38 protein-coding genes and 4 pseudogenes (1 of these 42 running past the window's edge) are annotated in these 57,671 nt (G+C 68.7%); 22 read left to right on the top strand and 20 right to left on the bottom strand.

All coding sequences use genetic code 11. From position 1 onward, the window contains the following. Both ACGFT2_RS14690 and ACGFT2_RS14685 read right to left on the bottom strand, forming a co-directional pair. Nucleotides 1–439, bottom strand: partial view of a CHAT domain-containing protein gene (locus tag ACGFT2_RS14690; protein WP_393277746.1) — the beginning only. Its footprint begins 1,733 nt before the window's first position; only the first 439 of its 2,172 coding nucleotides appear in the window; the start codon lies at nucleotides 437–439; its stop codon lies beyond the left edge, outside the window. 424 nt (nucleotides 440–863) lie between these two features. Beyond that, on the bottom strand, nucleotides 864–2,195 hold the full coding sequence (locus ACGFT2_RS14685) for a hypothetical protein (protein WP_306945445.1): 1,332 nt from the start codon (nucleotides 2,193–2,195) through the stop codon (nucleotides 864–866). Between the two features lie 455 nt (nucleotides 2,196–2,650). Between ACGFT2_RS14685 and ACGFT2_RS14680 the strand changes: the two are divergent. Next, nucleotides 2,651–2,777, top strand: a pseudogene (locus ACGFT2_RS14680) (transposase); the annotation flags it as partial. Between the two features lie 244 nt (nucleotides 2,778–3,021). On the opposite strand, the gene ACGFT2_RS14675 reads toward ACGFT2_RS14680, so the two are convergent. From ACGFT2_RS14675 to ACGFT2_RS14655, 5 genes and pseudogenes are all read right to left on the bottom strand, one after another. Next, a complete protein-coding gene (locus tag ACGFT2_RS14675; protein WP_393277743.1) occupies nucleotides 3,022–3,831 on the bottom strand; it encodes an HNH endonuclease in 810 nt (269 codons plus the stop codon). A 38-nt stretch (nucleotides 3,832–3,869) separates the two neighbouring features. Next, nucleotides 3,870–5,363, bottom strand: coding sequence for an AAA family ATPase (locus ACGFT2_RS14670; protein ID WP_393277741.1), 1,494 nt, complete (start codon nucleotides 5,361–5,363; stop codon nucleotides 3,870–3,872). 1,113 nt (nucleotides 5,364–6,476) lie between these two features. Further along, nucleotides 6,477–7,347: pseudogene (locus ACGFT2_RS14665) on the bottom strand (IS5 family transposase). Nucleotides 7,348–8,051: 704 nt separating this feature from the next. Continuing rightward, a complete protein-coding gene (locus ACGFT2_RS14660; protein ID WP_306945451.1) occupies nucleotides 8,052–9,566 on the bottom strand; it encodes a restriction endonuclease in 1,515 nt (504 codons plus the stop codon). 445 nt (nucleotides 9,567–10,011) lie between these two features. Continuing rightward, the gene (locus ACGFT2_RS14655; RefSeq protein WP_393277739.1) at nucleotides 10,012–11,043 is read right to left on the bottom strand and encodes a hypothetical protein; all 1,032 of its coding nucleotides are present in this window, start codon (nucleotides 11,041–11,043) and stop codon (nucleotides 10,012–10,014) included. A gap of 181 nt (nucleotides 11,044–11,224) precedes the next feature. Here ACGFT2_RS14655 and ACGFT2_RS14650 point away from each other — a divergent pair, with 181 nt between their 5' ends. From ACGFT2_RS14650 to ACGFT2_RS14635, 4 genes are all read left to right on the top strand, one after another. After that, nucleotides 11,225–11,488 (top strand): helix-turn-helix transcriptional regulator, encoded by a 264-nt coding sequence (locus tag ACGFT2_RS14650; RefSeq protein ID WP_181801087.1) that lies wholly within the window; start codon nucleotides 11,225–11,227, stop codon nucleotides 11,486–11,488. Between the two features lie 168 nt (nucleotides 11,489–11,656). After that, the gene (locus tag ACGFT2_RS14645) at nucleotides 11,657–12,511 is read left to right on the top strand and encodes a DUF6083 domain-containing protein (RefSeq protein WP_306945457.1); all 855 of its coding nucleotides are present in this window, start codon (nucleotides 11,657–11,659) and stop codon (nucleotides 12,509–12,511) included. A gap of 3 nt (nucleotides 12,512–12,514) precedes the next feature. Continuing rightward, the gene (locus ACGFT2_RS14640; protein ID WP_306945459.1) at nucleotides 12,515–12,991 is read left to right on the top strand and encodes a hypothetical protein; all 477 of its coding nucleotides are present in this window, start codon (nucleotides 12,515–12,517) and stop codon (nucleotides 12,989–12,991) included. After that, nucleotides 12,988–14,472: a UvrD-helicase domain-containing protein gene (locus tag ACGFT2_RS14635; protein WP_393277736.1), complete on the top strand. Its 1,485-nt coding sequence runs from the start codon at nucleotides 12,988–12,990 to the stop codon at nucleotides 14,470–14,472. Before ACGFT2_RS14640 ends, ACGFT2_RS14635 begins: the two co-directional genes overlap by 4 nt. Before the next feature lie 362 nt (nucleotides 14,473–14,834). Here ACGFT2_RS14635 and ACGFT2_RS14630 read toward each other — a convergent pair whose 3' ends face one another. After that, nucleotides 14,835–14,981, bottom strand: coding sequence for a hypothetical protein (locus tag ACGFT2_RS14630; RefSeq protein ID WP_181801084.1), 147 nt, complete (start codon nucleotides 14,979–14,981; stop codon nucleotides 14,835–14,837). 25 nt (nucleotides 14,982–15,006) lie between these two features. Between ACGFT2_RS14630 and ACGFT2_RS14625 the strand changes: the two genes are divergently transcribed. The 4 genes and pseudogenes from ACGFT2_RS14625 to ACGFT2_RS14610 all read left to right on the top strand — a co-directional run bounded on the left by ACGFT2_RS14625 (nucleotide 15,007) and on the right by ACGFT2_RS14610 (nucleotide 17,648). Next, entirely contained in the window at nucleotides 15,007–15,282 is a 276-nt protein-coding gene (locus ACGFT2_RS14625) for a GntR family transcriptional regulator (RefSeq protein WP_181801083.1), read from the top strand. Between the two features lie 38 nt (nucleotides 15,283–15,320). Next, nucleotides 15,321–15,515, top strand: a complete 195-nt coding sequence (locus ACGFT2_RS14620) for a UTRA domain-containing protein (RefSeq protein ID WP_181801092.1) — start codon at nucleotides 15,321–15,323, stop codon at nucleotides 15,513–15,515. Beyond that, nucleotides 15,479–15,771 (top strand): annotated as a pseudogene (locus ACGFT2_RS14615) (UTRA domain-containing protein). The gene ACGFT2_RS14620 and the pseudogene ACGFT2_RS14615 overlap by 37 nt, the downstream one beginning before the upstream one ends. 485 nt (nucleotides 15,772–16,256) lie before the next feature. Further along, nucleotides 16,257–17,648, top strand: a complete 1,392-nt coding sequence (locus ACGFT2_RS14610; RefSeq protein WP_181801080.1) for a hypothetical protein — start codon at nucleotides 16,257–16,259, stop codon at nucleotides 17,646–17,648. A gap of 118 nt (nucleotides 17,649–17,766) precedes the next feature. On the opposite strand, the gene ACGFT2_RS14605 is transcribed toward ACGFT2_RS14610, so the two are convergent. Genes ACGFT2_RS14605 through ACGFT2_RS14595 form a run of 3 tightly spaced genes read right to left on the bottom strand, consistent with a single transcriptional unit; the run spans nucleotide 17,767 to nucleotide 24,730 of the window. Next, nucleotides 17,767–20,511: an RNaseH domain-containing protein gene (locus ACGFT2_RS14605; protein WP_393277733.1), complete on the bottom strand. Its 2,745-nt coding sequence runs from the start codon at nucleotides 20,509–20,511 to the stop codon at nucleotides 17,767–17,769. Between the two features lie 20 nt (nucleotides 20,512–20,531). Then, nucleotides 20,532–23,822, bottom strand: a complete 3,291-nt coding sequence (locus ACGFT2_RS14600) for a hypothetical protein (RefSeq protein WP_393277731.1) — start codon at nucleotides 23,820–23,822, stop codon at nucleotides 20,532–20,534. After that, nucleotides 23,819–24,730, bottom strand: a complete 912-nt coding sequence (locus tag ACGFT2_RS14595; protein ID WP_393277729.1) for a hypothetical protein — start codon at nucleotides 24,728–24,730, stop codon at nucleotides 23,819–23,821. Before ACGFT2_RS14595 ends, ACGFT2_RS14600 begins: the two co-directional genes overlap by 4 nt. A gap of 320 nt (nucleotides 24,731–25,050) precedes the next feature. Here ACGFT2_RS14595 and ACGFT2_RS14590 point away from each other — a divergent pair, with 320 nt between their 5' ends. Continuing rightward, nucleotides 25,051–25,608 carry a putative phosphothreonine lyase domain-containg protein gene (locus ACGFT2_RS14590; protein ID WP_181801076.1) on the top strand — a complete coding sequence of 186 codons (558 nt, stop codon included), beginning with the start codon at nucleotides 25,051–25,053 and terminating at the stop codon, nucleotides 25,606–25,608. Between the two features lie 130 nt (nucleotides 25,609–25,738). Here the strand turns inward: ACGFT2_RS14590 and ACGFT2_RS14585 are convergent, their stop codons facing one another. The 4 genes from ACGFT2_RS14585 to ACGFT2_RS14570 form a co-directional block, all read right to left on the bottom strand. Then, nucleotides 25,739–26,044, bottom strand: a complete 306-nt coding sequence (locus ACGFT2_RS14585; protein WP_393277727.1) for a hypothetical protein — start codon at nucleotides 26,042–26,044, stop codon at nucleotides 25,739–25,741. 316 nt (nucleotides 26,045–26,360) lie between these two features. Continuing rightward, entirely contained in the window at nucleotides 26,361–27,956 is a 1,596-nt protein-coding gene (locus ACGFT2_RS14580; RefSeq protein ID WP_393277725.1) for a Mu transposase C-terminal domain-containing protein, read from the bottom strand. A gap of 497 nt (nucleotides 27,957–28,453) precedes the next feature. Further along, a complete protein-coding gene (locus tag ACGFT2_RS14575; RefSeq protein WP_393277723.1) occupies nucleotides 28,454–31,663 on the bottom strand; it encodes an AAA family ATPase in 3,210 nt (1,069 codons plus the stop codon). Beyond that, entirely contained in the window at nucleotides 31,660–32,898 is a 1,239-nt protein-coding gene (locus ACGFT2_RS14570; RefSeq protein WP_391744251.1) for an exonuclease SbcCD subunit D, read from the bottom strand. Before ACGFT2_RS14570 ends, ACGFT2_RS14575 begins: the two co-directional genes overlap by 4 nt. A 422-nt stretch (nucleotides 32,899–33,320) precedes the next feature. Between ACGFT2_RS14570 and ACGFT2_RS14565 the strand changes: the two genes are divergently transcribed. The 5 genes from ACGFT2_RS14565 (at nucleotide 33,321) to ACGFT2_RS14545 (ending at nucleotide 39,289) form a co-directional block, all read left to right on the top strand. Then, nucleotides 33,321–34,160 carry a hypothetical protein gene (locus tag ACGFT2_RS14565; protein WP_393277720.1) on the top strand — a complete coding sequence of 280 codons (840 nt, stop codon included), beginning with the start codon at nucleotides 33,321–33,323 and terminating at the stop codon, nucleotides 34,158–34,160. 50 nt (nucleotides 34,161–34,210) lie between these two features. Beyond that, nucleotides 34,211–35,353 carry a hypothetical protein gene (locus tag ACGFT2_RS14560; RefSeq protein WP_393277718.1) on the top strand — a complete coding sequence of 381 codons (1,143 nt, stop codon included), beginning with the start codon at nucleotides 34,211–34,213 and terminating at the stop codon, nucleotides 35,351–35,353. Beyond that, entirely contained in the window at nucleotides 35,350–36,858 is a 1,509-nt protein-coding gene (locus ACGFT2_RS14555) for a hypothetical protein (protein WP_393277716.1), read from the top strand. Before ACGFT2_RS14560 ends, ACGFT2_RS14555 begins: the two co-directional genes overlap by 4 nt. Continuing rightward, nucleotides 36,855–38,219: an AAA domain-containing protein gene (locus ACGFT2_RS14550; protein ID WP_391744243.1), complete on the top strand. Its 1,365-nt coding sequence runs from the start codon at nucleotides 36,855–36,857 to the stop codon at nucleotides 38,217–38,219. The genes ACGFT2_RS14555 and ACGFT2_RS14550 overlap by 4 nt, the downstream gene beginning before the upstream one ends. 311 nt (nucleotides 38,220–38,530) lie before the next feature. After that, complete coding sequence (locus tag ACGFT2_RS14545) at nucleotides 38,531–39,289, top strand: DUF5131 family protein (protein WP_393277714.1); 759 nt, start codon at nucleotides 38,531–38,533, stop codon at nucleotides 39,287–39,289. A gap of 35 nt (nucleotides 39,290–39,324) precedes the next feature. Here the strand turns inward: ACGFT2_RS14545 and ACGFT2_RS14540 are convergent, their stop codons facing one another. After that, entirely contained in the window at nucleotides 39,325–40,434 is a 1,110-nt protein-coding gene (locus ACGFT2_RS14540; RefSeq protein ID WP_393277712.1) for a three-Cys-motif partner protein TcmP, read from the bottom strand. A gap of 362 nt (nucleotides 40,435–40,796) precedes the next feature. Between ACGFT2_RS14540 and ACGFT2_RS14535 the strand changes: the two genes are divergently transcribed. Beyond that, nucleotides 40,797–41,849 carry a hypothetical protein gene (locus tag ACGFT2_RS14535; protein ID WP_185014956.1) on the top strand — a complete coding sequence of 351 codons (1,053 nt, stop codon included), beginning with the start codon at nucleotides 40,797–40,799 and terminating at the stop codon, nucleotides 41,847–41,849. A gap of 129 nt (nucleotides 41,850–41,978) precedes the next feature. On the opposite strand, the gene ACGFT2_RS14530 is transcribed toward ACGFT2_RS14535, so the two are convergent. Then, the gene (locus ACGFT2_RS14530) at nucleotides 41,979–43,304 is read right to left on the bottom strand and encodes a helix-turn-helix domain-containing protein (protein WP_391744237.1); all 1,326 of its coding nucleotides are present in this window, start codon (nucleotides 43,302–43,304) and stop codon (nucleotides 41,979–41,981) included. 262 nt (nucleotides 43,305–43,566) lie between these two features. Between ACGFT2_RS14530 and ACGFT2_RS14525 the strand changes: the two genes are divergently transcribed. After that, nucleotides 43,567–44,451 (top strand): PIN domain-containing protein, encoded by an 885-nt coding sequence (locus tag ACGFT2_RS14525; RefSeq protein ID WP_185014954.1) that lies wholly within the window; start codon nucleotides 43,567–43,569, stop codon nucleotides 44,449–44,451. A 359-nt stretch (nucleotides 44,452–44,810) separates the two neighbouring features. On the opposite strand, the gene ACGFT2_RS14520 is transcribed toward ACGFT2_RS14525, so the two are convergent. Further along, nucleotides 44,811–46,793, bottom strand: a complete 1,983-nt coding sequence (locus ACGFT2_RS14520; protein WP_393277709.1) for a hypothetical protein — start codon at nucleotides 46,791–46,793, stop codon at nucleotides 44,811–44,813. Between the two features lie 425 nt (nucleotides 46,794–47,218). Between ACGFT2_RS14520 and ACGFT2_RS14515 the strand changes: the two genes are divergently transcribed. After that, nucleotides 47,219–48,340, top strand: a complete 1,122-nt coding sequence (locus ACGFT2_RS14515; protein WP_393277707.1) for an IS630 family transposase — start codon at nucleotides 47,219–47,221, stop codon at nucleotides 48,338–48,340. A 45-nt stretch (nucleotides 48,341–48,385) separates the two neighbouring features. Here ACGFT2_RS14515 and cpt read toward each other — a convergent pair whose 3' ends face one another. Further along, complete coding sequence (gene cpt, locus ACGFT2_RS14510; protein WP_393278403.1) at nucleotides 48,386–48,916, bottom strand: chloramphenicol phosphotransferase CPT; 531 nt, start codon at nucleotides 48,914–48,916, stop codon at nucleotides 48,386–48,388. 1,615 nt (nucleotides 48,917–50,531) lie between these two features. On the opposite strand from cpt, the gene ACGFT2_RS14505 reads away from it, so the two are divergent. Continuing rightward, a complete protein-coding gene (locus tag ACGFT2_RS14505) occupies nucleotides 50,532–52,550 on the top strand; it encodes a DnaB-like helicase C-terminal domain-containing protein (RefSeq protein ID WP_393277705.1) in 2,019 nt (672 codons plus the stop codon). Then, nucleotides 52,551–53,171, top strand: coding sequence for a hypothetical protein (locus ACGFT2_RS14500; RefSeq protein WP_164179353.1), 621 nt, complete (start codon nucleotides 52,551–52,553; stop codon nucleotides 53,169–53,171). It begins immediately after the preceding gene. A 300-nt stretch (nucleotides 53,172–53,471) separates the two neighbouring features. On the opposite strand, the gene ACGFT2_RS14495 is transcribed toward ACGFT2_RS14500, so the two are convergent. Next, nucleotides 53,472–54,584 (bottom strand): hypothetical protein, encoded by a 1,113-nt coding sequence (locus ACGFT2_RS14495; RefSeq protein ID WP_393277703.1) that lies wholly within the window; start codon nucleotides 54,582–54,584, stop codon nucleotides 53,472–53,474. A gap of 217 nt (nucleotides 54,585–54,801) precedes the next feature. On the opposite strand from ACGFT2_RS14495, the gene ACGFT2_RS14490 reads away from it, so the two are divergent. Together ACGFT2_RS14490 and ACGFT2_RS14485 are read left to right on the top strand one after the other, a co-directional pair. Then, on the top strand, nucleotides 54,802–54,930 hold the full coding sequence (locus tag ACGFT2_RS14490) for a hypothetical protein (RefSeq protein WP_393277701.1): 129 nt from the start codon (nucleotides 54,802–54,804) through the stop codon (nucleotides 54,928–54,930). Between the two features lie 645 nt (nucleotides 54,931–55,575). Next, nucleotides 55,576–56,776 (top strand): annotated as a pseudogene (locus ACGFT2_RS14485) (IS1380 family transposase); the annotation flags it as partial. Nucleotides 56,777–57,671: the final 895 nt, after the last annotated feature.

The raw sequence follows: 57,671 nt of genomic DNA, 5'->3' as shown, positions 1-57,671 counted from the left end.
GAGACGAGAAGGAGGCGACGGGGAGTTCGACCCCCAGCGCGACCGCTCCCCGTGCGGTCCGCTCGACGAGCTCGTCCGGGCACAACGCCAGCATCGGCCGCCACCACGGTGCCAGAGCCAGGCTGTCGAGCGCGGTGACGGGAACGGGCATCACGTGATGTCCCATCGCCAGCTGCTGCAGGCCCTTCAGCTTCCATGCTTCAAGGTCGACCAGGTCTCCTCGTGACTGCGGCAGATGCAGGCAGTACCACAACCCGGGCAACGCCCGGGCCACGTCGCGTGCCAGTGCGTGAGGGATGGCGAATTGATCGGGGTCCTCAAGCGGTGCGTCGATGACCGGCGAGATCTCTGAGGGAGCCGTGCCGTCCTCCGGGTCGAACACCACGAGGTAGAGCAGATGTCTGCCGGCATCCGGGGGGTGAGGGGCTGGTGTCGTCACTCCTGGAGCCTAGTGCTGTGCAAGGGCTGCCGGGGTTCACCTATCCGCCTGCGGCATCCTGCAAGGAGGGCACCTCCGGCCGAAGGTCCTCCGTCGATGGCGAGGTACCTGCCTCGGTCGTCCGTGAGCACGGTGACACTGCGGTCCTCAGGTCGTCCAGCGCCCACGCGGACCCGGCGGCGCGAACATAAGGGTGCCGAGCCCGGATGTACGACGCCTCCTGTCTCAGGGAGGCGTCGTACACATCCCGCAGCCGGGCGTCAGCGCGGTCCCGAGTGGGGCTCGGCTGTCGCATCTGCGGCCGGCGCGCCCGGAGCGAGACCAGTTCGCTGCCTGAAGCGCCGCCTGACGCTGCGCGCGGCGACCAGCGTGAGTGCTGCCGCAAGGCTCGCTAGATATTCGGCTGCGGCTGCGCTGAGAATGTTCACTGGCCGGCCGCCGGCACCGGGGCGGACGGGCTTGCCGCAGCACGGTGGCGCAGTCCCAGTCGTCTCAGCTTGCGGCGCACGCGGTTGCCGAACGCATCCGGTTCGTCGGCGCCGCCCAGAGCCGCGGCCTGGGCCCATGTCACGCGCTGCGCACCGTAGGTCATGGCTACGGCTCTCTCCATGGGTGCCAGATCCGCGAGCACGGCAAGGACGCGGCAATCGTCCACCTCGCCGTGCAACAGGCCGTTCTCCGGGCGCCGGTCATCGCTGACCACATCTCTCAAGGACACTCCCGATGCCACCGGGGCCTCCAGCAGCCGCACCGTGCGGCCGCCGGATTTTCGCTCCCAGAGCGGCTGCAGACAGCGATGTTCCCGTTCGGTATGACGGTGGAGCAGCTCCATGATCTCGGCATCGCCACTCAGGTGCCGGCCAAGAGCCTCAACCCAGTCACCCAGCAGGGCCATCTCCACGGCCGCGCGCCACGCGTGCGGTCGGCCAAGATGGAGCCACGTCCGAGAGAACTCGTCCACGGCTGCCGTGTCACCCTCGATGCAGGCGTTACGTGCCACCAGCGCGGCCATGACGGCTTGGCGGGTGGTGAATGCTTCTGGTCCGCTGAGCTGTTGGGCGAGAGTGTGCAGGACGGCAGCGATGAAGTTCACGGGGGAGTGCCTCGCGTCGGTGTCCCTTCTCTGCCGCCCCCTCTCCAACAAGGCGATCCAGACGTCCTGGGCGAAGGCCCCGTCCTGTTTCTGGTCGACGTTCACGGCGTCATCGGGCAGACCCCGTGCCCTCCACATGCGCGCCATCTCATATAGGTGGCGCACGACAGCCCTGCGGGCTTCCTCACCGGCGCCGGGCACGCGTGTGGTCACTTGCCTGGCCATCCGGCGCAGCCGCTCGAACACCCGGGAGGCAGCAGGCCGAGCCTGCGCCAGCCAGGTCCCGTGCTGCACGGGCACCGGTTCGATTCGCACCGCGTACACGGCCTCGTGCACGGTCTTTCCCCTCGGGCTTGGCCGGTTGAGAGCCGGACACCGCGCCTGCCCATCGCGGGGGCAGTCCGGGCAGAGGTAGCGAAGGCAGGCGTTCCGGTCCATCAGTTGTTCCTCCGCGTAGCGCAGGAACCGGATGGTCCACAACGCCAGTGCCTCGTCCTCGGGCGTGCAGTCCTCGATCGGTGAGGCGAAGCGGGCAGGCACACGCGTGGCCCGGTCCTGGGTGTCGACCAGCAGGCGAAGCACCCAGCTCTCCAACGCGGAATGAAGCGCCGGGACGCCGACGCGGTCATCGTCCTCGAGATCCGAGTAGCACAGCATGACCATGTGAAGCTCCTTACCTGTAGCGCATGATGAGGCTGCTATCCCTAAGGACCGGCCTGAAGGCGAACCGGCAATCACCCCGCGATTTTTCTAAGTGATCTACGTCACCCTGCGGTTCTGGGGGGCCCAGCCTTCGGAGCCCGGGACGAGCCACGCCACTGCATCGGGCGGCCGAGCTGGCAGGCCCGCCCGATGGATCGCGACACACCGGGACGAGGCTGCAGTTGGCCACACCCTCCATCCATCACAGGCGCTCCCTGCCTGCCGGCAGTAGACCGCTGCCCCATGCCCGGTGCAGCGGGTCGCAGAGCACAGCCTTCAACTCTCCCGTCTCCGTGGCATCTTGCCCGGCACACGGATTGGCGGCAGAGCGGCCACAGCAGTGTGGCGGAGTTTCGGGCGCGTCGCGCACTGGGATGTGGATGTTGGTTTATGCACACTTGAAGGGCGGTGGCTGCAGGTGCCGAGCGGGGGAGCGCTGGCGGGACCTGGCCCGAGCGCTATGACCCATGGCAGACGGTCTACGAACGCTTCGCCCGCTGGGAGCGGGACGGGACTTGGGCGAGGCCGCTCGAGCACGTCCAGACGACGCGGTGGAGTGGACGGTGTCGCAGGGCCGATTGGAGTCGCCTGGGTGGGGCCACTGGACGCCGCCCTAGCCATCGGGGCCCGACCGCCTCAACGGAAGGCATCATCACGGCCACACTGGTAAACAGGTCACGGGGCCCGGTCTCCCGCGAGAGGGACGGGTTCGGGGTGTGACCGACACCGTCAGCGCGTGCTGCGATCGCGGAGCGAGCCGTGCCTCCACCCAGACGTCCTCATCGCATCAGATGTCCTTCATGCCGCCGTTGATGTACCAGTCGGAGTCTGCGAGGGCGTACAGCAGAGCGGTCTCCCAGTCGTTCGGGTCGAATGCCGCGCAGCTGTCGGCGTCTTCGATGAGGGTGGCGCGCAGGACCTCGGGGCCCGAGGACTCGAGCAGGTGCGTGTCCTTCCGGCGTCGGGTCGCTAGACGGCGGGACGCTGCGAACTCGTATTTCGTTCCGAGCTTGTGCCTGGTGAAGTGGTGGGCGAGGCGTTGCGCTTTGATCTGCGACCAGTCCGCAGGGGGACGGACGAAGAACTCGACCGCGCCGCCCCCGTCGACATGGCGGACCTCGGCGTGCAGCCATCGGACGGTTCCGAGGTCGTCGAAGTAGGGATGGAAGGGTTCCTCGGTAGCGTTGGTGGAGAAGTTCTTGCTCTTGCCCTGGTTGCAGGGTACGCAGGCAGGCACCAGGTTCAAGGGCGTCAGCGCCAGAAGCGGAAAGCTGTCTTTCGGAGCGTGGTGATCGAGGGTGGACGCCTCTCCTACCCCGCACATTGTGCAAGCACCGTGAATCGCGGCGGCCTTGATCGCGTTGTAGAGCTTGCGTCCACCCCCTCCTACGAACGCCTTGTCGTACGTGGCGTTGAGCCGGTACTTGTCCGGGTCCGTGCTCTGAGCGTGGAGCTCGGAAATCAGCAGGGCGAGCAGTTGACCCGTGTCAGCCGCTGCCCGGTACCGTTCCTGAGTCTCTATGAGCTCCGGGAGCCGGCCCTGGAGGAGTTCGTCCCATTCCTTCTTCGCCAGCCACCTCATGCAGGCGTTCAGCACGTGCTTAACGGTGATCCCCGGCCGCGGTGGCCACAGCATCAGCGGTCCCCCCGCGTACGAGCAAACGTCATCGCTCGCAGTAGAGCCCGGGCTTCCGCTCCCAGGCCGCTGAACCGCTGCGTGATCTCCTCATAGCTTCCCCCCTTCTCGACCTCCGCGGCGATCGCTGCGTGAAAGCCGGTCGAGGTGACCTCCAAGCCGAACACGTCGTAGGTCAGCTCACCGACGCTCTCGCCGTAGGTCTCAAGGCCTGGGCGGTGAGCGGTGAGTTCGTCACCGTGACGGATCATCTTCCACACACAAGACGCGGGCACCTCTTGCAGGACGACGGGGGAGTGAGTTGCAACCACCGCCATGCCGTTGCGGTCGGCCAGCAACGTGGACAATGCGCTGGTCAAGGCAGCAAGTAGCGGCGGATGCAGGTGCGTCTCCGGTTCGTCGATCAGCACCAGGGTGCGTTCGCCGACCACCTCGATCAGACGAGTCATCATCAGGAGCACCACTGCGTGGCCAGAGCTCAGACTGTCGAAGACCTTGCCCACCCGCGCCTCGAACTTGTGGCTGCTGCCCTCCCTCATCATGGCGTCCAGCACCATCAAGTGATCGTCGAGGAAGCCGCTCGCGGCGTAGTTCAGCGTTTCGATGGCCTTGCGCCAGCGCATGCCTCTCGAACCGATTCTGACAGTGGCGAAACTGTCGACGAACTCCTTCCGCCTCTCATCTCTCGTCTTGAGTCGCTCCTCTTCATGGTGATACAAGCCTATGTACTGGAATGAGAGCGCGCCGCGGGGCATCGGCCCATAGGGCCGATCGAAGGGGCTGAACGACACGACGACACAGCCGTTGAAGCTGTTGTCATCGTCACCATCGCTCTCCACTGTGATGCGACCCGCCATAGCGTCGATAGCGATGCGATGCAGCAGCGTCGACTTTCCGGCACCGTTGCGGCCGATTACCGCATGAAGATTCGTGGGAGGGCGACTCCCCGGCTCGGCGTCGAAGGTGAACTCATGCGCCGGCAACAGACCTTCCCCACCGAGGGTGTACGTCCAGCGGAAGGGAACGACACGCGCACGCAACCCGTGGGCAATGCGATTCGCATTACGCAGCTGATCTTCGCTGCGGCCACGGAGCACCGACTTATTGAACACCTCGAGGGACCTGAGTGACCGAAGATCCGTATCCCAGCCAAAAGCGACATCGTGCAAGGCCATAAGGATTTCGCGGCCCATGCCTGGGGGGAGCTCCAGCAGTGACACGTAGTAATCGTCCTCGTGACCAAGGCTGAAGAAACCGCGCTCCAAAGAGGTGAAGCGTCCTGGCAAGATTTCTGCCGTGTTGACGAGTCCATCTCGACTCATCGAGACATGCGCGATCCGGAGGTAGCCGATGCGCCGCCTAGTCATATCGGCCAGACGGATGTGGAGATCGAACGTGGTCACGTACCCGTGATCGTTCCAGCCGTCTTTGATCAAGTACGCACCGACGCGACGGGGTAGTGCTTCCTGGTACTCCAGCAACGTGAACTGCATGGCAATGCTCCCCCTCCTAGGACTGATCGTCCGCAGGTAGAATGCCTCAGCTGACTCAACGACGGCGAACTGCAACCGCGCACCTCGACGAAACTCGGCGCCCGAGGAGAGCAGCACTGGTCGCGGTGCACGCTCGACTCCGTCATGCGGGTGGCAACGGAATCCGACCGGACCGAAATCCGACCGGCCCTGGTCAGCGGCTCGAGAGTCCACCTGATGACGGAACCGGACGGCTACAGCAGGCACTCGTTGCGCTGCTGCGCTCGCCGGCCGCTCCCTGTCCCACAACGGCTCGGAGCTGTCGAACGAGGGTCGACCTCAACCGCGTGATCCTCAGCAACAACAACTTCCAGGACTGCCTGAACACGACTCTGTCCTGGCTGGTGCCACCGCGAGGGCATGCACGAGATCCCGAACGGCGCCGACAGCATCTCCTCCCACCGCGGCGACGAGAACGCCGTGGAGAGCCCGGCCCGTCGCCCGCGCGGCCGAAGAAGACGCCGGGCACGCACAAGCCCAGCGGGATCCCCTCGGACCCGTCGACGTCGAGCATGCCCAGCACATCCGGCACGCCGTCCACCCCGAGCGCGCCCGCTCCCACCCCCCGACAGCGTCGGCCATCTCCAGGACGTGGGCACGGCGAAGTCCACCGGGAAGGCGGGCGACGCGTTCGTCCAGAAGGGTCAGCACCAAGGCCGAGACAAAGGCGGACAAGGTTGCGGCCAAGATCCGCATCCGCTTCACCGTCATCGGCGACATCGACGCCACCTTCACCGGCGGCGAGAAGGTCGCCACGATCCTCGCCAACAGCACCGGCGTGGCCGTCGCCCCCCTGCAGGCGGGCGCCTGTGCTCGTACCCCCGCTTGCCCTGAGGCTGCCCGCGCATCCGGCGGAACCTTAAAGCCTTGCAACTGCGAATTGAGCGGAATGGGCTCAGTCGGACCTAGTGACCTGAGTCGGAGATCTTCTGGTAGTTCTCGCGAGCTGCCCCGCGTGCCGGCGGCCGGACTCCAGCAGGCCGGCCCGGGTCTGGCGGCCGCACAGCATTCGGCTGGTGGCCGTCGATCTGACGAAGAATCTCTGACTCAGGTCACTAGGCAGTTTCGTTTGGATCACCGGGCGGACCAGAGGAAGATCCCGGCGATGTGGAGTGCGGCCAGGTAGATGGTCGCGGTCTTCTCGTAGCGGGTCGCGATGCCTCGCCACTGCTTGAGGCGGTTGATGCAGCGCTCGACGGTGTTGCGCTGCTTGTACGTCTCGCGGTCGAAGGCTGGTGGCCTGCCACCCCGGCTGCCCCGTCGCTGCCGTGGCCTCGCTGGTCCGCCGGGACCGGGATCACCGCCCGGATGCCGCGCTTGCGCAGGTGGTCGCGGATCGCGCGGGACGAATAGGCCTTGTCCGCCAGGACCACGTCCGGTCTGGTGCGTGGACGACCGCGTCGTCGGGGAACGCGCAGGCGGGCCATGACGTCAGTGAAGGCGGGTGCGTCACCGGCCTGTCCGGCGGTGAGCACGAACGCGAGGGGCCGGCAGCGGCCGTCAGCAGCGAGGTGGATCTTCGTGGTCAGTCCGCCCCGGGACCGGCCGATGGCATGGTCGGCCGGTTCGCCGGCTGGGGCCCCTTTTTACGGGCTCCGGCCGCGTGCTGGTGAGCGCGCACGATCGTGGAGTCGACGGACACGGCCCATGCCAGGTCTTCATCGGCGTCGGCCTGGGCCATCAGCGTGGTGAAGACGCGCTCCTAGGTGCCGTCGACGGCCCACATCCGCAGCCGGTTGTAGACGCCTCGCCAGTTGCCGTACTTCTCCGGCAGGTGGACCCACTGCGTTCCGGTCTGGAACTTGAACGCGATGGCGTCGATCACCTCCCGGTGGTCCCGCCAGCGGCCACCCCGCTTCGGCGTGCGGTCCGGGAGTAACGGCTCGATCCGCGCCCACTGCGCATCTGTTAACGGCACACCCGGACCAACGACCGACTGATCCAAACGAAACTGCCTAGCACCCGGTGCCGCAGACTGTCGCCGGACTCACTGCCTTCTGCCACTTCGAGGCGACGCCAGCAACCCACGCCCGCAAGCAGCTTGACGACAGATTTGATCCAGGTCAAAGCAAAGGTGGGGAGAAAGGGACCACGAGCAGACAGCCGGGCAGGGGACTGTAAAGCGTTCGGCCCTGTCTCACATTCGGTGGTGACGGTGAGCCGTGAGGGTCGTTGATGCTCGCGTGGGGATCAACGAGCCTGCATAGGCGGGTGTTTTCCGGTCTGTCGCCGCTGCTCTCAAGGGATGAGGCCGACGAGGGCGAGCGGATCATAGTGCGGGCGCGGACTCCGCAAGAAGTCGCGGTCTGTTGGAGGTTGCCCCGGCAGGGGTTCACCAGGCTCGAGCAATCCATGAGGTGCTCGCCCAGAGGGTTGGTGCTCTCGAAGGCGTCCGGGGCGTACAGACGGAACCGGTAGGAAATCGCTCTGTCCCATCCTGCACCGGCCCGCCGAACAGATCATCGACCGAGAACGTGGAGGAACCGGCACTGCCGACGCAGCTTCGATGTCGTAACGCCTGAGTGGCAAGCCTGGTGATGAGCGTTTGCCAGCACGACAGGCAGCCGCACCCGTACGACGTGCTTGTTCCTCGCGTGTCGAACCGTTGTCTCCGACAGCACACCGGCCCGAAACGACACGAGGGCGGCCTCAGGCCAGGTCGCGTGTCTGCCAGCCGGGCGGGAGCTTGGGCAGGCCGATCAGAGCGTCGATGCCGAGGTGTTCCAGCAGCAGGGCTTTGAGGTGCCGACCGTCGATGAGCTCGACGCGGTTGCGGGGTGCGAAGTCCCAGCTCGCCTTACCGAACCACGCGGTGGTGACCACGATGCCCTTCGAAGCGCTCTTGTCGTTCACGATCCCCGCGACCGACCGCACCGTCTCGGCGGATACCACGTTCTTCGAGCGTTTGGCCTGGATGATGCACAGCCCGCCGATGAGAGGTTCCTCATTGACCGCGACAGCGTCGATGCCGTCATCCCGGGAAGCCTGGGTTACCCAGGACTTGAGCCCGATCTTCTCGAACAGCCGCCGGATGAGGTGCTCGAAGTCGATCGGGTCCATCGCGACGAGGTCGGGCCGGCTGTCGAGGCCGGCGACGACATCCCGCTCCGGAGCGATCTTGTACCGGGCCAGGTCGAACGTGACGACAGGAGGAACGGGCTCAAGATCATAGGGGTGCTGGGAGACGATCGCGTTCAGATAGTGCAGGCTCGCCACCGGGTCGAGTTCGGGCTCGTCCAGCACCAGCTCGGCAAAAGCCTCCCGGCTGACCCGCACACTGATCAGGCACGGCTCGATTGCCTTGCCGGTGGCACGGTCCTTGGCGTGGACTTTCCCGTTGAATGCCACTCCGTCCACGAGTAACGGCGGTGTCACGGCGAAGGCCTCGTCGATCGCCCGCAGCGCGAGTCTGGCCACCAGATCCCTGTACAACGCCTTGCACTCACTCTCCTTCCGCGGCTGCGGGACCACTGCCGGGGGAGCGGAAGCCTTGAACCGGTACTGCGTGACCGAAGGAACCACCGACTGGGCCGGCAACTCGATCTCCAAAACCAGCTCCCGGGACTCCGGAGCGAATGCCGCCTGCCGAGCACCGCCGAGCCTTTCCGGATAACCGATGGAGCCCAGCGCCCTCTCCACCCCGACCGCAAACCCCTCGAGATCTCCTTCACCGAGCGCCTGCTCCACCTGCAGCCGCAATCTCTGCAGCCCGCCAGGGCGGGCGCGCAGAACCGCAGTCAACACCTCGAGCCGTTCTTCCACCTCGGCCGTCCGGCCTGCAGCCTCCCGGCGCAGACTCTCAACACTCTCCTGCTTTGCACGCCGTTCCGCCGCAGCCTTCTCACGGGCCTCCGCACGACGCTTCTGCTCGAGCTCCCTCGCCCGCGCCGCCTGACGCTTCTCAAGGTCCCGCACGATCTGCTCGGCCCTGCGCGACTCGGCACTCTGCTGCGCCTGCTTCTCTTTCTGCGCCCGCATCCATGCCTGCGCCTGCTCGCGTTCCCGCCGTGCTTCCTTCTTGGCCCGCTCGGCGGCCTCACGCTCCGCGGCCCGTGCTTGACGCGCCAGCTCCGCCTCAGCCCGCTTCGCCGCTGCGGCCTTCTTCTTCTGGCTGTCCCTATATGCCTGCAACAACTGCGCCGCCAAGGACTTCCTGCTCGCCATTCGCCGCCCTCACCACAGGTCAAAACACAACAGCTCCCCCAGCCGCAGGCAGGGCAATCCCAGCGGCCGGGCCATGGCCTGACTCGCTCGGAACATGACTGCTTTTCACTCGCGCCGCCCCGAATCCGACGCAAGCCCGCAGGGCTGCTCACACTGCTCATGCGCGGCATCGCAGGGAGGCATCCAGACGCCACAAGTCCTCCACCACCCGTCTCACCTGGATCGGCAGCCTCGGGCGATCATCTGCGCTGCTCTCGCTTTGGGATTTGTGGTCCGAGCCCACATATGGTGGATGCCTGGGATTAGTGCGCCGCGTGGCCCGCATGCGCTCGTGACCAGCGCAGACACTCGAAGCTGGGGCGGGAGAAGGCCCACGATGTCGCCCTGGGGGCACCGGCCAGTCCGCCGCATAACTGAGATGGCAGGCAGGCAGACCTGGCCGCGGTCAGTGCGCAGGCGAGTCTGCGGGGCCCAAGACCGGCCGGTGAAGGGTGGCCGGCTGCCAGTGCACCTCGTCGGTATCCCGCTGATGGTGCCAAGCCGCCAGGGTACGGCCGGCGACCAGCCGGTCGAGCAGTACTCCGGTCTGCTGTGGGGAGTGCCCGCACAGACGGGCAACAACGGCCATGTCGGCTGTGGCCCCGGCCGCGGTGGTGTGGGCGGCCAGGACCAGGGCAGTCAGCCGTTCTGCGGGTTTTGCCGTCGCCGAAACGATGTGTGAGGTGGGCTGCAGGGCCCAGTGGGCGGCGCGCCGACGGGCGCTGCGGCCCGGGGCCTGGTTCAGCGCCGCGTCGTCGAGCAGCCGCACTTGCAAAGGCGCTGCCCGGGGATCGGGCAGGTCGAGCCAGCCGTCCTGCACCAGCTCCTGCCACGCCTCGGTGTGCCGGTGCAGGCGCATGCTGCGCAATAGGCCGGCCGGCAGCCGGGCGCAGCCGTGTATGTCGGCGCGCAGGGCGCATTGCAGGGCCAGCAGCCGGGCGGCAGGGGAGGTGACGCAGCCGAGTGCGGAGGCGAGGTGGGTGAGCATCTCCCGTACCCGTTGCGGCTCGTCTCCGTGCACCCGCGGCCGGACGGGGGCTGATGCGGCCGGTCGGTGAGGGCTAAGCAGGGTCTCCGGCACGACGGCGGTGTGGCTGGTCGCTGCCGCGCAGGCCGCGCACGCGTCGGCCAGCCGCCAGGTGCGGCCGCCGCGGTCGCGGGTCAGGGCCAGCAGCACCCGCCCGGCACAGCCGCGATGACGCGGATGCCACACACAGCCCCGCAATCGGCACTGGCAGCTGCGCAGGTGCGGCGGCAGCGCGTCCGCGCGGACATGGCAGGCCAGATGCGCCAGGGCGGCCGACCGTGCGGAGGAGGCCTGCAGGGGGAAGGTGCGGGCGGTACACGAGGGGCAGACGAGTACGGGGCCGTCCGCTTGCGGGCGCAGCTCCACTGTCCAGATGCGCCGCACTGCGGCATGTGCGCCACCGAACCGCATGGGCCGGTCGTCCTCCTGTCGTCTGTCTGTCCTTGTCGTGGCGGGGGTCACCGTGGCGGGCCCCCGAGACGGACGCACTGTAGTGCAGATTCCCGCACCATGGATTCGCCGTTTCCCCACTCCGGCGAAAGTGCAGAAACCCGCACTGACGGGGCAGGGGTCTGCACCGTCGGATGGTCGGGTGACGATCTTGCCGCCCGACCCCGACCTCACTGCGCTGCGCGTCGTGCTCGCGCGCCTGCGGGCCGAACGCGGTTGGACCTTCGACGAACTCGCCGACCGCAGCGGGCTGGCCCGGCGTACCCTCATCGACCTCGAACACGGCCGCACCACCGGCAGTGTCACCACCTGGCACACCCTCGCCCACACCTTCGACGTGCCCATCGAGCGCTTCCTGGGCGCCCTGTGCGACGACCACACCCCGCCCGGCACGGCCGCTTCCTGAACCTGCACTCCGTCCCGGCTGGCCACGCCGTGAATCACCCGATCGGGCAATCAGGCATAGAACAGCCATCCGCAGTAACGCTCATGTGTGCGGGCCCGCTGGGCCGGCCGGGGGACATCCCCGCGACACGTTGCTCATGTCTGCGTGTCGCCTGGCACGGTCCGGGCCATGTGCCCCACGCCCGCCCCCGACGGCCGTCACTGGGACGGCAGCCCCCGCGCCCCCCACCGCCCCCGCCCGCTGCGGGTGACCACCACCAGTCCCAGCCGCCTGCTGCGCGCCGGCCAAACCGGACGCTGCCGCCACTGCGGCAGCCGCATCGACCTCTACCCGCGCCCCGATGGGCGGCCCATCGCCCTGCACCCCGCGGAACTGGCCATCACCGACGTCCCCGAATCCTGCCGCTGGCACCTCAGCGGCGGCATCGCCCACCCGCACGGCGACAACAGCGCCTGGTGCCGCATCCCGCATGCCGTGCTCTGCCCCCACCACACCCCCACATGCCAGGCCGGCCCCCGCCTCGAGGCGATCCGCCGCCACCTCGCCGTCCGTGCACGCCGCCTGATCGACACCGGGGCCCTCACCCCCGCCTCACCTCAGCCCGCCGCCCTCCACGCCGGAGGACCCGACCGCCCCGTCGTCCAGTTGCTGCTGTGCCGCTATCTCGCCCAGCAGCGGCTCGAGGACCTGCGCTGCGTCGCCCAGACCCGCCACCGCCACCGCTGCCCCCACCCCCTCCTCGCCCCCGCCGGCCCGGCCGGTATGTGGAAACTGCTGCCCAGCACCGCCCAGCACGGCCAACTCGCCCTGCCCGACGTCCTGATGGCCGTCTACGACCTGGGCCACCTGCCCTACGGCGAACAGCTGCGCTGGCGCACCCAGCGCTGCCCGGCCCACGCCACCGCCCCCGGTGCCGCCGACCTCGCCCTGGCCGCCTGGGAACCCTTCGACCCCCTCCTGCACGCGGCACACATCCACACCCGCCTGCCCCACCCCCCGCCCCGCCCCCACCGAAGGGGATGACCCGTGCCGCACCACGCCCTGGAAATCACACTGACCCGCCCCCTGACCCCCACGGCCCTGCAGCGCGCCGCCCGCCTGCTGCCGCTGGCCGCCAACCACGAGGCCACCCGCCTCATCGCCCTCATGCCCGCCAAGACCCCCCACCGGGCACTACGCCGGCTGCGCCACCGGCTCGGGGACCGGCTGCCCATCGACGTGATCACCACGCACTACCCGGACGCCGACCACCGCGTGCTGCTCAACGTCGCCTTCCCGCCTGCCGTGCACGCCGCCCTCAAAGCCCAGGCCCGTCGCGCCGCCCAGAGCCCCGAGCGCTTCCTGGAACTGGCCCTGCACCGTGCCCTGGCTGAGCACGCCGACCGGGAGACCGACCGCCTCGATCGGGCCGTACGTCAACTCCTCGCCCACACCAGCCCCGGCTACCTGCTGTCCGCCGTCGGCCAGGCGCTCACCCGACTCCCCGAAAGCCCCACTCCATGAAACCCACCGACGAACAGACCGCCGCCGCGGATGCCTTCCACGCCGGCGCTCACCTGGCCCTGCAGGCCGGCGCTGGCACCGGCAAGACCACCACCCTGGCCCTGCTCGCCCACAACAGCACCCGCCGCGGCCGCTACCTCGCCTACAACCGCGCCATCGCCCAGGACGCCCGCACCCGCTTCCCCGACACCGTGCAGTGCAAGACCGCCCACGCCCTCGCCGCAGCCGTCGGTCACCGCTACACCCGCCGCCTGAACGCCCCCCGCCGCCCCGCCTGGCAGACCGGACAGGCCCTCGGTCTGACCAAAGCCCTACGCATCGGCGACCGCGAAATCTCCCAACGCGCCCTGTCCAACGCCGTCCTGCGCACCGTCACCCGCTTCTGCCACACCGCCGACGACAGCATCACCCGCCACCACGTGCCCATCCTGCGCGGCCTGGAAGACAAAGGCCATCACTGCGAACTCGCCACCTACCTCCTGCCGTTCGCCCACAAAGCCTGGACCGACCTGCACCACACCGACGACGGCGCCGTCCGCTTCGACCACGACCACTACCTGAAAATCTGGGCTCTCACCCAGCCGAAGATCGATGCCGACTTCCTGCTCCTCGACGAGGCCCAGGACACCAACCCCGTCGTCGAACAGGTCTTCCTGGGCCAGCGCGACCACGCCCAGCTCGTCATGGTCGGCGACTCCGCCCAGGCCATCTACCACTGGCGCGGCGCCAAAGACGTCATGACCGGCTTCGACGGCACCCGCCTCGCCCTGTCTCAGTCCTTCCGCTTCGGCCCCCACCTGGCCGCCGAAGCCAACCGCTGGCTGAGCCTCGCCGACGCACCCATCCGCCTCACTGGCACCCCCACCGTGCCCACCGAACTCGGCCCCGTCACCCAGCCGGACGCCGTGCTGTGCCGCACCAACGTCGGCGCCATGGCCCAGGTCATGACCCTCATGGCCGCCGGCCACCGGGTCGCCCTGGCCGGGGGAGGAGACAGCCTTCAGGCCCTGGCCCTCGCCGCCCGCGACCTGAAGGAAGGCCGCCGCACCCACCACCCCGAACTCATCCTCTTCCCCTCATGGGGCGACCTGCAGGACTACGCCGCCCACGACCTGGCCGGCCGCGACCTGCAGCCCCTGGTCAACCTCGTCGACACCCACGGCACCAATGCCATCCTCGCCGCCGTCGCCCGCCTTGCCCCCGAGCCGCACGCCCAGGTCACCGTCTCCACCGCCCACAAGGCGAAGGGACGCGAATGGCCCCGCGTACTCATCGCAGACGACTTCGCCCGCCCGGAGAACAACACTTCTCACGAGCAGACAGGCACCCCGGCATCACCCGAACCCATCGACGACGCCGAAGCCCGTCTCGCCTACGTAGCCGTCACCCGCACCCGCCAACGCCTGGACCTGGGGGGCCTGTCCTGGATTCACGACCACCCTGACAAGACCCACGACCCCTCAGCAGCAACTCCGGCATGAGGTGTCGCTTCCGGGGGAGTCCGCGACGACAACAAGACGCGCCGGCGGGCGAGGCAGAGCACAGCCTCCCCCGCGCCACCGGCGCGTCTTGTGGGTCCTGAATCGCGCCCCACGGTGCTACCGGGTGACACCGGTAAGTGACTGCAGTCGCTGGACGACAGCATCAGGTAGCGGGGTCCGCCCCGGGCACGAGGGCAGTTGAGGTCGGCTGTGGCCGGCTGGCCTGGGGCACGTACCGCTTGGCGGCTTCGAACAGCTGGGCCACACGGTGGCGTTCCTCTGCGCACTGGCCGGTGAGAGGAGAGACGATGAGAAGACGGCGAGGTTGACGGCGAAGCCGAAGATCCCGCCGGTAATACTGCTCAGGACGCGGATGTCGTCGGGTAGACCATCGTCAGGACGCTGGCGACGGCGAAGCCGGAGACCATGCCAGAGATGGCTCCCCACTTGTTGCCCCCGTGCCAGAAGATGGCCAGGAACAGGGGCACGCCGAGCCGCCTCAGTGGCACACGCCCAGCCTCGCCGGGAGACTCGTTGCAACGCTCGCTGCTCAGCACCGCGCCACGCATCGTCGCGACGCCGGAAAACCCCGCTCACATACAGATTGAGCGCTGGCTCATCGACGCCATCGAGCAGTGGGTGGTACGCCCCGGGGAACGCCTGCCCGGCGGACGCGTCCTGTCAGACGCGCTGGGCGTCAGCCGGATGACGCTGCGCCAGCCGATGAACGTCCTGGAACAGCGCGGAATGATCAGACCCAGCCCGGCGGGGGAGGCGGGGCCTTCGTCACGGAACAGTCCGTCGATGTAGACCTGACAAGCCTCAGCGCTCACATCGTCCGCGCGAACATGACCGCGGGCGCCCAGGTCGTCTCCGCAACCACCCTGGCCGGACAGCCCTCCGTCACCGCCATGCTCGGACTCGTCCCCAACGACGACGTGCACGAAGTCGTCCGGGTCCGTCTCGCCAACGGAGACCCGTCGTCCTGGAGCGGTCCTACTTCCCGGTGGTGCTCTTCCCCGACCTCCTCGACAAGCCGCTGACCGGGTCCATGTACGCCGTCCTGAGAGAAAACTACGGGCGCACCCCACCACCGCGACCGAGTACGTCCGGCCCGTCTTGGCCAACCAGGAACACGCCGACCTGCTCTGCGTCGAGCCGGGCAGCAGCCTGCTCGCCGTAGAGCGCACCGCCTACGACGCAGAACACGTCCCGGTGGAGTACTCACTGGACCTCTTCCGCGCCGACCGGATCCGCTTGCTCGTGCGCAGCCAGCTCATCCCCGAATCAGAGACCTGACCTCCTTGCACGAGCCCTGCCCGTCCGCCGGAAGCAGCGGCGCGTGCAGCGCAGATGCCGGGGAGGAGCATCTCCACACCCGTGCGCACCAGTTGGCCCCGAATTTCGCATTCTGCGGCGCCAGCGGAACCTCCCGGATCGTATCGGGAAGGGAACACGGGCCCCCGGGGCGGATCTGCGCAGACCAGGAGGGTGCGGGTCAGCCGCTCATGCCGCCGACGACTGCCCAGATGCCGCCAACAAGCGTCGACAGCGGGGCCGTGGGTCTGCCAAATCGACGGATGAGCCGCCACCGGCCGGGTACGGTGTTGTCCAGTCAGGCCCGGGCCGTCGTTCGCAGCGATGGCACCAGCCGACCCCAATCAACTTCCTTTCCACCGCCCGGAGATGCGCTCGTACCGCGTCAACCAGCGGGTATCCCATTTCCGTGCACAGCACGCCCGCCGTTCGGGCCGTGCACGGGACTGCCATGTGGAGACTTCGCGATGACCGCATTGCCCCGTACGGCCCAGGCCGTCGACTTCCTGTGCGAGCACACCCCCAGCAAGAGCCGCGTGATGGCCCTGCTCGACCACGACCACGGCCCTCGTTCCCTGACCGCCGTCCTGACCTGCAAGAAACCCGACCACGCGCACGAGGCCGTCGACATCCTGCGCCGTGTCCTGGCCAGACGCGAGGCCACCTGCGCCGACGACGAACTGCAGGCATTGACCGCCGTCATGCCCGACGCGCCAGCCGGCTCGCTGCGCCAGGCCGTCACCCACGCCGCGACCGGCACCTGGCCGACCGGCCCTGGAGTACTCTACGAAGTCGCCGAACCGGAAGACCTCGAACCCGACAATGCACAGCAGGCCGCGCCCGTCCCGTTCGAGCCGTCCAGCCACCCGCGGCTCAAAGACCTGCCGGGGAAGATCGTGCGGATCGCCCGTCTGTATGAATTCCACGTCACCGACGAGGACGCCCTGATCCGTGCCGCGACCGATCGCGGATGGGAGCCGTTGCCGGCAACCGACCTGGGAGACGACGACCCGCGCGACCTCGTAGGCGCCGTCATGACTCTCACCGACGATCTCGAACTCCCCGGAGCACAGACCCTGGAGGACCAGAGCGTCGCCGAAGTCCTCAGCCCCGAGGACGGGGACGAACTCGCCGACTGGAACCCGTCCCCGGTCACGATCCGCTTCCACCACGGATGGCGGCTGCGCCACGAGCGCAGCCGCCCCGCGGCCAAGGCGCAGACACCGAACTTCGCGGCGCTGTTCCCGCTGCGCGAGTGTGACTGCCCCGGCGAGTCGGAAGACTGCGAAGCCTGCGGATGGCAGCTGACCCCCCGCACTGCTGACCTGCTGAGCACGGCCCTGTCCGTCCTCGCGGACCAGGCCTTCGACGACGCCGCGCGGCTGGGCGATCAGTACCTGCCGGACGCTGACTCCACTGGCTGGGCCGTCTTCGACCGTCTCCCCCCGCTGACCCGGTCCGCTGATCACCGCTGGCGTCGGCGTATGGCCAGGGCCTTCGACGACCTCGCCGACGACCTGAACCAGGGCCGCTGGCCCGAACCTACCTGCACCGCCGAGGAAATGGCCCTCCACCTGGCCATCGAAGACGCCCCCACCTACCTGGAGGAGCGGCCCGCGGACGATGAACACCACACCCTGCCCCGGCACGAGGACGACTACAGCTGGGATGGCTGCTCCGAACTCCTCTTCCAAGACCACGACGTGTTGATGCTCTTCGACGCCTCCCTTGCCGGCTTCGAGGAGCCCGACAACCCCGCGAACCAGCGCCTGGGAGCGGGAGACCTCCGTGCGGACTCCTGGTTTGAGCCCTTCAACAACGGCGCAGCCCGCAATCCGCGACGAGGCTTTCGCCGATAGCAGCCCGCACTGTCTTCTCCGGCCTCCAGCCCGTTTGCAGCCCGCGCGGCCGGCCGAACCGGTCCTGCCGTGGTGGCATACAGCCATGGCGCCGCGCGCATGCATCGCTTCCGGTGGGTCAGCCGGTGGCGTCGTCGCTGTCCCAGTCGACGGTGCGCCGGTATTCGGGGTGGTTTTTGTCCATCTGGATGGCGGCGTGGATGGGCAGGGGGTGTCGGGTGCGATGTTCCCAGGCCAGGGCGTGGTTGCACAGCCGTGCCGTGGTCAGAGCGTAGGGGAGGGCGCCGTCCTCGGCGGGGCGCTGGATGACGGCGATCTCGGTGGCGGTGAGGTTGTGCCAGGTCTCGGCCTGCTGCTCCTGGTCGTCACACAACCAACGCCCCTGGCTGCGACCGGACTTGGCCGAGGGGGTCTTGCCGTCCATCTGGTGGGGGCGGCGGCTCATGATGAACGTGGTGTCGGTGCAGTCGAGTTGGAACAGTGCGTTGCTGGTCTTGTCGCCGTCGCTCGTGGTGCCGTTCTCGTCGATCTCGTGGAAGAGCGCGGGCAGCGGGATGCTGGGGTCGGCGCTGGAGGTGGTGCGGATGACGGCGCGCGGCCGATGTTCAGGCGCAAGGGTGGCTCCGGGCAGGGCGGGCCTGCCGTTGGCCAGGCCGTTGTCGTCGGGGAGCAGGTCGGCGTTCTTGTTCGACAGCAAAGGCCAGACGGGGCGGGTGGAGTCGCCGGAGACGTAGAGGACGTAGCCGCACTCGAGGTGCCGGCTCAGTTCGTACAGGGCGTGGTCGATGCGGCGGGGCAGGGTGTCGTCGCCGCGGCTGCCCTCCGGGATGGGCCGGCTGCGCGACAGACCCTGGGCGCGGGCGTAGTTGAACCAGCCGCCGTGGCCGCCTCGGCCGGCGGGAAGGTAGGCGAGGGCCTTCCACTGCTCGCCGACCGGCACGAACGCGGTGAGGACCCACATGAGTTTGGGTTCCTCGGTGCGGTTGGTGTGCTTCTCGCCGAGCTGGGCGCGCATGTGCAGGCCCAGGTGGGCGACGCGGTCCTTGAGCCCATGTCCCGTGGAGATGGCGCGGGTCAGACGGGGATGGACCAGGCCGGCGGCGCGCAGCATGTCACCGATGGCGTGGTGGCCGGGGAAGTCCGCGGCGAGCTCCATGCCGAGGGCCTCGAGCGGGCTCTGGGCCTCGCGTTCCTTCTTCTTCGAGCGCCGCTTTCTGGTTTCGGGGGTGAGGAACTGGGCGATGACGCCGTGCCGTGCCAGGTGGCGGGAGACCTCCGGTTTGGCATCGAGCGTGTACGGGTCGACGGTGCCGTCCTCCCCGCGGCGGGCGGCGCGCCGCTTGCGGCCCCATTCCTTGGCGTCGTACTCGGTCTCGACCAGGGCCAGCACTCCGGTGTCTTCGGCTTCCAGCCCGGGCAGGGCGTCGGTCAGCGCGCCGCGCCGGTCGTGGTGGCTGCCGTGGGACAGCAGCTCGGGGGCCCGGTGCAGCAACACCTCGGTGCAGCAGCCGAGTTGAACGATTTCGTCGTCGGGCATGCCGTCGGCGAGGTGGGGCTGGTTGAAGTGGTAGGCCAGCAGGCGCTGCATGCGGGTGCGCATGTCCTGGTGCTGGTACAGGGCCAGGACGCGCAGCTTGGAGCAGCCGGCGGCGGCCAGGATGTCTTTGAGGCTGGCGTCGTCGAGGAGGGTGGCATCGCGGCCGTACTCGGTCTTGCGGGCGCCCACCGAGAGGACTTTGGCGACCTGTCGGCCGTGGACGAGGTCCTGCCCGGTGACGGTGGACAGGTGCTCGGCGAGGGCGGTGATGGTGTGCAGGCCGACGCCCTTGCCGATGGGGAACGACTTCGAGAAAGGGATCAGCGCGCGGAAGTTGCCCGGCTTGCCGGACAGGTCCAGGGCGCTGAGGGGAAGGAATTCGTTGTCGTCAGCGCTGCGTGGGAAGACCGGGTCGTCCATCAGCCGTACCCAGGCGTTCAGGGCCAGGCGGCTGGTGTGCTCGAGGTGGGTGTACTTGCCCCTGCCGCCCAGATTAACCCGCAGCAGCGGGGCGGCGGGGGAGCGGGGCGCCCACCAGGCGGTGCGGGCGCCGTTGATCTGATTGCTCAGTCTCGACACGCGCGGTGTCATGACCACGAGCGGAACGGGAAGGGAGTGCAGCGACTTCATCGCCACTTCCACCCGCAGCGCGGCGTAGTGGCGCCTGACCTTCCACTCCTCCGCCTCCTGGGCCGCCTCGTCTGCCCCGGTCTCGCCTGTCTTCTCCTTGGCCGGGCGGGCCTCGAGCCAGGTGTTTGACCAGAGGTGTTCGGTGTCCCAGACCATCATGTTGTTCTCGGTGTCCGGGCGAAGCGGGATACTGCGGCCATCCGCCGTCAGGTCGGTCCGGGCCAGGAGGGAGGCGAGGTTCCAGCTGGCCGCGTCCCACACCCAGCCGTCGGCGTCCACCGCGTGCGGCCCGACACGGACGTGGTCCCACACCGCCACCTGCTCGGGCTCCTCCGAGGCGAACAGGTCGGCGAGGTCACTGGGGTGGGCCAGGGAGATCTCGTCCTGAGGGGTCTGCAGCAGCGCCTGCTCCCACAGCGCGACCGCGGCCCTCAGATGGGCCGGTGGCAGCTTCTTGGACAGGGCAAGGAACTGCGGCGGCTTGCTCTTGCTGGTGGGATACAACGATGCGCTGGTGGCGCCGCTGGCGCGCAGCACCATCAGCAGCCCGGCATAGGGCAAGTTGGCCTTCGAGCCGGTCTTGCCGCGGTAAATGGCACGCAGCTTCTTCCACTCGGGCTCGATCTTCTCGGGGAACCGGTACAGCCACACGGTGCCCATCAACGAGCTGGTCAACGGCGCGGCCAGCATGGACATGCGAATGTCATTCGACGGCATTACGGGGGTCCTTGGGCATCCGGGGGCGGGGCGGGGATGAGGGTGACGGCGTTGGGCAGCAGGTCCTCGCTGTGGGCGAGGTCGAGCCAGGCAGTGAGGGTGGAGCCGTAGACGCGGCGCAGGATGTCCTGCTCCTCCGCATCCAGCTGGCCGTAGTAGGAGCGCAGCAGCCGGGGGAAGTCGCAGCCCAACTGCTGGTTGAAGAAGGCGTGGTCGACCAGGTAGAGCTCGACGGGGGTGCCGCCGCGGCGTGCGCGCCCGGCCAGCTGGATGAGCTCGACGAGGATGCCCGCCAGGATCTCGGTCTTGAGGAACTTCGGCATGCGGGAGAACCGCGGGTCGGTGCGCAGCAGCAACTCCCGCTGGCGGACGGCTGCGGTGCGCTGGGAGGCGAGCATGCCGGCGGGATCGGCGCTGATGGTGCCGGAGGCGATGCCGCAGGCGTTGATGCTCGCGTACATGACGGCCGGCTCGTGCAGGTGGGTTAGGGGGCGCACGCCCACCCACACCGAAGCGAGCGCCGAGCGGTCGGTGTGGGGGATGAGGATGTTCAGGCCGCGGGAGACCACCGACAGCGGCGCGCAGATCACCTTCACCCGTGGGTGCGTGGCGGGCAGGTCCTCGAGTTCGTCGATGGTCACCCGCACCACGCCCTCGGGCAGATTCACAGCCTTCCCGGAAGCGGCCTGGTTGCTGCTGACGAGGACCGCGACCCATTCCGGGCGGCCGCACGCGGCCGCGATCCCGGCGGCCATCACCGCCGCGTGGAAGTAGGAGTTCCCGGCCAGCAGCGCCAGCTCCCGCAGCGGGTCGTTGCGGGCGACCTTCTCCAGGTGTGACGACAGCTGGGTGTGCCACAGCCGCTCGGCGAGCTTGCGCAGCTCGGAGGGTTTGTGTCTTTCCTCCACGCCGCCGATCGAGATGGGCTGCCAGCCCAGATCGGTGGACGACACGCTCCCGGCGTGGGCGGTGACCGCGCCGGGAGCGGCGTCGGTCATCACATAGGCGGGCAGGGCATGCACGTGCTGCAGGGCGGCCTTGGGGAAGAACGCGGTGGCGGACAGGCCCAGGACGCTGCGCCGTACTCCGGCGGTGGCCAGCGCGACGGTGTCGCCGAGGCGGACGGTGGAGGTGTGCGGATCGCCGCCCAGGGACTGCAGCGAGAGGCGGCCGGTGCCGCTGGCGTTCTTGTCGAGCTTGAACCCGTACAGGTTCTGTCCGAGCGGCCCGTAGGGAATCGGCTCGTCGCGGGGGAGCAGCCCCATGGTGGAGACCAGGTCGGTGGCAGCGTTCAACTGACCGAGCAGCGGCAGGATCGACCACTTCAGGGTGTGGAGCTCGTTGTGGAGCGCCCCGAGCCAGGCCCGCACGAGGAGGTCGTTGACCACAGCGGCGCGTTGGGAGGCGGGCACGTGGAACGGCGCGTCGGCCAGGATGCGGGCGATGGAGTGCTTGAAGACCGCGAGCTTTCTGCTGCGGCGGGTGCCTTTGACCTTGCCGGCCAGGGCCTGGCGGATCTGATCGGCGAGCGGCTGCCAGCCCGCCGGCAGCTCGGCACCGGACCGCTCGCCGGGGAAGAGGGCCAGGTAAGCCTGGTGCACCGCTTCGGTGATCTTGGCATCCGCCGAGGCGCCGGTCAGCAGGCGGCACAGCTCGGCATCTTTCTTGCCCACCATGTACCAGCCGGAGCCCGGGCGATTTTGCCGCTCTTGCTCGGAGTCCAGGTAGAGGTGCCCGGTAAGGACGTTGTCCAGGAAGGTTTCGCTGAGCCGGCGCGCCTCCATCAACGGGCCGGTCACCAGCAGGTTCTCCAGCGCCGACAGGCCGCCCCGGTGCCGGTCGACCTCTTCCAGCCGCCCCGCGTGGCCCCGCCCGCGGCTGATGAGGGTGAACTCCTGCGCGCCCTGCGTGCACCAGGTCGCCTGGAAGGCGTCGACCTCGTCGATGATGACGACGCGGCAGCGCCGCAGCACGAACTCCAGCACACTCATGTCATGGACGATCCGCTCGCCGTCCACCTCGACGGGCACCTTGCAGCGTCCACGGATCAGGTTGTGGTGGTTGGTGACGATGATGTCGGCCTCGGCGGCCTGCCGGATGTGCTCGAAGCGCCGGCAGACACCCATACGCGGGCACAGATGCTTGCCGGCCTGCTCCGGCTCGGCGGGACCGGCGACCCACTCCATCTGGGCACAGGGGAGCCTGGTGCGGTCCAGCCGCGGGCCGTCCACCTGCCAGCCGGTCATCTCGCAGCCACCGGCGAACTGCTCGAAGCGGTCCTCACGGCCCTGGGCGAATGCGAGCGCGGCCTGGTCGTCGTGGCGTGAGGACGCCACCCACGCCACCACACGCAGCGGCTTGCCGGACCGCTCGGCAGCCTCCCGGACAGCGGCGGCCGTCTCCTCGACCAGCCCGTTCTCCGCGGCCAACTGCTCGGCGGTCTGCAGGCCTTCACGGATGCGGCCCACCACGATGAGGACCGGGCCCTGTCCGCCGGCGGCCAGCAGGTGCGCCGCATCCCGCATCAGCACGCTCTTGCCCACTCCGGTGGGCGCATTCAGCAGCGTCATCGGCCCCGCGGGCAGCCGCAACTCTGCCGCCGTGCGCCCGTAGGCGTCGGTGAGCCGGTCGAAGAACCCCTGAAGCAGACCCGGTTTCCACCCGAACTTCTCCGGCTTGGCGATTGCCTGGCCCACCACGCGGTCCATCACCGCTTGTCGCGGCAGCCTCACCTCCTCAAGGAACGGCTCGGTGTGCAACCGGACCGGGGCCACGAAGGCGTCCTTCTCGCTGGCAGGAATCTCCACTGTGTACAGACGCTCCCGCCCGAAGGACCACAGGCCCTCACCGGCCGTCGGCAGCACCCTGTGGAGCATGGCCCGGTACTCCTCGGCCTCCTGGACGAGATGCTCGGCCAGGACGAGGGGCTCTTGCGCGTGGCAGGCCACCAACCAGTGGGTCTCATCTGCGTTCGACTCTCCCGGAATCCGGAACAGCGCAGTGGGAGCTACCGCGTACTCCAAGACCGCCTCGCGGAACGTGTCCGGTTGCGCCAGGTCCCCCTCCTGCTTCAGTGCCTGCCACAGCCGGCCCACCAGCTCGTACTCGGCGCGCGGCAGCGACAGCCACCTCCCCCATGCATCGGTGCGCCGGGCGGCGAACATCTGCGCGAAGTCCAGCGGCACACCGCGACGGCCATCGACGGTCTCGAATGCGAAGTACTGCTCGGACAGGGCGAGATACGCCGCGATGGCGCAACGCTGCAACGCCTCACGGACATCGCCGCTCACCACTCACCCCGGCACCAGCGAAGAACCTCGGCGACGAAGTCCTTGTCGGTCATCACTTCAAGGTCCCGCCGCCCCGCAAGGCGCGCCTGCAGCAGCGGAAGGTCGGACCGCTGCCGGTGGGGGACCACGATCGTCAGCGGCACCGGCGCGGCCAGCACGGGACGCTCCAGCAGGGCATCGGCCAGGGCCCCGAAAGATCGCCACGCCTTCGCATCCACCCGCCACTCTTTGGCCACCAGCGGCTCGGCGGCTGTGATGCGCAGGTCGTAGCGGTCACTGCCGGGGTACATGAGGACGTCGAGACCGGCGATCCCCGTCAGCGCGTCCCGGATCGCGAATTCCATGCGCCCCGGCAGGGTCATGTACCGCCACATCGTCCGGGAGACCGCGAAGTAGTCGCCGGCAGCGGGAAAGCCCTCCACTCGACCGGCTGAGGCCCCGCCGCCCTCCAGGACCGGAGGGCCGCTGCTGCCCCGCACCGGGCGGTAGGTGTACTGCACCCCCTCCAGCAGATGGGCGTCGCACGCGACGGCGAAGACCCCCTGCCCGGCGGGCTGTGCGCGCATCGGCCAGGCACAGGCAGGACACGGGAAGCACCAGCCCGCCGCGTTGCACCACGGCCAGGACGCAACCGGCTCGAAGAATCCGAACCGCCCCCACAGCCCGTCCCACTTCTCCCACAGCACGCCCTGCTGCGCCACCGGATCACTCGCCAGCAGCTCGCGCACCTTCGCGTAGTCGTCGGGCGGAAGCCGCCGGATCTCCGCGTACAGCTGCTGCTCCTCCTGCTCGGCACGCAAGCGCGCCCAGGGCCAGTACTCCATCAACGCCTGCTGAGGCACGAGGTGTTCGCGGCCCAGGTCCTCCACGGCGTCGCACAGCAGGCCGTCCTGGTCCAGCAGCCTCATCTCGCCGAGCGGGTCACCTTCTTCCTCGCCGCTGGCAGGCAGGAGGGGCGCAAGTCCGTGGCGCAAGCCGCGCCGCAGCGCATGCATGTCCAAGGCGGCGGCTGCACCGGCGCCGTGTGCCGAGCGCAGGACTCCCAGGCAGTCGATGAGGCGGGCGGCTCGCTGGCCCGGCTCGCCAGTGCGGTCCGCTTCCGCGACGGCGGCTGCGCAGCACGCGGTCAGCGCCAGGTCACGGCGCCATCGGAGGGTGTTCCGTTCCACGAGGCCCATAACGGGTAAATAAGCGAAAAAACCAATAAACCTCGCATACAGTGCCGATTGTGATCGTCAAGACCGCCCCATCGGCCCAGCAGGACACCCCGTCACGCGAGACGACCGAGCACTGGCTATGGGCCGCCGCCCCGGACACCCCCCTGACCGAGGACGACCACCCCTGGAGCGGCAAGTGGCTCTGGTTCACCCCGCTCAGCCTCCTCGACCGCTCCTGGGCCACGATCCGCACCGCAACCGAGGACGGCCTCCTCGGCTACCGCAGCAAGGCGGCCACGCTCATCAACGCCCGCACCAAAAGCGACGACACGCGCCGCCCCATCTGCGTCTACACCCGAGACTGGCGCAACATCGACGACGTCCAACGCGTCCTGACCAGCCTGCGGGCCCTCGGCATCGTCGACGTCCTGCTCTACAAGACCGACAGCGACACCCGCAAAGGCCGCTACGGCACCGGCGCCAGCACCTTCGTAGCGCCTGCCACCAAGATGAAACTGGTCATCCCCAAACGCACCCGTGAGGCACTCGAGCACCAGCACGCTGCCCGAGCCCAGGCCCGCAGGGCTGCCGCGGCGCGCAGAAAGGCTCCCGTGCCCAAGTCCACCTGAACAGGCTGCCTGTGCTTCCGTCGGGAGAGAACAGACGCCGCTGCGGAGCCCGACCACCCCGCGGGCGAAGCATCCGCCACCTGCATCAGCTGCCGTGTCCCTGCTGCGCAGGGCGGGCGGGGCGCACAGCTCACGGGACAAGGGCGCTGGCGGGCAGTGACAGGTCGAGCCGGGGCAGACGTCCGGCGTGCGCGCGCAGATGGCGTGCTTCGGCAACCATGACGGGGGCGAACACGCCGTCTGCGGGCGGGTGGGCCGTCAGGCGGTGGTGGGCGCGAGCGCCAGCCAGCAGCGGGCGTGCCCAGGCAGGAACGGCGTGCAGCGGGCAGTGCCGATGGCCGACCCCGTGGAGCTTGATGGCACAGACGTCGCCGGTGATGTCGAGGTCGCGGGTGAAGCGCAGGCTGCCCAGACCGGCCCGGGTTAAGGCCAGCACGCTCAGTGCTCCGGCGATGAGCGGGTGCGCGAGAACGGCCAGAGCGGCGGCCTCCTCGGACGCAATCTCGAGGGCAGGGACGGTATGGACCAGCTGCGCCGTTGCCGTCGCGCTGGAACAAGGGTGAGCCGGCCGCCCGGGCCTCAGCGACGCCGCCCGAGTCTCCCGCGGCTGCTGGGCGGGTGACTGCCCCGCCACCGCCACCGTCGCCGGCCCCGCCATTGGTGGAACAGGAGGGAAGGACGGGCGTGCGCATCGAGGCGGTGGAAGTGGTCCTCGTCCTCTGCGGGCAGCCTGCCGTAGTCCATGTCGCCGCTCACGCGTTCTCCTCAGAGGTGTCGTTTCCCGGCTCGTCCGCGGCCGGGGGGACCGGGCGGGCCCAGCCGTCCGGGACGGGCTGGTGCGGGATGTAGCCGGGATCGGCCCGCCGCAGGTCCGTGACATCCGATTCGGCAAGTTCTGCCTCGGCCTCCGCCTCGGTCAGCGCACCCAGACGCTCGGGCGGGGCGGCGGTGGTGACGGCCTCGAAGCGCTCGCGGCGCAGCCGTGCGGCGGCCTTCATGTCCGCGCGAAGCCGCCGCGCCTTGGCGGTGCGGGCTTTGCGGACCTTGTTGACCTGTTCCTCGCTGGCCGCCTCGGCCAGGACGGCGCTGCCCAGGTGCACACCGTCCAGGCCGAAGACCTCGATAATCATGTCGTGGTGGGGCAGGTGGCGCACCACGACGCGGACGCCGGCCTGGCCGACCATCCAGGGGGCGATGTAGTGGCGGTTGCGCCACTGCACGCCCTGCGTGGTGATGGTGCGGGTGCGCCCGTCGTCCTCGAGCCCGAAATGGGCCAGCTGCTCGGCGGCAACGTCGTGCAGGGGAGTGGGATCGCACGACCACGCCTGCATCGGGGTGCGGCCGCCCAGCGCCCTGGGCTGGTGCTCGGTGTTCCACCAGTGCACCCACTTCAGCAGCAGCTCCACAAACGCCTCGAAGGAGAGCGCGGGCTCGTCCGGATCCGCGGTGCGCCCGCCGGTGAGCGTCTGCCGGTGCACGTAGCGCGGCATGGAGACGAACAGCATGTCCTCGACCGCGCCGTTGAGCGCCTCGATGGTGCCCTTCAGGTGCGGGCTGTAGGCCGGGAGATCGACGACGGGCACGGCGAAGGCGCCCAGGGCCGAGGCGACGGTGGCACACAGGAACTCTTTGCCGCGGTCCACCCTGATCAGGCCCGGCAGGCCGCCGGCCGGCCCGAAGGGATCGGAACGGTCCAGGGCCATCCGCAGGGCCGCCAGCACCGCATCCGCGCTGGGGGCGTGGGGGGTCACGGCCACCCCCGTGATGACTTTGGTGTGGCAGTCGATGAACCAGGTCACCCAGGGCTGCACGAGCTGGTCCTCGAGCAGCACGCGCACGGGCACACACTTGTGGTCGCCCTCCCAGGCGGCGTTGCGGTGCGCGGGAGGGCGCTGCCCGAACACGTCGAAGGCCCGCCGGGCGGCCTCCCCCTTGGCGAGCCCGGCCCGCTCCCCGGGCGTCAGGTCCCGGCGCAGCGCCCGGTGGAGCGTCGACAGCGACGGGGTCGCAGGCAGCCGGGGATCGTCCAGGGCCCGCTGCTTAAGCTCACGGTGCACGGCGGAGGCGTTGCCTCCCCACACCACCAGCAGCCGCCGCAGTTCAGGGGTGACGCGGAACCGTGTCCGGGACGCTGCATCGACGTGGCCGGTGGCGCGCGCCTCGGCGACCCACCGCCACACCGCCCGCTCCGAGCGGCCCACGGCCGTGGCGACCAGCTTCACGTGCGCGCTAGTCAGCTCGCCGCTCTGGTCCAGCGACAGCAACCGTGGCAGCGCAGCCAGCCGCCCCGTGCGGGCGGTGAACACCGCTTTGCCGGCACCCTGCGTGCCGGCAGAAGAGTCACTCATGCGGTCTGCTCCTTACATGGATACGAATCGTGGAAAAGACCGGAAGTGCCGTGCCTGCGCCGGGCGTTGGCGGTGCCAGAAGGCGGACGGCACTGGCATTACCGGCCGTTTGTCAGGGCCGTGATGCGGCGTCATGCCGGGGGAGGGCGGGTACGGCGGAGCCGTCAGCCCGTACCGGCTGCGAGCGTCGGCAACTTCGCTGGGAGGGGGTGTGCTTCTCGAAGGCCCGGCTGCTCCAAGGGGCAGGCTTATGCCGGGGCATCGGGGCCGCCCGGCGCTGGCCGGCCTTGTTGCGGCACCTGGGGTGGAAGGCTGCGGTCGGCGCTGAGCTGAATGCTTGTCAGCGCCGGCCGCAGGGCTTCCTGGGGCGCCTGCATGCGCCGGGAGGAAGTACGGGATTGGCCGGGTGCAGGAAGGGAGGAGAGCTACCGGTGTCCCACGGTGCTGCCCTGGGGCGGGCGGTTCCTCGGCGACACTGCTGGCCGGCCCGGTGTTGCTCAGGCGTGTTCCAGCATGCGCCGGATCCCGTCGCGGATGGTCGTGGCGCGTTGTTGCGGCGTGAGCCAGGTGGCTGTGGAGCCCTGGGCGGTCTTTTCGACGAACAGCACGTCTTCGACGGCGTCGGCCACCGGATACAGGTGGCTGATGACCGCGAGGGTCTTGTCCTGGATTGCAGCATTGCTCAGGACGGGAAGAGTGGCCTCCAGGCGGTCGGAGTCCAGGGAGGCGAACCCTTCGTCCAAAAACAGGCTCTCCAGCTTGCTGTTGCTGCGGTTGTGAAGTTCCACGAATGCCAGTGCCAGCGCGAGGGAGGTCTGGAATTTCTCCCCGCCGGAGAGCGTCTCTCGGCCGCGCGTGAGATTCGTGGCGGACTCCACGATCTTGAAGTCCTCAGTGAACGCATAGAGCCCGGTGGAGATCTGCTGGAGGATTCTGCTCCCGTAGCGGAGCAGCGCATGGGTGCGCTGGTCTGTGAGATAGGTGAGGAACTTCGTGTCGGTGAGCTGGTCCCTCACTCTCCTCCACACCGCGGCCTGTTCATCCGCGGCGGTGATGGCAGCGTCCAGTGCCTCGGCGTAGGGGATTTGGGACCGTGCGGTACGCAGGTCGGACTTGGCCTTATCGTGCGCCGTTTCCGCGTCGCTCGTCTTGCGGCTGAGCGGGTCGAGAACGGCGGGTGCCAGCAGGTCGCTCTTCTCCGGCACCGGGAAACCCGGGTCATCGTCGGTTTCGTCGGCGCCGGCCCCCGCCTGGAGGGTGAGGTCCTTCTCGAACGCGTGGATGGCGTTCGTGGCTCGCTGCCCGGATTGTTCCAGTGCGCCCGCCAGTTGCCGACTCAGGGAGGCGAGGGCCAGGTAGTAGTCGACGACGACGACCAGGTCGGATCCGTCCGGGACAGGAGGCAGTTCCTTGGGTGCCTCGCCGTCAAGGAGACTGTCCGCGTCGGTGGCAGCGTCCGCCCAACGTTCCAGCTTCTTGAGGAGATTACGGGTGGGAGTCTCCACCTTGCGCTGGCGCCGTCCGTCCAGGGCCTGCCGGAGCTCGGCGTGTTCGGTGAGGGCCTGCTGTGCTTCGTCGCGTGCCTGTGCTGTCTGTTCGAGCTGTGCAAGGCGCTGACCGGCTGTCTCCAGCGCTGAGGCGATGTCCTTCGGGGAGGGGAGGTCCTGCGGTGTGTCCTGGACGGGTCGTACCGAGGCCGGGAGGCCGGCGACCTCGGTCAGCAGTGTCTGCAGGTCGCTCTCGTAATGCAGTTGGGTCTTCTCCAGCCGTTTGCGTTCACGCTGCAAGCGGCCGCGCTGGCGTTTGAGGTCGGCCCGGGCCGCCTCCTTCTCGGCCTGCGCGGTCGCCAGCTCCGCTTGGGCGCTCGTGTGGGCCGCGAGCGTTTCTGCTTCCGCAGCGCGCAGCGGCTGGACGAGTGTCTTGACCGCACGGGTGATCTGGGCCCGGTTCTTGGGGTCGCTGCCCGCGAGGACACGCGCCTGCGCGGCCGTCTGCCGGCTCAGCGTGTCCAGAGTCGTGGCCACGCCCGGCACGACGTCCGGCCGCATCGTGTCCACCAGCTCCTGCAGCTGAAGCAGCGAAATGTCCATGCGCTCGAGGGCGGCCAGATGCGCGCGCTGATGCTTCTGGGCCGTCTGCTCGGTCGCGCTCAACGTGGCTGTTGCCTCCGCTGCGGCGGTGACAGCTGTGTTCACGGCTTTCGAGGACTTGGTGAGCTTCCCTCTGGCTTTGCCAAGCGCCTTGCCGTCCAGCGGGGAGGGGGGAGTGAAGTCGGTCGGAAGGGGCCGGACGCAGACCGGGCACGCGTCCCCTGGCGCCAGAGCGGAACCCGCCGTGTGGGCGGCTTCGCCGCGCTCCACCGCAGCAAGCGCCTCCTCGGCCTCTTCCCGTGCCCCGCGCAGCTGACGTAGCTCAGCTTCCAGCTTGCCGACGCGGCCGCGCTGCTCCTCGACTGCCTCGAGTGCCGTGTTGGCCGACTGCAGATGTGCCGCCGCGGCGGCGGCTTCCTGCAGCGGGCCCCGGACGGCCTCCTGGATCTGGTCGGTATGTGCGCGGGCCTGGGTGACGGCATGCTGTGCCAGGTCGGCTTCCTCGACGAGAACCGCCAGGCGCTGCTCGTGCTCGGCCAGCTCCTGCTGTGCCTGCGTGTGCTCCTGCTCATGTTCGCCGTGCTGCAGCTGCTCCTGTTCAAGCCGCTGCATCAGGGCGTCCAACCCCGCTGTACGGCCCGGCAGGCCGGAGAACACAGTCACCGCACCGGACAGGGACCGGACCGTGTCACCGGCCCGCGTGGCCGCCTCCAGGGCGGCCTGCGCCACCTCCAGCTTCAGGCTCAGATCACGTCCGGCCGCTTCCTGCGCTGCGGCTTCGGCATCGAGCTCCGTCGTCACCTTGGCCAGCGTGGCCAGGGTGACAGCCGCATCCGGGACGCTGCGCTCACGCAGCAGCCGTGCCGCCTTGTCCAGAGCGGCCTTTCGGTGCTTGTGTGCGACGGCCCGCCCCTGTGCCGCGCGCAGAGCGGCCAGCCGCTCACGCCGGCTGGCCGCGAGGCCACGCGTACGCTCCACATCCAGCGCCGCCTGTGTGGCGACGGCATGGGGATCTCGCAGGAGGTCCGCCCGGGCACTCCTGGCGTCGAGGATGCCCGCGCTCAAGCGTTCCAGTCGAACGCCGGCGTGCTTGCGCACACGTTCCAGTTCGTTGATGCCGAAGACGTGCCGCAGGATGTCGGCGCGGTCGCCTTTGTTCGCCTTGAGCAGGTTGTCGAACTTCCCCTGGGGCAGCAGGACCGTACTGACGAAGCCCTTCCAGTCCAGCCCGATGAGCTGGGTGACGGCTTCTGTCACCGCGCGCATGTTGTCGACCCGCAGGTCGGCGCCGCCTTCGGCCATGGACTCCAGAACAGCCTGCGGCTTCCTGTGGTTTGCATACAGGGTGCGCCGCACCCGCCACGGGCGGCCGTTCACGGAGAACTCGAACGTCACGTGCATGCTGGGGCTGCCGGTGCTGATCAGCTCATAGGCTTCCTCGGCTTTACTCGACCACGAACTCGCCCCGTACAGGCCGAAGACAAACCCATCGAGGACAGTGGACTTGCCGGCGCCGGTAGGGCCCAGGATGGCGAACCGGCGCTTCCCGGTGAAGTCGATGGTGCAGGTGCCGTGGTAGCTGCGCATTCCGCTGACGATGAGCCGGCTGGGCTTCACGACGCCTCCGTCCAGGTGTTGTCCAGCGCAGCGCGGAGCATTTCCTCGGCCGGGACCGGGGGCAGCGTCTCGTCGTCGAGCTCGTTGAGCAGGTGGGTGAATGCGGTGACGGTGGACTCTGCGGCAGCGCCGCTCAGTCCCTCGGATGCCAGGTAGGCGCGGAAGGCGTCGGGGAGCTCCGGCTCCTCGCCGGGATCACCGTCCATGACAGCGTCGGCGGCCGCCTCCCGTGCCGGTACGGGGTTGACGAGGATCGCGTTCGGGACGATCTCGGCGATCTTCTGGCTGAGGAGCCCGTCCGGCTCTTCGCCGGCGATCACCGCTTTGAGGAAGGTCCCGTCGTACTGGGCGGCCGCGGCCTTCAACTCCTCCAGGGTCCCGGGGAAGTGGGCCAGCCGTCGGCCGCTTGAGAGCCGGCGGGGCAATGCCCTTACCGGTCGTCCGGGGTCGGCGTCGACGATCACGACGCTTTTGGATTCGTCGGCTTCGCCGAAGTCCATGGCGAGCGGACTTCCCGCGTAGCGGGCGATGCACTTGGCGCCCCGCACCGGTTGCGGGCGATGGATGTGCCCGAGAGCGGCGTAGGAAACCTCCGGAAGATTCTCGGGGCCGGTCTCGAAGCCGTCGTCCACGGCCCGTTCGCTCGGGGAGCGTTGGGCGCCGGTGACGTACACATGGGCCGCGAACAGCAGGATGTCCCGGTCGGGGTCGTACCCCTCGTGCATGGCTCTCATCAGCTCCGCCTGCAGCCCGCGCATCCCCTCGGCGTAGTCGGCGTACGACGTGCCGGTCGCCGACTGCTGCCAGAAGTGGTTCGGATGCACGAACGGCAAGACGGCCAGGCGGATTCGCTGCTCACCGCCGCAGGCGTCGAAGGTGAGGACACCGCCGTCGTCCGCCGGGCGGAACCGGTCGGCGAAGAACAGGCCCCGGCCCCGCAAGGGGCCGTTCATGGAGCCGAAGAACTTGAAGTATGCGGGGGAGTCGTGGTTGCCGGCCAGGACCACGGTGGGGGCGATGGCGGCGAGTTCGATCAGGGTGTCCATGGCGCGCGACATGGCCCGGATGGTGGGACGGGAGTGGTGGAACAGATCGCCGCTGTGGACGATCAGATCCGGCTGGCTTTCCTGGGCGATGGCCACGATCTCGGCCAGGACGGCGTCGAAGTCCTCTTCGCGGGCGTGCCCGTGAAAGATGTGGCCTAAATGCCAGTCGGAAGTGTGGAGCAGTCTCATGCCTTCGTGCGCCCTTCTGGGAAGCGAGGCGTAGGAGGGCACCGGTGGTGCCTTATGAGCCCGGGACTGTACACCAAATTCCCTGGAGTAAAACTGGTAGTCCCGAGTTTCTGCTAGCGTCCGGGCATCAACGAGCACATGATCGATCTCGACGAGCTCCTGCAGTAGCTGCAGGAGACGGTCCGGCGGACACTCGCGCAGCACGCTACTTTCCAAGTGCCCCTTAAGAAAGTGAATTTGACACGCACTCGACTCACCTGGAACGTTCTGGGCAGGCTCAGCGATGTCCCGCACACGGTCCGGCCGACGGTCACGCCTACGGCCGTCGAGCCCCACCTGGTCGCTCCTGTACGCGACCAGATCCACCCTCATATTTTCCTGGAGTGAAACTGGAATATCCGAGTGACTGCTAGCATGCGGGCATGGATGAGCATCTGGTCGCACTCGAGAAGCGCATGCAGCAGCTGCAAGAAGCGCTCCGGCAGGCGCTCACACAACACGACACCGCCCAATTGCACTTCCTGGGCGAGGAGCTGACGCGCACTCGACACGCCTGGAACGTTCTGTGCGGGATCACTGAGGTCCCGGATACGGCCCAGCCGGAGGTGCAGCCAGGGGTCCGGCCGGAGCCCGCGCCGGCAGTCGTCGAGCCCAACCAGGACGTGCCCGTACGCGACCAGGTCCATCAGGCGCTCGCCCTGCTCACCGTCCCCGCCTCGCCCAAACTGCTCAGCCAGGTCCACCAGGCGTTCTTCTCCACCCCGCTGAACACGGCCCGCATGACCACCCTGCGCCGCGACGAGGAACGCTCCTTCCGCTCCGCCCCCTACGGCCGCGCCTACTACATCTGTCCCGCGCTGACCTTCGACCTGCTCTCACCGGCCCGCGCGCTGCTCGCCCTGAGTACCTGGCCACTGGAGCAGCGCCTGGTGGGACCGCTCACCCAGCGCGTCCACTTCCTCACCTCAGCTGTGCGGCTCGCGGACGCCGCCGAACGCCTCGCCAGCGAGGCCGGGATGCCGCAGCCCGTCCAGCAGCTGCTGCTGCACTACAGCCGCAACATCCACGGCGACGCCCCCCGGGGCCCGCTCGACCTGGACGCGCTGCGCCGGGCCGCCGCAGCGGAACTGGAGATCCACGCCGACGACGACGCCGACACCCGCGCCGAAGCGGCGCAGCGCGCACGTCAGCAACTCGGCGACGCAGAGCAGATCTTCGGCAACATCCTGCGCAACACCGCCCGCCTGCGGCGTACTTCGTAAATCCACCTCTGCAACCAGCACGGCTGTGCCCTGTCCCGCCAAGGAAATCAGTGAGCTCGCTCGACGAACGACTGGGCGTATTACGCGGAACCGCTGCGCCCATCCCGCACAATGCACGCACCCTGGCGGCGCTGACCGCCAATCCGAGCTGCGAGCGCCGCTCCCTGCTAGACGCGGCCGGCATCGACAAAGACGCCCTCGCCGCCCATCTGGACCTCCCGCGGCCGCTGAGAAAATCCCAGCTCGCCCTCGACTACGGCATCGCCTTCGAACGCCAGGTCACCGCCCAGGCCGGAGCCCCGCTGGTGCCCCTGCTCCGCCAAGCCCTGGGCCTGAGCGTGCCGGAGGTGTCCTACGAGGACGTCAACAGCGTCGGCAGCGATGACGACACGTCCCCTCTGCGGCTGCGCCGCGTCCACACCCGCTCGCGTATCCGCAGAGCAGCACACGGCAGGTCGGACCCTCGCACCCTGCTCGACCACCCCGTACTGCGTCTGACCGTCGCCGGCCACCAGGCCTACCTCGAACCCGACGTCATCGCCTTCCAGCGCGAGGGCGTCTTCTACGTCGTAGAGATCAAATCCTTCCCCGTCATCCACGGACAGCCCGATCCCATCAAGGCCACCGCAGCGCTGACCCAGGCCGCCGCCTACGTCCTGGCCCTGCGTGAACTCCTCGCCGAGGACGGTCTCCCGCCAGAGCGCGTCTCCGACACCGTGGTCCTGGTCAACCCGCGCAACTTCACCCGCCACCCCACCGCCACGCCCTTCAGCGCCCACAAGCAGATCAAGAACCTGAGCCGCCACCTCGGCAGACTGCGGCGCCTGCCCGAACTGCTGGACAAAGTTCCCCCCGACACCACCTTCGACCTGGCGCCCGGCCCCGACCAGAAACCGACCCGGCCCCGCGGTGAACTCGTTGCCGCGCTCGCCACCGTGCGGCCCAACTACACCCCCGGCTGCCGCCACCACTGCGACCTGTCCTTTCACTGCCGTGCCGAGGCCCGCAACCAGGGCAAGCCCGCCGCTCTGGGCACCGCAGTCCGCGAGGACCTCGCGGGAATCGACACCATCGCCACGGCCCTGGCCCTCACCGACGGGCACCTGCACCCCTCACGGGGCCAGAAAGACCTCACCCAGGCCCTGCGCCACGCACAGCGCATCCACGCAGACCTCCAAACGGACAGCGCATGATCCGCCTCACCTCGCTCCTGCGCATGCGCGCCGCCTCCACCGGCAACGCCCAACGCGCCAGCCAGCTGCGCCATCTCCACCTCAGCGACCAGCCGCTGATGCTGCTGGCCCTGAAACAGACCGGGCCCGCCGCACGACCGCTGGCCGTCATGCTGGGCACCGATCCCCGCCGCCCCCAACTCCTGCTCGCCCCGCCCTCAGGCAGCACCACTCCCATGCTCGCTTCTCTGGCAGACGCCGTCACCGCATACATCGACGCCTGCCAGCGGCACAGCGAACACCTGCCCGCCACCTCCAGCAAGCCGGCCCGACGCCGCTATACCGACGCCCCCCAGATCCTCGTCCCCAACCCCCAGACCGTGCAGCACCTGAAAGACCTCGGAGCCGACCTGCGGTTCCGCACCGCCGATGACCACCATCCCGGCTCCCGGGCCGTCCAGCGCCTGGGACACTGGCTCACCTATCTCACCGACCGCGCCGACCTGGCCGGCTCAGCCGCCCTCATCCCCATGACCAGCTTCCTTGGCATGCACTGGATCAGCGGCCAAAGCCCGCTCGAGGACGAGGACCTGGCTACCCTGCTGGCCTGGATCGACCCGCCCCGCCACACCGCCTCCGGACGCGACGCCGCACTAGAGGCGGAAGACCCGGCCACCCACCGCCCGGCGGGACCAGCCACCGACGCCGCCTTCGACAACGACCACCTGGCGCCCCTGTTCGATGCCTACGCCCGCGCCCGTCACCAAGCCCTGGCCCAGGAGCAGACCCGCACCCTGCAAGAACTCGACCGCCTGCTGGCCGCCTACCTGCAGCCCACCTGGGACCTCCTGTGGCAGGCCTACGCACTCCTGCAGGCCCTCCCCGAAGCCAAGAGCACCGCACGCCGCTGGGACCACGAACGCACCGCCTTCACCGACGAATGCCTGCACCTGGCCCAGGACGGACGCCCCCGTCCGGCCCGTGACCAAGCCGTCGCCGCCGCCGTCCGCCTGGCCCACATGGAACACGCAGCAGCCGCCTTCGCCGCCGAACGCACCGCCGACGACCCCTTCGCACGAGCCGAACTACGCACCACCGGCGAAGCCTTCGGCGGCACCGTCACCGCGATCGACTCGAAGCACACCCGTCGCGGGCCCACCGGACGGCCACAATGGCGGCCCCGATTCACCGTGTCCACTACGGACCTACTGCGCATGGAACCCGGCCAGCTCCTGTCCTGCCACGCCTACCGCAAGGCCGGCTACAAGATCTGCGAGATCACTCCCGCCGACGGCGACACTCTCGTCGAACTCGAGATCACCGCAGGCATGGGCCACGCCGACCGTCCCACCTACGACGTCCTGCCCGAAGCCGGCGCCTTCCTCGTGTTCACCATCGCACCGGATTCCTACCGGATGCCGGAATTCCCCTCACGAGAACAGACCCCCTGGACCCATGGCGGGCCTCCCGCCGACCAGCCGGACGACAGCGACGAGGACGCGGGCGAGGGCGAGGAAGAACAGTGACACCTCCCCACCAGCCCTCGCCGCAGCAGCAGATGGACACGGCCGCCCGCGCCATCCTGGAGCAACTGCCCACACTCACCCACCGCGGAATCGTCGTGCACTCCCCGCCCGGCGCCGGCAAATCCACCCTGGTCGCCCGAGCCGCCGACGCGCTCGCCCAGTCCAACGCGCCCTGCCCCGTCATCGCCCAGACCAACAGCCAGGTCGACCAACTCGTACGACGACTCGCCCGGCACCACCCGCATCTGCGCACCGCCCGGCTCACCGCAACGGAACACTCAGTCCCGCACGACCTGCAGGCACGTCCCGGCATCCGTATCGCCACCCGCATCGAAGCCCTCGAGAAGACGGCCGACGTCATCGTGGGAACCGCCATGAAATGGGCCACGGTCACCGACCGCCGATGGCCGTGGGCGATCATCGACGAGGCCTACCAGATGCGTTCCGACATGCTTCTGTGGACCGCCGGCCTCTTTGACCGGGCCCTCTTCGTCGGAGATCCCGGCCAACTCGACCCCTTCTCCACGGTCGAAACCGACCGCTTCCAAGGCCTGCCCCATGACCCCATGAACAGTGCGGTCGCCGTCCTGCTCGGCAACAACCCCGACCTGCCCGTCCACTTTCTGCCCGTGTCCTGGCGCCTGCCGCCCTCAGCCGTCCCCCTGATCAGCGACGCCTTCTACCCCTTCACGCCCTTCCACGCCGGAAGCCGTGAAGCCGACCGCACCCTCACGTTCTCCATCCGCGGCATGCGTACCCCTATCGACGAGGTCATCGAACACGCCGCCCGAACCGGATGGGCACTGTTCGAACTACCGGCCCGCATCACCGGCCAGCACGACATCGAAGCCTTCCAGGCCGTCCTCGGCGTCGCCGAGCGGCTGCTGGCCCGGCGCGCCACCACCACCTGCGAGGAAAACCCCGAAGGCCACGTCTTGCAGCCGGGGGACATCGCCATCGGCACCGCCCACCGCAGCCAGGCCCACCACATCCGCGCCCTCCTGGCCCGCCAGTACCCCCAACTCCACGGCGTCACCATCGACACCGCCAACCGACTCCAAGGCTGCGAATTCCGCGTCACCGTCGTCCTGCACCCCCTCTCCGGCCGCGGCGACGCCTCCGCCTTCCACCTGGAAGCCGGCCGCCTGTGCGTCCTCACCTCACGACACCGCCACGCCTGCATCGTCGTGGCCCGCGCCGGCATCGCCGAACTCCTCGACGCCCACCCCTCCAACGACCCCGCACAACCCGGAGCCGCCTCCCAGGTCGCCGACGGCTGGGAGGCCAACCACACCGTCCTCGCCCACCTGACCGAGCACACCGTCCACGCCCGGGCACAGCCCGGCCGCCGACGCGGATGAGTAGGCCCCGGCACGCGCCCGCAGCCTGCGCATCAGCCGGGCTGCGGGCACGGTGCATCAGGTTCTGGCTGTCAGCAAACGCCGTCAACAAGCCGGAACCGCTTGCCGACCGTTGGCAGGGTGGCTGGTTTGCGCTGGCCCACCATCCCCAAAAATTAAGACAAACGTTCTATTATTAAGTTAGTGGCTACCGTGCGCCGACCAGGTGGTTGGATGCCGGTGTCCGGTGATGCGACACGTCGTTGGGGATGCAGCGCCTGTGACCGGGCCGCCGACGTGAGGCACGGTTCGAGGGGATGGAGGGCCGGCTAGTGAGTGACCGCAGCGCGATCGAGTGGACCGAGGCGACGTGGAACCCGACGACGGGCTGCGACCGCATCTCCGCTGGATGCGATCACTGCTATGCGCTGACCCTGGCGAAGCGGCTGAAGGCGATGGGCTCGGCCAAATACCAAGCCGACGGTGATCCGCGTACGTCAGGGCCGGGCTTCGGGCTGACGCTGCATCCGGACGCCCTGCGGGTGCCGTACGGGTGGAAGAGCCCACGGACGGTGTTCGTCAACTCGATGAGCGACCTGTTCCACGCCCGGGTGCCACTTGACTACGTCCGGCAGGTCTTCGAGGTGATCACTGAGACGCCGCAGCACACCTACCAGGTCCTCACCAAACGGGCCAGACGCCTGCGGCAGATCGCCGGGAAGCTGGAATGGCCGGCGAACCTCTGGATGGGCGTCTCGGTGGAGAGCGCGAAGGAACTGCCCCGCATCGAGGATCTGCGCCAGGTGCCGGCCGCAGTGAGGTTCTTGTCGTGCGAGCCCTTGCTCGGCCCGCTGAGCGGCCTGGATCTGACAGGCATCGACTGGGTGATCGTCGGGGGCGAATCCGGGCCTGGGGCCCGCCCCATGCACCTGGCCTGGGCGGCGGACGTGGTGGCCAGGTCCCGGCAGTCCGGCTGCGCTGCGTTCGTGAAGCAGCTCGGGTCCCGTTGGGGCAAGGAACACAAGGAGATCAGCCAGTTCCCTGCCGCTCTGCGGGTCCGTGAATACCCCGAGGAACGCGTCCACGTCTGATCTGCGGACCAGAGTGCCCCTGGACGGATGCCGTTTCAGGCGGGCAGGCTGACCTGGCTCTTCGTCGAGAGTTTCCCACTGGAGAGCAGGGTCACCTGACCGTTTTGTCGCATCTCCCGTATGGCCTGCAGGGCGTGCTTCGGCAGCCAGCGCGAGGTCTCGGCCAGCAGCCACTCGCCCACCATCTCCACCGTCGCCGGTCCCATCGACAGGCGCTGCGCGACCAGTTCCAGAAGCTCGGTGTCGGCGAGCCCAGCCGCCTGGAACAGGTCGATCTGGCCGTCAGGGATGGCCCCGCGCGTGCGCGGGTCGCGGAAACTTTCGCCATCCCGGTCGTCGACCTTCCACATGGCGTCCTTCATCGCCTTCAGGCCGGCCGTGCTGCCGGTGCCGAAGACGAGGTAGAGAGGCTGTCCGGTGCGGGGGACGAGCTCGAACTGCAGCTGGTACGGGAAGCCCGACCGGCGCAGCGCGTCCCGGTAGGTCGACAGCCACACGCGCCACCGCTCGTCGGGGCGCAGTTCAGCATCCGCGGGCGCCCAGAACGCCCGGCCGCCGAAGACCGTGTCGAGGACATCCGGGTTGAGGTTCTCGCGACGGCTGAACCAGTTGGGTCCGAAGGTGGTGACGACCTCGCTGGAGGGATTGCAGGCGATGCGCCTCATCACGTCCAGCGGAACATTGACACTGCCCCAGCTGTCGAAGACGCCGAGGATGGGGTGGCCCCAGGCACCCAGCCGGGTCAGCAGGGGCATGCTGTCGGTGCCGGCGTCACCGCGCTGGACCTCGAGGTGGACCGGCAGGTCCCGCAACGGACCGAAGTGAGCGTGGAGTTCGCCCATCAGATGGTTGTGCCGGGCAGGGTCCTTCTCGATGAAGATCAGGTGCACACGCCGCGGACTGAGGTGCATGCGGTCGACCGCGCTGTGGTTCAGCAGACGTTCAAGGATGAAGACGGGCGAGCCCGGCTCGCCGTCCTGATAGCGGCCGGGACCGGCAAACGCGTCAAGGAGCGTGACGCGGGGGCGGGCATAACCAGTGCGCTGGGACGTCTGCAGCAGAATGGGCCACCAGGCATCCAAGTAACGCTGGTACAGGCGGTGTTTGGCGGCTGTCGCCGGTTCCAGCTTCCATAACACACCCATCCCGGCCCCCTCCAGGTCGATGGGCGGGCATGTGCCGGCCGCACCCCTAGGCCATTGATGGTGAGAGCAACCCGGTTCGGTGTAAAGAGCACGTACGAGCCGTCCGCTCCTGTTTGTGTACTGCAGACGCCGAAGCACGGCGATGCTTCGATCGGTGGTTCGTGAAGGCGGCAGGACAGGCCAACAGGCTCTTGCTGTCCCCGGGCAGACCCCCTCGGGGACGCCGCCGGGCCGTTGGCCTCACCCGCGGCCGCGCACCACACCACAAACGATCATTATGCGACGTGCCGACCAGTCGCGGCTCTCGTTGTCAGTTCCGCTCCGTAGCCTTGGCACAGAGTCATCTGCGACAGGAGGGCAATGTGGCCCGCAACTCCATCAATCAGCGCGCGATCGAGAAGCACCTCAAGGAGATCGCCAAGGGTTATGAACGCGCGGCCCGGCGAAACCCGATCCGCGTGCCGATCCAGACTGAGGCGTCTGCAGAAGGAGGCGCGTTGCCCGGCCGTGAGACCGCCGAAGGCGCTCCGGTCCTGTCCCGGCTCCTGCTCTGGCTGGGGGAGCAGGCCCAGCTCAGTTCCGGAAGCTACGTCAACGTGACCCGGTTCGTGGAGGAACAGCGACTGGATGGCGAGGACCCGTTGGTGCTTGCCTTCGAGTTGGAGAAAGACGACCTGGTCCAAGTGCTGCGCGCCTATGGGGGCATGCCTCACGTGCATCTCACCGACGCCGGACGCGCCGCGATCCACCGGTTGAAGAAGCTGCGGACAGACCGCGCCGCTCGTCTCCGCTGCACCATGGACGCCTTCCAGCGGTGGCTGTTCGACACCGCCGGCGACCAGCAGCCCGCCGACCCGGCGCTCTTCCTCACCTCGCCTGCTGCTTATTTCGCCGGGTCCGCCATTTCCAGCGACGATCTGCACGAGGCTCTCGCCCACCTGGTAGAGCACAAGCTGATCGAACTCATCGACACCGACCCCGCCACAGTCGCCATCACACCCCAGGGCGTCAGCTGCGCCCTGGCAGGAGGAAGCGTGCAGGACCACATCAACCAGTCCCGCCCCGGCACCACGTACAACAACTACATGCCGAACGCCAAGGGCATCATCATTGGCGAACAGCAGCACTTCACCCAGACCAACACCGACGGCGTCGACCCGACGCTGTTCGCCCAGCTCGCCGGGTACATCGGCCAGGTCAGCACCACCCTGGGCATGCCCGAGGCGGACCGAGCCGAGCTGGAGCGCGTCGCCCGGGACCTTCACACTGAGGCGACCTCCGCGAACCCTGAGCCGGGCCGCCTGCGTCAGTTCGCCACCCAGCTCAAGGACAAGCTCCTGGAGGCCGGTACCACCATCGCGGCCACAATGGGCGTCCAGATGGCGGAGCAGGCCCTCGCCGCGTTGACCCAGTAGACCCGCCAGAACACCGAAACTCCCGGGGATCAACCACATCCCCGGGGCCCCCGGCTTGGGACCGCGTGGTTCAACGGGCGCCGGCATCATGGTGCGCCAACCGGGCAGGGCGACCGGGCCGGAGGCCCGCTACCTCTTCGGCAGCAGCTTGGCCGTGCTCACGCGGTCCCCGTCGACGAACGGGTTGACGGTGACATCGAGACCGAAGAGCGCGTAGATGTGGCGTAGTGCTTCGTAGGCATCGCGTTCCGGATCGCCCAGGGCCTGCCAGCTGTGGTTCCAGTCGTCGCTCGTGGCTGGCTGCGGAGCACCCCGCAACGGGAAGGCCGGGTCATCACCGGCGGCGAGTACGCATCCGGGCGACTGGGTGAAGTCCGAGGCGACGATGCGATGTGTCCATGAGCCGTCGACCAGCGGCAGCACATGCCGGTCGACCAAGCGGAAGTACTCCAGCGTGATCTCGGTCAGCACGAACACGCTGATCCTGCGTGCTCCGCCGTCGGAGTAGCGCTCCATGGCCCAACCCAGCATTTCCGAGGTCGCCGACGCGGCCCCAGTGACCGCCCCGTCCGACTCGACCAGCAGCCCGCGACGGGGAGCGTCGGCCAGCAGGAGGCCACCCTCACGAGGCTCCGGACGCCTATACACAGAAGCCCAGTTGAAGGCATTGGCGTCCCGGAGCGTGTCCTGCTTGTCCAGGACGTCCCGCAGACCACCGTCGGCATACATGCCGGGGACAAGGCCGCGCGGGTGATCGGGGACGCTCTGGAAGAAGAGCACCGGCGTCTCCTCCATACCCAGTGCGGCACGCAGGTCCTCCCGGCTCTTGACGCGGTCCGCGGCCGGAGCGGGCACGGCGGAGCCAGCTCGGCCATGTCGCACGCGCAGGCCGTCGTTGACGAGTCGGTACACCTCATCCGGCGGGAGGAAGGCGGTGGTGTCGCCGTTGCGGATCGGGATCGTCCAGCTGTTCTTGATGAACTGGCCGTCGTCGTTGATCCCGCGGGTGACGAGTGCCCACCGTTCGGACTCAGGCAGCGCCGGTACCTCGAGGACGAAGTAGTGCCCGGCCGCCTCCGGGTCGCCTTGGGGGTGGTCGTACCAGAAGAACTTGACCTTGAGCAGCGGGCGTACGTACTCCGTGAGGACGTCCTTGTAGGAGTCGGTGTTCACCACCTTCTTGTCGAAGGGCGTCACCTTCTCCACGACCTCGTGGAGCTCGTTCGGCCGCTTCTTCGCCTTGAAGCCGCACACGATCAGGCCGCCGCCGGCGTTCGCGAACGCTGCGACATCCTTGGCGAGTTCGAACTTGCCCTTGTGGGTGCTCAGGTCGTACGGCCCGTTGGGAGGGACGCTCTTGAAGTCGACCCACTCGCTCTCCGGCGTGCCCACGATCTCGTACGGCTGCTGTGCAGTGAGGAAGGAGACGAGCTGAACCATGCTGTCGGCGGCCATGCCGCCGAAGCCTACGCGCTCGAAGCCATCGTCTGCACCGAGTTGCACGATGCACCGACCTGCGACAACTGATGCGTATACGGGCGCGACAACGGTTGCGCGAGTCGAATGTCCGCTGGGGAGTCCGCCCACGTCACCGCAGGCGTACGGGCCTTGTGGGGAGCCGGTCTTACGCGCTGGCGTCGCTGCCCCTGCACCAGCCCGCCGCCGTCTCGACACGCTGACGGGAGGGTTTGTCAGCGGCGTGCGGCATCATCGGCAGATGGCCTCCACACCTGCCCCGCCGACGTACCTGGATCGCCTCCGGTCGGACCTGGACCTGATGGAAGCGGACTTCCTGCAGGTCCTCGCGGACTCACAGATCCGAAACGTTGATCCCAACCGCCACTCCAACGGCATTGTTCACTTCGGAGCGCCGAAGTGGGGCTGGGTACCCAGCAGTCCCGAACTCGAAGCCCGAAGGATGGAGCTGCTGGGGCGAGTTCGGGAATGGGAACCGCTGTTCCGGCTCCTGTTCCCGCACCCGACACCGGAGGTCACCAAACGCCTCGACAAGAGCCTGGCCCTGCTGCAGCGCTGGCTTGAGCGCCCCCGGGACACCACCATTCCTGCCACCATCGAAGGGGCCGCCGACAAGATCAAGGAAGCGGCGGCCACGCTCCGGAAGCTGGGCGAGCTCCTACCCGAGGACGAATGGCCGGTGCGCGTCACGGTCGACACGAACATGCTGCTCGATGACCCCGATGTGGCGCTCTACACGTCCGTGCTCGGCAAGCGGTACATGGTCCACCTGTTCCCGGTGGTCCTGCGGGAACTGGACGACAAGAAGCTCGCCGGCCGCACCCCGGATCTCCGGGACGCCGCGAAGAAGGCGGACCGCCGCCTGAAGGGGCTGCGGACCAACGGCAACGTGCTGCGCGGCGTACGGGTGGCCGGCGACGTGCACGCCATCTTCGAGCACATCGAACCCAAGGGCGACACCCTGCCGAACTGGCTCGACCTGGACGTGCCGGACGACCGCTTCGTGGCCTCCACTTTGTTGCTGCAGTCCCGGCACCCAGGTTCTGCGGTCTATGTGGCCACGAGAGACATCAATCTTCAGACGAAGCTCGCTGCCGTCGGATTGCCGTTCTTCGAGGCGCCTTGATGGAAATGGGTGGCCCCAGCCTGGGGGACCGGGGCCACCAGCTCCGCCGGGTCAGCGCTGCCGGATCCCCGGAGAATCCGCCGGTCGAGCTGGCGCCCAGGGCGCCAGCGGCACCGCGGACGATGCCGTGGCCCGCTGTACGGGCGAGAGAGCGCAGGCGATGGCGGCGCCGCACCTCACCTCCGGTCCGGGCGTCTGCTGGCCGTACCGCCTTCCTGCGGTCCATCGGCTGCGACAGACACCCGGGCCGGACATCGGGCCACCGATGAGCACCATCGAGGAGTCACGGCCCGGCCAGCCGACCCCGGGACGACACGAACGGCCCGGGCCCGGCTGCGGCAGCTCGTGGAGGCCAGAGATCAGGTGGCGCGCAGGCGGCTCACGGTGCCGGTGAGGTCGAAGAGCTGGTTGCGGGTGCCATCGAGCCACTGCTGGGTCACGGTGCCGGTCGGGCCGAGATGGAGTGCGTAGGCGGTCAGCGCCGCATCAGCGAGGGTCAGCTGCTCCGAGACGTTCGTCTCGTGCTGATCATTCGTGATGATCTTCTCAGGGCGCCGGTTGTGCCAGGCATGACGCAGCCACTTGTCGGTGGCGGGCACCGGTTCGCCGTTCTTGGTGACCGGCTCGTAGCGGGTGCCGTTCGGCGGCGGGCTGTCCTGGACGACCTGGGGCGGGATGACAGCGCCCTGGGACTGCCAGTAGGTGGCGACGATGGCTTCGGCCTGGCGTCGGCCCCATGCGGCTCGCGGAGCGGCGCCGTCGGTGAGCATGCGGTTGACGAAGGCACTGGCCTGGCCGCGCGGCCGGGTGCTGGCCTGGGAGCCGTAGGCGGCCTGCAGAATCCCGCTGGCGGTTGCCGCGATCAGCGTGCGGACGCGCGCCTCGGCCAGAGCCGCCGTCCGCAGCCGCGGCGTCGGATTGCCGGTGATGTCGTCGATGACTTCGCGGAACGATCGCTGCACGGGCTCCGTGGGCAGGCTGTTCGAACCAACCAGCAGGGACTGTGCCGCGGCCGCGTGATACTCGGCCTTCGCGCGGGGCAGGCAACGCCGCACAAGGTGTGCGACGACCTCACCCCTGTTGTGCACCTGCGGGCTGCCGGCGCCACCGTTCAGGCCGAGAGCCTCGTAGACACGCTGGGCGGCGGCCGTCCTCCGGCTGAACGCCCACACCGCGAGCAGGGCCAGGTACTCCAGCTCCAGTCCGGCAGGGCGGCCGGAGGGAAGCTTGAGGTACCGCGCGATCGTCCGGCCGTAACCGGGGACGGCATCCAGGACTCCGGCGTCGGCGAGTTGGTCCACGGCCTGCTCGGCGAGCCGCGCCGCCCCGGTCCCGCCCGGCAGCGAGGTGGCGTCGTTGTGGATGGACTCGTAGCGCCGGGTGATGGACGCGGAGAAGTCTGCGCGCTCCTGCTCCCGGTAACCGGCGACCACCACGGAGGCCGTGGTGGTCCAGCTGTTCACCGCCTCCAGAGCGAGCCTGGCCGGGATGCTGACCTCCCGGTCCCGGCCCTTGTGCCGGATGGTGAAGTCGACAGTGCCGGACGACGTATCCGTCTCGTTCAGCGCGGCCCGCGCGGCGCGTACCGCCGCGCCGAGGTGGTCCAGAACGAGGATCTGCTCCTGGGCGGGCAGGGTGGTGAATGCCAGGACGTCATAGGGGAGACCGGTTTCCTGGCAGAACCGGCACAGGGCGTCCAGCTTGGCGGCGACCCGGCCGTGGCCGTCGATCACCAGCAGGCCCCTTGCCAAGATCTTTCCGGAACTGTCCACGACGCGGGCCAGGGCTACGTCTGCTGGTCGGCGCTGGCCTTCGGTGGTGACCGTCGCGATGGAGCGGCCCGCCATGCTGAGCCGTACCTGCTCGAGCGCCCACCGCTGCCGTGCCGCAGTCCAGTCCAGCGCCTGCGGCCCGGAGGCCAGGAGCTCCAGGACCGCAGTCTTGTCCGGTGCGGTCGCAGCAGGGAAGGGCCGCGCGCCGAGGATCTCCTCGGCGCCGCTGTAGTCGCTCTGCTCCAGGTCCCGGATGTTGGAGACGAGCAGGAGATCGAGAGTGTAGAGCCGGGTACTGGGGGCGAGGACCTGCCGGACACCGGCCAGTACGCCGCCGTTGAGGAAGCCCAGTTCCTCCCCGGTGCCGGCGAAGTCCGCGGGGAACAGCGGGCGTACGGCGCCCGGTTCCACACATGCTCGAGCGAAGATCGCGCTGCCGTCGTTGTCTGGAATCCAGTCCGCCTGAAAGACGGCGGGACAACCGCGGATGTTCTTCTGCAGGTGCTCAGTGGCGTCCGTGGGGGCCCGCTCGGGGATCGTGGGCAGGACCATGTTGGCCGTGCTGTCCATCGGAGTTTCTGCCTTCGGTCGGCAGGACCGGAGCAGCACGTGCCACCCGGTCCGTGACGTGGAAGGGCGCACAGGGTTTTCCTGTGCTCCCGGCCAGATCGGATCCCGGCCGTAGCCGGGCCTGCGCCTGGGCCGGCCGCGTACGGAGGCATCAGGGTGCGATTCCGGCCTTGGCCGGACCTGGCGATCCCGAACCGTGCCCGTACGGGGCGCGATGAACGGCGAGCTTAGCGCAATAGCTGTGTGCTCCGTACTCCATTTCGATCAGCGGGAGTTGAGCGTCATCGCGGGGGCGAGCGGGCAGAACCTGTCGCCGGATCCCGGACGTTGTCCTTTCGCTAGTGCTCTGACCACATAGGTTCGCCGGATTGGCGGTTCTGGCGGTGGGATGTCCGGTGACGTTCCATCCGATCGCTGGGGGTGTGGTGGCTGAGCCTGTTCGTGTGCGCAGGTTGAGCGACCAGGAAGGGCAGAAGCTGCAGCAGATCGTGCGTCGGGGAAGCACCAGTTCGGTGCGGTACCGGCGCGCGATGATGTTGCTGGCCTCGGCCGGCGGGAACCGGGTCCCGGTGATCGCCAAGCTGGTGCAGGCCGACGAGGACACCGTCCGCGACGTGATCCACCGGTTCAACGAGATCGGCCTGGCATGCCTGGACCCTCGGTGGGCGGGAGGCCGTCCCCGCCTGCTCAGTCCTGACGACGAGGACTTCGTCGTCCAGACGGCCACCACCCGCCCGACCAAACTCGGCCAGCCCTTCACCCGCTGGTCCGTCCGCAAACTCGCCGCGTACCTGCGCCGCGTCCCCGGCCATCTGATACGGATCAGCCGCGAGGCGTTACGGTGCCTGCTCGCCCGCCGCGGCATCACCTTCCAGCGCACCAAGACCTGGAAAGAATCACCCGACCCGGACCGCGACACCAAACTCGACCGCATCGAGCACGTACTGGACCGCTTCCCGGACCGCGTGTTCGCCTTCGACGAGTTCGGACCGCTCGGCATCCGCCCCACCGCCGGCTCGTCCTGGCAACCTGCAGGTCACCCCGAGCGGCATCCCGCGACCTACCACCGCACCCACGGGGTGCGCTACTTCCACGGCTGCTATTCGATCGGCGACGACACCCTCTGGGGCGTCAACCGCCGAAAGAAGGGCGCCGCGAACACCCTGACCGCACTCAGATCAATCCGCGCAGCCCGCCCGGACGGCGCCCCGATCTACGTCATCCTGGACAACCTCTCCGCCCACAAAGGCGCGACGATCCGGCGCTGGGCGAAGAAGAACCGGGTCGAGCTGTGCTTCACCCGGACCTACGCGTCCTGGGCCAACCCCATCGAGGCACACTTCGGACCACTGCGGCAGTTCACCCTCGCCAACTCCCACCACCCCAACCACACCGTTCAGACCCGCGAGCTGCACCGATACCTACGCTGGCGAAACACCAACGCCCGCCACCCCGACGTGCTGGCAGCCCAACGCCGCGAACGCGCCCGGATCCGCAGCGAGAAGGGCATCCGTTGGGGAGGACAGCCCCTGGCCACGGCGGCCTGACCATCCCGGCGCTGCGGTCATCGCGGCAGGCAGCCGGGCTGCCGATCAGCTGACATGTGTGGCGATGGTCTGTGCGCACTCCATCGACTCGGCATGCGTGGTGTCCACCTCCAGGTCGTAGACCATGCCCCGGTGGACCACATCCGCCTGGGACGCCGCCATTCCGATGACCCGGTCACCTCGTGCGACCTCACGACCTGCGGCAACCGCACTGTCACACCGGACACCGACCCACAGCACCCGCAGTTCCCCCAGAGCCTTCTGCCATCGCTTCTGCGACTCCGCTCCACCGAGGAAGACCTCATCAACGATGACCCGGGCACCCGCACGGGCCATCGCGGCGACCCCCTCAATCCATGCCGCTTCCAGCATCCGAAACTCCGGGCCGACGATCACCTGTCCGTCCGGAGCGAACTCGATCCCCGCATCCGACGCCTTCATGGACGCGGGCATCGCGTCGACCAGCGTGTCCGTCCCGAGGGCCAGCCACGGATCCGGCAGGACCTCCTGCAGGCACCGGACGATCCCGGACTTCCCCGAGCTGGAACCACCGTTGAGAACGATCACCTCAGTCATCACCGCGCCACAGTAGAGGCAGCGCAGCAACACTCGAAACGGATTTCCGCGACCGCGGTCCACCTACCCCAACCCGGTGATCGTTTTCGGTCAGAGCACTAGAGCAGCAACCGTGTAGCCCCGCCGCTGTGATGGCTTACGGGGGAGTAGCCATGCGCGGCCGCCCAAGGCCCAGCCCGAGCGCATCGGCTCGAGGGCGACCGAGTCTCCATCGTGTGCTCCTGACGATGAGCCCGAGACGAGACCGATAGACGAAACGCAGACCGTCGAGCGGGCCGCTCTCCGCGCTCGACTGAAGGCCATGGCGGAACCTGTCACCCATGGAGCGGGCCGCCGCTCACGCCTGACGGGCCCCCGGGCTGAGGGCCTGCCGCACCGTCACCCTCCGGAGGCAGGACCAGGCCCCGCGATCACACGAGACCCCGACCGCAGCGTTACATAACTCAGCGGCGAGCGGTACATAAATTCGGGCGAATATTATGTACCGGCAGCTAGACTGGGTGGCAGCGTTACATTTTTGACGGCACGGTCGCTCCGCACCCCCTCGGCGGCCCACTGCCCGACCTGTCCCTCGCAACCCGCTTACCGCTTCTGCTCTTGGAGTCTCTGGGTGTCCTCCTCGCGTTCATCCCGCACTGTCGGTGAGGCGTCTTCCGGCGCTGCCGTGCCGGACAACTCCGCCCCCACTGCCCCGCCCGCAACCTCGACGGAGCCGTCCGACCCGGCTCCGCGCTGGGCAGGCCACTGGCCCCTGAGTTTCCCTGAAAACACCGGCCGCCGACACGACGAGGACACTCAACCCGAGTCAGCTGAGGGCCCGTTGGACGAGCGGAGAACAACCTCCACCACCCCTGACGCGGGAACACCACACACCCTGGCGCCCACCCGCCCTGCGACGCTGCACGGGGCCCGCAACGCACTCAAGCAGCTGATCGACGCCGCCGTCCAAGGGCACCCCACCCCCTTGACGCGCGGCCCGCACCACGCGCTGCTCACCACCCCCGCCCACGCAACCGAACTGGGCTGGGACCTCATCCAAGCCCCCACCCACAGCATCGCGGACGCTCGCAGACAGCTCGGGGATCTGGTCCAGTACGGCGCCGAGGGCCACCCCCAGGTGCTGTGCCGCCACAAGACCCCCGTCGCCGTACTGATCGCCGCGGCCGCGGACGGCACCCCCGCCCCGCCCGCACCTCACGCCGAGCCCGCGCCTGACACAGCGGCCCCGGCGGCAACATCAGCCCCGGACTCCACCCCACCCCCCGAGGGCCTGCAGACAGTCCAGAACCCCCTCCCGGCCACACCAGCAGACGAAGCCGCCAAAGACCTCGCACCCGCGTCGGCAACTCCCTCTGCCGAAGCGGTCATTGCCCCCACCACGTCCTCGGAACTCCAGCCGGAACCGGCAGCCCACGACACGCCTGCACCTGCCGATACGCCCCCCGCCTCACCCGGCACCACCCCAGCCCCACCGACCGCCCCCACGGGCCCGCCAGCCGCTGCCGACCCCAGCCCCGCCGCTCCCGCACTCCAGCACCCGGTCACACCGCCGACCGCCCTCCCAGCACCGCCCTCGACCCCGCCCGAGCCGAGCCCGCCGGCCCCCGCTCCCGCGATGCCCGGCACCGGCCACGAGCCCGCCCTCCCGGCCGGCGGCACACCAACCATCGCTGCGCCGCGCACCCCGCGACGCCTGGCCGCGCTCGCCCAAGCCCTCGACACCGTCCTCCCGACCACCGCCCCCACCGGTGAAACCACCACACCCACAGCCCTGATGGGCCTGTCGACCGGCATCCGCGCCCTGGACGACGTCCTCGGCGGACTCCAGCCCGGCCGCTTCTACCTCGTCGCCGCCGCCCCGGGCGCCGGATCCAGCCTGATCGCCACCGCCGCCGCCCGCACCAGCGCCCTCGACCAGCACCAACCCGTCCTGTACGCCGCCTCCGGACTCACCCGCGCCGACATCGCCGCACGCATCGTCGCCGCGCACCTGCCCGTCGACTACCGCCGCCTGCGAGCCGGCCGCCTCACCCCCACCGAACAGGACGACACCGCGGCCCTCCACCACCACCTGGCCCAAGCCCCGCTCTACATCGACGACGGCACCGACCTGACCACCGACGCGATCGCCGAGAGCGTCCCGGACCTGCCCGGCCTGGCCCTCGTCGTGGTCGACCGCCTCCAGACCACCGAGGACCCCCGGCTGCCGCTGTCCGGCCCGGCCCAGATCACCGACGCCGCCCAGGCCCTCGCCCACCTGGCCCGCACCCACGAACTCCCCGTCCTCGCCGCCGTCGACACCGACGACCCCCAGCTGATCGCCGCGCTCAGCCTCGACATCACCATCACCCTGACCCGCGACGCCGACCAGATCCACGCGACCATCACCGAACGCGACCTCGGCCCGCAGGCCACCCTCACCCTCCACGCCGACCTCGGCCACGCTCGCATCACCGACCCGGCCACCCCCACCACCCCAGCGCCGCCACCGGCCGCGAGCCCGCACACCCCCGCACAGATCCCGCAGTCGCCTCTCCAAGCCCCCACCAGCCCGCCCCCGGACCCCACGCCCACCGAGTCCGCCCCGACAGCCCACACCGTCGTCCCCCGCAGGCCGTCACCCCGCCGCACCGCCCCACCCCCTCCCGAAGGCGGCTACGCAAACCGGGACTACAGCTACTTCACCGGCATGATCACCCGCGCCGTCGACGAAGCCCTCCACGACCACGAAGGTGACATCGCCGCCGCTACCGAAGCCCTGGTGAAAAAGGCTGTACCGAACGCCATGGCCCTGTTCGAAGCAACCCGCGTCGGCGGAAATTACGAACACACCGTCTACCCGGAAACCCTCGAATTCCTCCGGAAGAAATCCAAGGACGGCGCCGACGAAATCTGGGAAGGCCGCCACAACTGGACCAACACCCACCTCATGGACGCCCTCCAAAACGGCACCCACCCCCCGATCACCGTCAACGCCCTCGACACCAACGCCAGCTTCCTGTCCGCCTTCAAGACCCACCTGCCCATCGGCGCCCTGATCCACGACCCCCACGGTGGCTTCGACCCCAAACGCTCCGGCATCTACCGCCTCCCCGCCCGCCCCACCTGGCACCACCCCGACCTGCCCGACCCGATCGGCAACCGCCGTGAAGACGGTCCTGTCCTCCTCGACGACGCCACCATCCGTCTCCTCATCCGCTGTGCCCGCCTCGGCTTGTGCGAGGCCCCGCACATCACCGAATGCTGGACCTCCGGCGCCAGCGAAGGACTCCTGGAAAAATTCCGCCGCGTCCTGACCGAGGCCCGAACCAGCGCCCTCGAAACCGACGACACCGTGACCGTCGAATACATCAAAGCCATGTACTCAAAATTCACCTCAACCATCGGAGAATCAAGCGTCAACCGCGACATCCGCCGACCCGACTGGATGCACATCATCCGCTCCCAGGCATTCGCCAACCTCTGGTATAAATCCCACCGGGCCCACAGCAACGGCCTGACCGTCGTCCGTGTTCGCGGCACCGACGAACTCCACGTGACCGGCGACTGGCGCACCGTCTTCACCGAAGGCCGCCTCACCACCCAGATGAAACAAAAAGACCAGTACCCCTTGCCGAGGAAGAGCGCCCGATAGATGTCGACCGACGGATGGAAGAACTTCGGCAACTACGGCGCAGACCGCGACCCCGGAAACGTCCACGGAAAAGTCGCCCTCGCCCGCGCCCTTGAGGACGCTCTCGAACGCCTGATCATCGACGGCGGAATCAAATCCCCGGTCGGCACCCGCCGCGGCCTGAAAGCCCGCATGCGCTACCTCACCACCACCAAAGGCGGCCCCCAGGCCCTGGCCGACGCCGGCATCCACGCCACCCCCACAACGATCCGCGCCTGGACCCGCGGCACCCAGCGCCCGCGCCCCGCCAACCTCGAAGCGATCGACACCGCCTACTGGAACCTGCGCGCCCACAACGTGCTTACCAACCCCGGCGCCCTCAAGCAACACCTCAACCGAGGCGGCCGCGGCACCCGCATCGAGATCCACCCCGTCAACCAGGCAGCCGTCGACGAGCCACGCCGCCGCGACAACCTGAGGATCCAGCACCGGCAGGTCCGCTACATCTGGGACGACGCCGTCGACGCCCTCGTCGCCAGCGACCTGGACACCATGGAAGACCTCTGGGACGACGTCATCGCCGAACTCGACTCCGACTGGGGCGCCTACACCTACGTCTCCTACATCGGCATCGGCGCCTGACACGACCGCCTGCAGCCTGCCTGACCGGCTCAAGACGGCGTCCAACGGCCCAACGACTCCCGGGCTCTGCGCCCGGGTGCGGTCGCCGGATCCTCCACCGGAAGAGAGCCATTTCCGGCACGAGTGGGTGGCCGGCTACCCGGAGCACCTGCAGTCGGCCCGACCGGCCGCCTCCCCTCCAGGCCAGGCCGCATGCGGAGCGGATCCCCCCACCCCGTCTCTGCGCCTCGGCCCGGCTGGGGCTCGGTCCGCACCATGCCCCAGACCGACGACCCCGGTGTCGGGCGGCCGGATGCCGGTTCAGCGGCGTACAGGCCGCTCCTTGACCGATCGGAGCTGAGCGGCGGGGTCGTCGTAGGGGAGCAGTGAACTCTGCTCGACGAAGGACGTGATGACGGGCCACAGGCCCTCGCCCGCGTCGGAGGGGTTGCCTTCGTGACGTTCGGCGACGGCTGCTGCCGCACCGGCCAGGAGGTCGGCGAGCTGGATGGAGGGGTGGTCGACAGAGCTGCCGCGGACGACGGCGGCGACATCGGCACCGCGTTCCCGGGTCAGCAGGGTCATGCCGACAGGAGCGCAGGCGTACTCGTGCACGGTTCGCAGGGCGTCGTCGGTGAGCATCTGCTGTTCATCGGTGAGGACACTGACACGGCCGACGCGGCGGTCCCACCGGCGGGCCGTCTGGGCAACTGCAGGGATGAGCATCTCCAGCTGCGGAAATACCGGGTCGGCCGGGTCCTCGTGGAAGGCGGCGGCATAGTTGCGGGCCCCGCGAAGCCGGGCCAACAGCGCGGTGACCGCTTTCCTCGTCGAAGCCGCCCACGCCTGATCGAGGGCGGCCACGAACACGCCGAGCACCTCGTCCTGCCGGCTCGTGCCGCGCCGGGACGCCAACGTCACGAACGCGGACATCAGCTCCTGGAACAAGGTGCCGCGCAGAGCCCGCGGTCCTTCGAGCGCGAGCGTGCGCGCCAGAGCACGGGCCTCTCCGTCGGCGTACAGGTTCCCTCCTTCGTCGTGCTCCTTCTCTTCCAGCAGCAGGTCGATCACTTTCGCTGCTGCCGCGTACTCCTTGTCGACCACGTATACCGAGCACCTGTCGTGGAGCGCACCGCCGGGCTCCCACAGCTGCTGCAGCAGCGACCACCGGTTGGTGCGGTTCTTGAACAGGTCGAATTTCAGTTCCTTGGCCTGCCGGATTCCGGCCTGGTCCCGCAGCTGCTGGATGAGCGCGGCTGCTTCGATGTCATCCACGGCGACGGAGGCGTAGACCAGGAACCGGCGCTTGCGGCCGATGAGTTGCTCACCGTCCCAGCCGGACTCGTCGCAGGCGATCCACCGCCCATGGTCCGCACCGTCTGTGGTGGCTTCGGGCTGGTTCAGCTGGGTGTACTTCTCTCCGGTCAGCGGCACGACGGCATTCTCCCTGCCGCCCGGAACCTGCCCCGCACCGGGATCGAGGCGGGCAGGGTTTCCCGATGCCCGCTCCGGGCACAGCGGGCACGCCAGATGACCAGGAGCGTAGAGGTATTTTGCCCGCCCTGCCCGCCCTTTCGGACAACCCCTCTCTTGCCCCGGCACGGTCGCCCTGCCCGCCGCTGGGGCCAGGCGAACACTCAGGAGGGGAACCATGGACAAGCCCATGCCCATCCCCCGCCGGCTCGCCCGCGCCGCGCTCATCAGCCTCGTCAACGGCGCCGCTTGGGCGGCGGGTTCGGAATGCATGGCAGGCCTTGTGTGGCTGTTGCAGCGCCGGTAGTCGGCCGGTCCTCGTGACGGTCTGCGGGGGAGCGTCCGTTGACCTTCGTCGCTACGACCGGCCGCCCGCCGAAAAGCACTCGAAGGCATGAGGGATGACCGCCCTCTACCCGACCTCAGAGGACGGGACCAAGATGCTCCCATGAATGAGGCATGGGGGGCCGTCGTCGCGGCTGCCATCGGCGGACTGCTAGGCGGATGGATTACCGCTCGCTCGGCGGTGAACCAGGCACTCACCGAAGGCCGCGAACAACAGCGCAACTGGCTGCTCGACCAGCGTCTGGCTGCCTACACAGAACTGTTGGACGCATACGACGGCGTCAAGAAGCGGCTGCAAGACCTAATAACCGCGCAAGAAGATCCGTTCATCGATGACAACGATCCGCCGAGCAGGGAGATCGTCCAAGCCACCGGAATGCTGTACGAGAGCCGCGAAAGATTGGCGCTGGCTATGCGACGCATCGACTTGGTCGGTCCAAGGTCAGCGATGCAGCTGGCCGTTGAGGCCATTACCTTGGCAGTCGAGGCAGCGTTCCGGACCCGCCTGAACTACAGCGTGGCCAACCATACGGACGAAGAACGAACCGACTGGCTGAGGGCCCTGGAATCGGTCACCGCCACCCAGATCATGTTCGTCGAGGTGGCGAAGGTCCTCCTGGATGTCGCCCTGGCGGTCGCACTGGGCGGGGACTGCCTCGCGGACGTTGCGATGCTGCGGGCCGAGCCGGCCGTCTTCGGTCCGGTCGCCTCCGACCCGACCGTCTCCCGTCTGATCGACACCCTCGCCGCCTCCGGCGAGAAAGCTCTGCAGGCGATCCGGTCCGCACGCTCCGAAGTCCGCGACCGTGTCTGGTCGTTGGCCGGTGAGAGGGCCCCGGACGCCGACGCTCAGGTCACCGTCGATCTCGACGGCGTCCTCGTGGTCGCGCACTCCGACAAGGAGGACGCGGCCGCGACCTGGAAGAAGACCTACGGCCATCACCCTTTGACGGCCTTCGTCGACCACGGCCCGGGCGGAACCGGCGAGCCGGTCGCGGCCCTGCTCAGGCCGGGGAACGCGGGCTCGAACACGGCCGCCGACCACATCACCACCGCCCGGCTCGCCCTGGCCCAACTGCCCAAGCGCTACCGGCGAGGACGGCAGACGCTGATCCGCACGGACTCCGCCGGCGGCACCCACGACTTCGTGTCCTGGCTCGCCCAGCGCGGGCGCTGGCTGTCCTACTCGGTCGGCATGACGGTCACCGAAGTGATCCACGAACATGTGCTGAAGGTCCCCGCCCCGGCCTGGACGGCGGCCGTCGAGACCAACGGTGAGGTCCGTGACGGGGCCTGGGTCGCCGATCTCACCGGCAGCCTGCTGGACGGCTGGCCGAAGGGGATGCGGCTGATCCTCCGCAAGGAACGGCCGCACCCCGGTGCCCAGTTGAGGATCACGGACGCGGACGGCATGCGAATCACCAGCTTCGCCACCAACACTCCTGACCGGCCGATCGCCGAGCTCGAACTCCGCCACCGGCTGCGGGCCCGGGCCGAGGACCGCATCCGCGCCGCCCGGTCCACCGGCCTACGCAACCTGCCCCTGCACCACACCGCGCAGAACAAGGTCTGGCTGGAGATCGTCCAGATCGCGCTTGACCTGCTGGCCTGGATGCCCATGCTCGCCCCTGACCGACCAGGCCCGTCTCTGGGAGCCCCGCCGACTGCGGTTCCGCCTGTTCTCCGCGGCCGCCCAGCTCGTCACCACCAGCCGACGCCGCATCCTCCGCCTCGCCCGCCACTGGCCCTGGACCGGCGAGAAATCCGCCGCCCTTGAACGGCTTGCGCTCCTGCCGAACCCCGGCTGACCAGCGGATTCACCTGTCCCTAGAAGAAGAGGAACCAGCCCGGAGCAGTGGGACCCGGCGTCCACCCGAGGCGACACTCGGGCCCTCTGAATGCCCGCCATCAGCCACCGAAAGCGAAACAGTCCACCGACTCCGTCAGCGGACCGTCATGCAAGATCGAGGCTAACGACACTGCACCATGCGGGGGCACGGTTGCCGTGCCCAAGAGACAACGCCACTCCGTGCTCTGCGAGATGTGATGTTTGCAAGGAAGTGTTGGTTGAACGTCGTTGTCTGGGCGTCAGGCGAGCAGGCGCGACTATCTGACTGTTGGAACTGCCCGATGGCACCTACTTGTTGGTGGCATCGCTGACGAATGGTTATGTAATTCCCGCACTGACTACCTTGGTCACGGAATCCTCAACACCTCACCAGAAAATAGATAAGGTTGTAACGCGAGCGGGTGCACCAAGGAATGCAGCTACCTTTTCTGCGAATTACAGAGTTCCTCTAGCAAGTGGCAGGGGTTCCTCATTTGGCCCCTTTTATGGCGCCGAATACTTTCGCGAGAGGTTCAGACCACTACTCAAGTTACAGAGAGTAGCCGTTACGTAAATTATGTACCGAACAAGCGAGCGTTACAAAATGAGTACACATTTAGAGGGGAGGAGCGGGGAGCTTCACTCGACTTCAGCCCAGAATGGAGCCCTTCTAAAGATAAATTCGCAGGTCAAAGACATAGAGAGCCAAGAGCGCCCTGCAGATTTTTGTAACGGCGAAGCGAGAGGCCGGCCCGTTCCCTCCTAGCCAGCCAATGTAACGTCGCGGAGCGGCGTTACATATTTCGTCGCGGAGCGACGCGCAACGCTCCGTCACGTAGTGACGGCGCGTCATGTCTCCGGAGGAGACGGCGCGC

It is taken from the genome of Streptomyces sp. NPDC048514 (assembly GCF_043199955.1).
In the GTDB taxonomy this organism is placed as follows: Bacteria; Actinomycetota; Actinomycetes; order Streptomycetales; family Streptomycetaceae; genus Streptomyces.
This window is presented reverse-complemented; position numbering and strand designations above follow the sequence as displayed.

Excerpts from the sequence above, each read along its gene's own strand:
- ACGFT2_RS14530 (WP_391744237.1), bottom strand. The coding sequence starts at position 43,304 with ATGGCCGCCGACAGCATGGTTCAGCTCGTCTCCTTCCTCACTGCACAG.
- ACGFT2_RS14660 (WP_306945451.1), bottom strand. The coding sequence starts at position 9,566 with ATGGCGAGCAGGAAGTCCTTGGCGGCGCAGTTGTTGCAGGCATATAGG.
- ACGFT2_RS14500 (WP_164179353.1), top strand. The coding sequence starts at position 52,551 with ATGTCGACCGACGGATGGAAGAACTTCGGCAACTACGGCGCAGACCGC.
- ACGFT2_RS14570 (WP_391744251.1), bottom strand. The coding sequence starts at position 32,898 with ATGAGACTGCTCCACACTTCCGACTGGCATTTAGGCCACATCTTTCAC.
- ACGFT2_RS14610 (WP_181801080.1), top strand. The coding sequence starts at position 16,257 with ATGACCGCATTGCCCCGTACGGCCCAGGCCGTCGACTTCCTGTGCGAG.
- ACGFT2_RS14525 (WP_185014954.1), top strand. The coding sequence starts at position 43,567 with ATGGCCTCCACACCTGCCCCGCCGACGTACCTGGATCGCCTCCGGTCG.
- ACGFT2_RS14620 (WP_181801092.1), top strand. The coding sequence starts at position 15,321 with ATGACCGCGGGCGCCCAGGTCGTCTCCGCAACCACCCTGGCCGGACAG.
- ACGFT2_RS14655 (WP_393277739.1), bottom strand. The coding sequence starts at position 11,043 with ATGCGGTTCGGTGGCGCACATGCCGCAGTGCGGCGCATCTGGACAGTG.
- ACGFT2_RS14505 (WP_393277705.1), top strand. The coding sequence starts at position 50,532 with ATGCCCGGCACCGGCCACGAGCCCGCCCTCCCGGCCGGCGGCACACCA.
- ACGFT2_RS14540 (WP_393277712.1), bottom strand. The coding sequence starts at position 40,434 with ATGGGTGTGTTATGGAAGCTGGAACCGGCGACAGCCGCCAAACACCGC.
- ACGFT2_RS14595 (WP_393277729.1), bottom strand. The coding sequence starts at position 24,730 with ATGAGGCTGCTGGACCAGGACGGCCTGCTGTGCGACGCCGTGGAGGAC.
- ACGFT2_RS14565 (WP_393277720.1), top strand. The coding sequence starts at position 33,321 with ATGGATGAGCATCTGGTCGCACTCGAGAAGCGCATGCAGCAGCTGCAA.
- ACGFT2_RS14605 (WP_393277733.1), bottom strand. The coding sequence starts at position 20,511 with ATGTCCATGCTGGCCGCGCCGTTGACCAGCTCGTTGATGGGCACCGTG.
- ACGFT2_RS14555 (WP_393277716.1), top strand. The coding sequence starts at position 35,350 with ATGATCCGCCTCACCTCGCTCCTGCGCATGCGCGCCGCCTCCACCGGC.
- ACGFT2_RS14635 (WP_393277736.1), top strand. The coding sequence starts at position 12,988 with ATGAAACCCACCGACGAACAGACCGCCGCCGCGGATGCCTTCCACGCC.
- cpt (WP_393278403.1), bottom strand. The coding sequence starts at position 48,916 with ATGACTGAGGTGATCGTTCTCAACGGTGGTTCCAGCTCGGGGAAGTCC.
- ACGFT2_RS14580 (WP_393277725.1), bottom strand. The coding sequence starts at position 27,956 with ATGAGTGACTCTTCTGCCGGCACGCAGGGTGCCGGCAAAGCGGTGTTC.
- ACGFT2_RS14645 (WP_306945457.1), top strand. The coding sequence starts at position 11,657 with ATGTGCCCCACGCCCGCCCCCGACGGCCGTCACTGGGACGGCAGCCCC.
- ACGFT2_RS14520 (WP_393277709.1), bottom strand. The coding sequence starts at position 46,793 with ATGGACAGCACGGCCAACATGGTCCTGCCCACGATCCCCGAGCGGGCC.
- ACGFT2_RS14670 (WP_393277741.1), bottom strand. The coding sequence starts at position 5,363 with ATGCAGTTCACGTTGCTGGAGTACCAGGAAGCACTACCCCGTCGCGTC.
- ACGFT2_RS14685 (WP_306945445.1), bottom strand. The coding sequence starts at position 2,195 with ATGGTCATGCTGTGCTACTCGGATCTCGAGGACGATGACCGCGTCGGC.
- ACGFT2_RS14490 (WP_393277701.1), top strand. The coding sequence starts at position 54,802 with ATGGACAAGCCCATGCCCATCCCCCGCCGGCTCGCCCGCGCCGCGCTC.